This is a genomic window from Flammeovirga sp. OC4 (assembly GCF_000812565.1).
Lineage (GTDB): Bacteria > Bacteroidota > Bacteroidia > Cytophagales > Flammeovirgaceae > Flammeovirga.
In genome coordinates, this window is record NZ_JTAM01000031.1 from 57,672 (window position 1) to 99,483 (window position 41,812).

At 35.6% G+C, this 41,812-nt stretch carries 32 protein-coding genes (1 of these 32 running past the window's edge); 21 read left to right on the forward strand and 11 right to left on the reverse strand.

Annotated features, from left to right (window positions below; all coding sequences use genetic code 11):
• From thrA to PL77_RS17530, 11 genes are all read left to right on the forward strand, one after another.
• On the forward strand, positions 1-2,013 hold the 3' portion of the coding sequence (thrA, locus tag PL77_RS17480; protein WP_044208092.1) for a bifunctional aspartate kinase/homoserine dehydrogenase I. The gene continues 450 nt to the left of window position 1, outside the view; only the last 2,013 of its 2,463 coding nucleotides appear in the window; its start codon lies beyond the left edge, outside the window; it ends in the stop codon at positions 2,011-2,013.
• Positions 2,014-2,124: 111 nt separating this feature from the next.
• Positions 2,125-3,057 carry a homoserine kinase gene (locus PL77_RS17485; RefSeq protein WP_044208094.1) on the forward strand — a complete coding sequence of 311 codons (933 nt, stop codon included), beginning with the start codon at positions 2,125-2,127 and terminating at the stop codon, positions 3,055-3,057.
• 675 nt (positions 3,058-3,732) lie between these two features.
• A complete protein-coding gene (locus PL77_RS17490) occupies positions 3,733-5,595 on the forward strand; it encodes a GMC family oxidoreductase (protein WP_044208096.1) in 1,863 nt (620 codons plus the stop codon).
• A 59-nt stretch (positions 5,596-5,654) separates the two neighbouring features.
• Positions 5,655-6,137: a hypothetical protein gene (locus tag PL77_RS17495; RefSeq protein WP_044208097.1), complete on the forward strand. Its 483-nt coding sequence runs from the start codon at positions 5,655-5,657 to the stop codon at positions 6,135-6,137.
• 427 nt (positions 6,138-6,564) lie between these two features.
• Entirely contained in the window at positions 6,565-8,469 is a 1,905-nt protein-coding gene (locus PL77_RS17500; protein ID WP_044208099.1) for a GMC family oxidoreductase, read from the forward strand.
• Complete coding sequence (locus PL77_RS17505; protein ID WP_044208100.1) at positions 8,459-9,580, forward strand: ferritin-like protein; 1,122 nt, start codon at positions 8,459-8,461, stop codon at positions 9,578-9,580. The genes PL77_RS17500 and PL77_RS17505 overlap by 11 nt, the downstream gene beginning before the upstream one ends.
• Positions 9,573-10,838, forward strand: a complete 1,266-nt coding sequence (locus PL77_RS17510) for a VCBS repeat-containing protein (protein WP_044208102.1) — start codon at positions 9,573-9,575, stop codon at positions 10,836-10,838. Before PL77_RS17505 ends, PL77_RS17510 begins: the two co-directional genes overlap by 8 nt.
• 2 nt (positions 10,839-10,840) lie before the next feature.
• A complete protein-coding gene (locus tag PL77_RS17515) occupies positions 10,841-12,862 on the forward strand; it encodes an amylo-alpha-1,6-glucosidase (protein ID WP_044208103.1) in 2,022 nt (673 codons plus the stop codon).
• Positions 12,859-15,558, forward strand: a complete 2,700-nt coding sequence (locus PL77_RS17520) for a glucosidase (RefSeq protein ID WP_044208105.1) — start codon at positions 12,859-12,861, stop codon at positions 15,556-15,558. The genes PL77_RS17515 and PL77_RS17520 overlap by 4 nt, the downstream gene beginning before the upstream one ends.
• Before the next feature lie 8 nt (positions 15,559-15,566).
• Positions 15,567-16,478 carry a myo-inosose-2 dehydratase gene (iolE, locus tag PL77_RS17525; RefSeq protein WP_044208107.1) on the forward strand — a complete coding sequence of 304 codons (912 nt, stop codon included), beginning with the start codon at positions 15,567-15,569 and terminating at the stop codon, positions 16,476-16,478.
• A gap of 206 nt (positions 16,479-16,684) precedes the next feature.
• Complete coding sequence (locus PL77_RS17530) at positions 16,685-18,292, forward strand: cation:proton antiporter family protein (RefSeq protein ID WP_044208109.1); 1,608 nt, start codon at positions 16,685-16,687, stop codon at positions 18,290-18,292.
• Between the two features lie 62 nt (positions 18,293-18,354).
• On the opposite strand, the gene PL77_RS17535 is transcribed toward PL77_RS17530, so the two are convergent.
• The 3 genes from PL77_RS17535 to PL77_RS17545 all read right to left on the reverse strand — a co-directional run bounded on the left by PL77_RS17535 (position 18,355) and on the right by PL77_RS17545 (position 21,864).
• Positions 18,355-19,302 carry a succinylglutamate desuccinylase/aspartoacylase family protein gene (locus PL77_RS17535; RefSeq protein ID WP_044208111.1) on the reverse strand — a complete coding sequence of 316 codons (948 nt, stop codon included), beginning with the start codon at positions 19,300-19,302 and terminating at the stop codon, positions 18,355-18,357.
• A gap of 127 nt (positions 19,303-19,429) precedes the next feature.
• On the reverse strand, positions 19,430-19,945 hold the full coding sequence (locus PL77_RS17540; RefSeq protein WP_052444520.1) for a DUF3124 domain-containing protein: 516 nt from the start codon (positions 19,943-19,945) through the stop codon (positions 19,430-19,432).
• A gap of 155 nt (positions 19,946-20,100) precedes the next feature.
• A complete protein-coding gene (locus PL77_RS17545; protein WP_044208113.1) occupies positions 20,101-21,864 on the reverse strand; it encodes a long-chain fatty acid--CoA ligase in 1,764 nt (587 codons plus the stop codon).
• A gap of 305 nt (positions 21,865-22,169) precedes the next feature.
• On the opposite strand from PL77_RS17545, the gene PL77_RS17550 reads away from it, so the two are divergent.
• Positions 22,170-22,790, forward strand: coding sequence for a class I SAM-dependent methyltransferase (locus PL77_RS17550; RefSeq protein ID WP_044208114.1), 621 nt, complete (start codon positions 22,170-22,172; stop codon positions 22,788-22,790).
• Positions 22,791-22,856: 66 nt separating this feature from the next.
• On the opposite strand, the gene PL77_RS17555 is transcribed toward PL77_RS17550, so the two are convergent.
• Together PL77_RS17555 and PL77_RS30740 are read right to left on the reverse strand one after the other, a co-directional pair.
• Positions 22,857-23,297, reverse strand: a complete 441-nt coding sequence (locus PL77_RS17555) for a BLUF domain-containing protein (protein WP_052444521.1) — start codon at positions 23,295-23,297, stop codon at positions 22,857-22,859.
• 130 nt (positions 23,298-23,427) lie between these two features.
• Positions 23,428-24,420, reverse strand: coding sequence for an AraC family transcriptional regulator (locus PL77_RS30740; RefSeq protein WP_052444522.1), 993 nt, complete (start codon positions 24,418-24,420; stop codon positions 23,428-23,430).
• A gap of 156 nt (positions 24,421-24,576) precedes the next feature.
• Here PL77_RS30740 and PL77_RS17565 point away from each other — a divergent pair, with 156 nt between their 5' ends.
• A complete protein-coding gene (locus PL77_RS17565) occupies positions 24,577-26,085 on the forward strand; it encodes a DUF1254 domain-containing protein (RefSeq protein ID WP_044208117.1) in 1,509 nt (502 codons plus the stop codon).
• Positions 26,086-26,229: 144 nt separating this feature from the next.
• On the opposite strand, the gene PL77_RS17570 is transcribed toward PL77_RS17565, so the two are convergent.
• A complete protein-coding gene (locus PL77_RS17570; RefSeq protein ID WP_044208119.1) occupies positions 26,230-27,297 on the reverse strand; it encodes an LA_2272 family surface repeat-containing protein in 1,068 nt (355 codons plus the stop codon).
• A 248-nt stretch (positions 27,298-27,545) separates the two neighbouring features.
• On the reverse strand, positions 27,546-28,265 hold the full coding sequence (locus PL77_RS30745; RefSeq protein ID WP_052444523.1) for a chalcone isomerase family protein: 720 nt from the start codon (positions 28,263-28,265) through the stop codon (positions 27,546-27,548).
• A 254-nt stretch (positions 28,266-28,519) separates the two neighbouring features.
• Between PL77_RS30745 and PL77_RS17580 the strand changes: the two genes are divergently transcribed.
• Together PL77_RS17580 and PL77_RS17585 are read left to right on the forward strand one after the other, a co-directional pair.
• Entirely contained in the window at positions 28,520-28,930 is a 411-nt protein-coding gene (locus tag PL77_RS17580) for a DoxX family membrane protein (RefSeq protein ID WP_044208121.1), read from the forward strand.
• 265 nt (positions 28,931-29,195) lie between these two features.
• Positions 29,196-30,341 carry a lipopolysaccharide assembly protein LapB gene (locus tag PL77_RS17585; RefSeq protein ID WP_044208123.1) on the forward strand — a complete coding sequence of 382 codons (1,146 nt, stop codon included), beginning with the start codon at positions 29,196-29,198 and terminating at the stop codon, positions 30,339-30,341.
• Positions 30,342-30,370: 29 nt separating this feature from the next.
• On the opposite strand, the gene ald is transcribed toward PL77_RS17585, so the two are convergent.
• Entirely contained in the window at positions 30,371-31,495 is a 1,125-nt protein-coding gene (gene ald, locus PL77_RS17590) for an alanine dehydrogenase (RefSeq protein ID WP_044208125.1), read from the reverse strand.
• Positions 31,496-31,728: 233 nt separating this feature from the next.
• Positions 31,729-32,709: a M23 family metallopeptidase gene (locus tag PL77_RS17595; RefSeq protein WP_044208128.1), complete on the reverse strand. Its 981-nt coding sequence runs from the start codon at positions 32,707-32,709 to the stop codon at positions 31,729-31,731.
• An 803-nt stretch (positions 32,710-33,512) separates the two neighbouring features.
• Between PL77_RS17595 and PL77_RS17600 the strand changes: the two genes are divergently transcribed.
• The 3 genes from PL77_RS17600 to PL77_RS17610 all read left to right on the forward strand — a co-directional run bounded on the left by PL77_RS17600 (position 33,513) and on the right by PL77_RS17610 (position 37,831).
• Positions 33,513-34,709, forward strand: a complete 1,197-nt coding sequence (locus PL77_RS17600) for an ankyrin repeat domain-containing protein (RefSeq protein WP_044208131.1) — start codon at positions 33,513-33,515, stop codon at positions 34,707-34,709.
• 302 nt (positions 34,710-35,011) lie between these two features.
• Entirely contained in the window at positions 35,012-35,968 is a 957-nt protein-coding gene (locus tag PL77_RS17605; protein WP_044208134.1) for an energy transducer TonB, read from the forward strand.
• Positions 35,969-36,127: 159 nt separating this feature from the next.
• Entirely contained in the window at positions 36,128-37,831 is a 1,704-nt protein-coding gene (locus tag PL77_RS17610; protein ID WP_044208137.1) for a hypothetical protein, read from the forward strand.
• Positions 37,832-37,954: 123 nt separating this feature from the next.
• Here the strand turns inward: PL77_RS17610 and PL77_RS32030 are convergent, their stop codons facing one another.
• Entirely contained in the window at positions 37,955-38,143 is a 189-nt protein-coding gene (locus PL77_RS32030; RefSeq protein ID WP_044208139.1) for a hypothetical protein, read from the reverse strand.
• Positions 38,144-38,310: 167 nt separating this feature from the next.
• Between PL77_RS32030 and PL77_RS17620 the strand changes: the two genes are divergently transcribed.
• Positions 38,311-39,294 carry an energy transducer TonB gene (locus tag PL77_RS17620; RefSeq protein ID WP_082026612.1) on the forward strand — a complete coding sequence of 328 codons (984 nt, stop codon included), beginning with the start codon at positions 38,311-38,313 and terminating at the stop codon, positions 39,292-39,294.
• A 121-nt stretch (positions 39,295-39,415) separates the two neighbouring features.
• On the opposite strand, the gene PL77_RS17625 is transcribed toward PL77_RS17620, so the two are convergent.
• Positions 39,416-40,390 (reverse strand): alpha/beta hydrolase, encoded by a 975-nt coding sequence (locus PL77_RS17625; RefSeq protein ID WP_052444524.1) that lies wholly within the window; start codon positions 40,388-40,390, stop codon positions 39,416-39,418.
• 290 nt (positions 40,391-40,680) lie between these two features.
• On the opposite strand from PL77_RS17625, the gene PL77_RS17630 reads away from it, so the two are divergent.
• Positions 40,681-41,517: an ion transporter gene (locus PL77_RS17630; protein WP_044208143.1), complete on the forward strand. Its 837-nt coding sequence runs from the start codon at positions 40,681-40,683 to the stop codon at positions 41,515-41,517.
• A 32-nt stretch (positions 41,518-41,549) separates the two neighbouring features.
• The coding region (locus tag PL77_RS17635) for a transposase (RefSeq protein ID WP_052444525.1) at positions 41,550-41,812 on the forward strand (263 nt) is incomplete at its 3' end.

Genomic DNA, 41,812 nt, shown 5'->3' on the forward strand with positions numbered 1-41,812 from the left:
AAAGTAGTGCGTACTAACAGTGTATTTGGTGGAGCGAAAGTTGACTTTGTAACAACAAATTCTGCAATTACAAAGCATTTTGCAGAAACAGATAAAATGCAGATCGTAACTGGATTTATTGCTTCTTCTGAAAGTGGTGAAACAACTACTTTAGGTCGTGGTGGATCTGATTATTCTGCGGCGATTTTCGGAGCAGCATTGAATGCTACTGAAATCGAAATTTGGACAGATGTTGACGGTGTAATGACTACCGATCCAAGAGTTGTGCCTACAGCCTTCTCATTGCAACAACTGTCTTATGAAGAAGCAATGGAGATGTCACATTTCGGTGCGAAAGTGATTTACCCTCCAACACTTCAGCCTGCAATCAAGAAAAACATTGATCTAAGAATCAGAAATACATTTAATCCATCTTTCCCTGGTACACTTGTAACAAGCAAGTCAGGTCAGGAAGATTGGCCAGTGAAAGGTATTTCTTCAATCAAAGAGATTGCTTTGGTTACACTTTCAGGCAGTGGCTTGATTGGTGTTCCAGGTGTATCGTCAAGATTGTTTGGTGCATTGGCAAGAGGTGGTGTATCGATGATTTTGATTACACAAGCTTCTTCAGAACATACAATTACTTTCGCTGTTGCACCTTCTGATGCGACTGAAAGTAAGAAAATCATTGAGGAGGAGTTCTTCAATGAAATGGCTTCAGGAAAAGTAAATCCAGTTGAAGTTCAAAATAACTTATCTATTCTTGCGATTATTGGTGAGAATATGGCACATCGTCCAGGTGTGGCAGCTAAGTTATTTAGTGCATTGGGTAAAAACGGTGTAAACATCGCTGCTATTGCTCAAGGTTCTTCAGAACTAAACGTTTCTGTTGTAATTGAGCAGAAGCATTTATATAAATCATTGAATGCATTGCACGAGATCTTCTTCTTGTCAGATATGGCAGAGTTGAACGTGTTTATGTTAGGTCTTGGTTTGATTGGTAATACATTACTAACTCAAATGAGAGATCAGGCAGAATACTTATTGACTGAGCGTAATTTACGCTTGAACGTCGTAGGTGCTGCCAATTCAAAGAAGATGATCTTCGATGAGTCAGGTTTAGATATTTCATTGCCAAAAGATGAGATTCTTGCGGACGGTGAAGCTTCAAATGCTGGAGCATTTGTAGAGAAGATGATCGAAATGAACTTGCCAAACTCTGTGTTTGTAGATTGTACAGCGGGTGAAAGTGCGGTGAAATTGTATGAAAAGATTCTATTGAACTCTATTTCTATTACTACACCAAACAAAATCGCCAACTCAAGTAGCTTAGAATATTACTTGAAATGCCAAGCAGCTGCAAAACGTAGAGGTGTGAAATTCTTGTATGAGACAAACGTAGGTGCAGGTCTTCCTGTAATCGGTCCTCTTCAAGATTTAAAGCGATCGGGTGATAAGATCATTAAAATCGAAGGTATTCTTTCTGGTACTTTATCGTACTTATTCAATACTTTCTCAGCAGGAATGAAATTCTCTGAGTTGGTGAAAGATGCGAAAGAAATGGGTTATACTGAGCCAGATCCTCGTGATGATTTAGGTGGAGTAGACGTTGCCCGTAAGATCTTAATCTTAGCTCGTGAGGCAGGTTATCATATGGAACCATCTGAGGTGACTGTAAAACCAATCCTTCCTCAAGCATGTATGGATGCTGAGTCAGTAGATGACTTCTTTGTAGAATTAGAGAAAGCAAATGATCTATTCGAAAAACAAAGAGCAGAAGCAGAAATCGAAGGTAAGGCACTAAGAATGGTTGCTACTTTGGATGAAGAAGGAAAAGCAACTGTAAGTTTGGAAGCTGTAGATAGTACGCATCCATTCCACGGATTAGTAGGTTCTGACAACATGGTTGTATTTACTTCTCGCCGTTACTTCAATGAGCCATTAGTAATCAGAGGACCTGGTGCTGGTGCAGAAGTGACCGCTGCTGGAGTATTTGCAGAGATCATTACGATTGGAAACTTCCTTATTAATTAAGAATTAAAAGTTAAGAATTAAGAAGGCCTTGGTTCTTACTGTGAGGACGTAGTTTTGGACTGCGTCCTCATTATATTATAAAAATATTACTCGTTTTGGACGAATAACGTCATGAAAGAAGTAAAAGCATTTGCCCCTGCTACAGTGGCTAACGTAGCTTGTGGCTTTGATATCTTAGGTTTTGCCGTAGATAGCCCTGGTGATGAAATCGAAATGAAATTAGTCGATAAGCCGGGTATTGTAATTAAAGACATCACAGGTGATGATGGCCGTTTATCTCGTAATCCAAAAGAAAACACAGCGACCGTTTCGGTGTATCAGTTTTTAGAAAAAATTGGAGCAGAAAAGGCAGGGATTGAAGTAACCTTACACAAGAAAATGCCTTTTGGTAGTGGTTTAGGTTCTTCATCAGCAAGTACAGTTGCTGGTGCTTTTGCGGTCAATGCATTATTTGACAATCCATTAACTTCAGAAGAGTTACTCCCTTTTGCAATGGAAGGAGAAAGAGTGGCTTGTGGTGCAGCACACGCCGATAACGTGGCACCTGCATTGTATGGAGGATTTGTGTTGGTACGTAGTTATGATCCTTTGGATGTTGTTCGTTTGAATGTTCCAGAAGAATTATGCTGTGCAGTAGTTCATCCTCATATCGAGGTGTCTACAAAAGATGCTCGTAATATCTTGAGAGGTGAAATTCCATTGGTAGATGCGGTTCGTCAATGGGGTAATGTAGGTGGTTTGATTGCAGGTTTAGAGCAAGAAAACTATGATCTGATTGGCCGTTCATTACAAGATGTCATTGTAGAACCAATCCGTTCAATGTTGATTCCAGGTTTTGATGAAGTAAAAAGAGCTGCAGTTTATGCAGGTTCAATGGGTACCGCAATATCTGGTTCTGGTCCTTCAGTTTTCTCTTTATGTAGAGGGTTGGATAAGGCAGAAAGAATTGCCAACGCTAAAGTGGAAGCTTTCAAAGCGATCGGAATTGAGAGTGATAAATTTGTATCAAAAGTGAATAAAGTAGGACCGAAAATTATTTATTAATTTTCCTCCTTTCTCATATAGAATGCCCTGATGTTTTCAATATCAGGGCATTTTTTATAATTTAGAATCAATCTACTTACATGTTTATTTTAGCTGATTATGTTATTGGTAATACTAAAAAAATAATCTTAATTTTTTGAATTGATCCTCTATGTGACTTTCCTTATCCTCTTTAGATTATAATTTTAGTTTTAATCCAAGCTTCTTATAATAGAATGAATCTTTTTGTAATATATATTTAATTATCCCTAAAATTTCAAACTCTAATTTCTTGTAACGATTTTTATATACGTCTAATTAACAAAATAATCTTCATAGAATAATTCAATTTTTAAAATGCAAATAAGTGTAAATTTTATCTTATTTATTTTGCGATTTTCTATTTTAACCAAATAGAAATGAGGTTGAAAACTATTTTTCAATATTTTCAGTTAACAATAATTTAACATTTAAGTCTCTTGTTTGTTCAATTTAGAGTCATAAATTCGTAATGATTCAATTTTAGAATGATGCCTTCAACCAGCACTATTTTAAAAAAAAGAACAAACTGTAACCATTTATCCAGCTTAATATAAAATCATGACTAAGTACCCAAAATAACTAAAACTACTTTTGATTATTTTTTGTAAGTACTTAAGACCAAGCTATTTCTAACTTAATAATACAACCAATAAAATGAGTAACGATCATGGTGGTTTAACGACAACCATCGACCACAAAACGGCTGCGTCAACTAATTATGATGCGGTTATCGTTGGTTCTGGTATCAGTGGTGCTATTGCTGCCAAAGAACTATGCGAAAAAGGTTTCAAGGTGTTGATTCTTGAAGCTGGTCCGGGTAAGGATCTTTCTTTAAATGGGTATGAAAAGTATTTGGACAACTTTTACACTGCTACATCCAAAGACAATAATGCTCCTTTTCCAAGAAACCCAAATGCCCCAATGCCAAGGGGTACAGATGTGGACAGTCTGAGGCCAGGTGAACCCAATTCTGCTAACTTTTTAGTCCAAAACGGTCCATTGGTGACAGATACTACTTACTGTAAAGTAGTGGGAGGTACTACAATGCACTTTGAGTCAAAAACACCTCGAATGCTCCCTGAAGACTTTCATATGAAAGACAAATATGATGTGGGCGTCAATTGGCCAATGGACTACAAAGAGTTACAGCCTTACTACAGAAAAGCAGAGAAAGAAATGGGAGTATCTGGTGAAGTAGCATCTCAAAACATCACTGGAACTGACAATTACGCCGAAGGGTATGTTTTCCCTATGCACGGAATGCCTCCTTCTTATCTTGACCAAACAGTTGGAAAAGGTTTGAACGGTATGAAGGTCGACATGAAAGGTGAAGAGCATACATTGCAAGTAAGACCTTTCCCTCAAGGTAGAAACGGTATTCCCAACTTGGAGTACAAAGCGTTCAATGACGGTGAGAATTTTGTTCCTGAAGGAGCAGTAAGTTTACACCAAGCTGAAATTGGTGAACGTTGCCAAGGAAACAACAACTGTACACCGATCTGTCCTGTACAAGCAAAATACGATGCGCGTAAAACGTTGGTGAAAGCCCTTAGAACAGGTTATGCTGATTTATTGCCTCAAACAGTAGCTTCAAAAGTAGTGGTAGACGATAGCGGTAAAGTCACCGAACTTGAGTACAAGCACTATGATTCAATGGAATCATCAGAGTACGAGACGGGTAGCTTTAAAGGAAAGATTTTCGTTTTGGCTGCTAATGCTATTGAAAATGCACGTTTGATGTTAGCCTCTGGTCTTCAAAGCAGCAGTAAACTGATGGGTAAAAACTTTATGGATCACCCGTATTTACTGACTTGGGGATTACTACCAGAAGTAGCAGGTACAATGAGAGGTACAGTTTGTACATCAGGTATTTCTGATTTAAGAAGCGGTGAGTTCCGTAAAGAACATGCTGCTTTTGCCATTGATATTCACAACGACGGTTGGGGATGGGCCACAGGTTCTCCATATACTAACCTTCATGATATTGTGGATAATATGAACAAGTATGGTAAGGAATTGAGACATGAATTGGTCAATCAGATTTCTACACAGCTATTGATGGCCGTGATGATTGAGTTGATGCCAGATCCATCCAACAGTATTACGGTAAGCCCAGACTATACAGACCGTTTAGGCAACATGCGTCCGATTGTTTCACTTTCTATCCCTGATTATACGCTGAAGGCAGTAGAGAAGGCAAGACAAGTGACTCGTCAGATCTTCCAGAGACTGGGAGCAGAAGATCATACTTCTTATGATCCATTGGACTTCGGTTACGTTTCTTATAATGGCGAAGGTTATGCACTGCGTGGTGGTAACCATATTGCTGGAACGCATATTATGGGAGATGATAAAGCTACTTCAGTAGTAGACAAGCATCAGAAGTCATGGGATCATGAAAACTTATATTTGATTGGGGCAGGTAGTATGCCTTCAATCGGTACATCAAATACTACGCTTACGCTAGCTGCTTTGTGCTTTAAGAGTACCAAGAAAATGTTAGAAGATTTAATCTAGATTTCGCTCTTTTTTTAATTTAAAATCAATAAACACTTATCCAAAACTTTCTAATAACTATGAATGCTAAGACATTAGAAATTCAACAATTTCTACAATTGTCCGTAAAACTAACGGCCTTCTCAGAATTTCAACTTCAAGGAACAGGACAATTAGAAGAGTATTATGATGCTGTATATCAGATTGTTGGTGAAAAGAATATGATACAGTTACTTACTACTTTTGATAAAATCCAAGATGATACAGGATCAGATGAAGCTGCTTTTGATAAGCAATTCAGAGCTAAAGTTTTAAGTGATGAAAAACTAGGGCCAATTACTAGAAGTATCATCAAACTTTGGTTTGTAGGAACTTGGTACCAATTACCAAAATCATGGAACGACACATTCGGATTATTAGAAAATGATAAGACCTATGTGATCTCTCCAAGTGCTTACAAAGAAGGTTTGCTTTGGCCAACAATTGGCTCACACCCTATGGGAGCAAAAGCTCCGGGTTATGGTACATGGTCTGCTCCTCCAGAAATTCCAGCAATAGACTAGTATGCTGTAAACTAAGTTTTCGAATATATATAATATTTCTGACTATAAGTCATATATAGATAACGTTACTGTTACTTCTAATAGGCTTTCGATCCTACTCATTTGGTAGTACGTTCACCGGCCTTGAAGGGAAGAGCGTTAAGAATTTCATGTATTGAGCCGTTAAAAATGATTTTTCTGTCTGAGTGCAGCGAGTTTAAAATCATTTAGGCGAAAGGAATGGAATTTAGTTTTTGACTTCTAAGCCTAGTTTTTTTTGCTTCGTTTTTTCATCAATGGAAAAAATGAAGAAGAAGGACTCTTGAAAGTATACCGTTGGCAGCCCTACTGAACTGTCGATTGATAGAGGACGAAAATTTAGTTTACAATCTGTTAGGTTCGTTTGTAAACGAACACCCAAAAAGTACTCTAACTAAATACTATAATCATGGAAAATAGAAAAAGTCACTTATTGGAAGATATAGTGACAGACCATAAAACTGCATCAGAGATTTTGTATGATGCAGTGATTGTTGGTGCCGGTATTTCTGGGGCAATCATGGCCAATGAACTAAGCCAAAAGGGTTTTAAAGTACTTGTGGTTGAAGCAGGACCGGGTCAGGACCTCACTATTCCAGGCTATGAGGAATATGTAAATAGGTTTTATACCAATTTGGACAAGGACCCTAATGCACCTTACCCAGTGAACTCAAGTGCACCTATGCCACGCCCTCAAGATATCAAACCTTTGAAAAAAGGAGAAATTGATGATAGCGGTTACATTGTGCAAAAAGGGCCGGATGTTTTTGATGGAACATATGCAAAAGTCGTTGGAGGAACGACGATGCACTTTCAATCGAATACACCAAGAATGTTACCTGAGGATTTCGAAATGAAATCAACTTTTGACAAAGGTATCGATTGGCCAATGAAGTACGATGACCTGAAACCTTACTACCGCAGAGCGGAAAAGGAAATGGGTGTCGCGGCTAATGTAGAAGATCAAGCCTATGATGGTATGACTTTCGATGAAGGGTATGTTTTTCCTATGGAAGCGATGCCTCCAACATATTTGGACAAAGTAATTGCCGATACTGTAGATGGTACGGAAATTAATTTGGCGGGAGAAAAGCACAAATTGAAAGTACGTAACATTCCGCAAGGCCGTAATGGAATTCCAAATCCAAAATATAATAATGGGAAAGGTTTTGTTCCTGACGGGGCAGTAAGTGATCACCAAGCTGAAATTGGTGAGCGTTGCCAAGGGAACACCAACTGTACGCCGATTTGCCCTGTACAAGCAAAATATGACGCTAGAAAAACACTAGCAAAAGCATTGCATACAGATCAGGTAGATTTCTTGAATAAGACGATTGCCTCTAAAGTGATTGTTGACCCTACTACGGGTGAGGTTACTTCATTGGAAGTGAAATATTATGATGAAGTAGGTGCTGATCATTATGAGGTAGCTACTTTGAAAGCAAGGAAATTTATTTTGGCAGGTAATGCCATTGAAAATGCCCGTTTGATGTTGGCATCTGGTCTTAAAGGAGAAAGTGAGTTGATTGGTAAGAATTTGACAAATCATATTTACTTGTTCAACTGGGCCTTAATGCCAGAAAATGTAGGTGCTTTCAGAGGTACTCAAGGTACTTCAGGAATTGAAAACTTTAGAAGTGGTCAGTTCAGAAATGAGCAGGCGGCATTCCATATGGACATCATTAATAATGGATGGAACTTCGCAACTGGAGCTCCTTACAGTGATGTAGCAGACTTGGTAGACAACAAGAACAAATACGGAAAAGACCTTCGTAAAGGCTTGGTAGATAAAGTTTGCCGTCAAGTGCTTTTCACATTTATGGTGGAAATGACTGCTGATCCAAACAACGCTGTCACTGTTGATCCTCAATACAAAGACAAGTTTGGTAACCTTAAGCCTGTCGTCTCTTTCAAAATTCCGGAGTATACCTTAAACGGACTTCAGTATGGAAGAAAACTAGCGAAGAAGTTATTCCAGCAACTAGGAGCGGAGGATTATACAGAATACAATCCAACAGACTGGGGCTACATCATTCATAATGGAGAAGGTATTGTAGTCAGAGGTGGAAATCACTTCTCAGGTACACACATTATGGGAGATGACCCTAAAACTTCAGTAGTAGATACGAATCAGAAGTCGTGGGATCATCAAAATCTCTTCTTAGTAGGGTCAGGAAGTATGCCAACCATAGGAACTTCAAATACTACGCTAACGCTGGCGGCACTTTGCTATAAAACAGCAGATGCCATCACTAATGAATTAAACAACGAAAAAAATAACCAACAAAAAAAGGAACTAGATTATGTCTCTTAAGCCAATAAAAACTATTGACGACGTAAAGGATTATCTTTACGCAGGTATGCAATTAGAACATGCCACTATCCCAACGTACATCACTACGATGTATTCTATTCATCCTGATACAAACTTAGAAGCATATAACCTTATTCGTGTTATTGTGATTGAAGAGATGTTGCACCTTACTTTGGCGGCTAACATTTTGAATGCAGTAGGAGGCACGCCTGACATGAATAAAGAAGGTTTCTTACCAGAATTTCCAACTTATTTACCTAACGGTGAAACTGATTTTGAAGTAAGTTTAGCTCCTTTCTCTCATGAAGCAATAGATATGTTTTTAGAGATCGAGCGCCCTGCTAAACCAGAGGAAGAGCATACAGGTGTTCGTTTAAAGGCCGTTAATCCATCTCAAAAGAAATATTTATTGCCTTGTTTGAAAGATGAAAATGATCAGGATGTAAGCTATTACAGTATTGGTGATTTCTACAAGGCGATTGAAGAAGGTTTGGAAATGCTTTGTGATGAATTAGGAGAGGAAAATGTATTTGTTGGTGATAAGAGCAGACAAGTGACTCCAGAATATTACTACTCAGGAGGTGGTGATATTGTTCCTGTTTATGATTTAGAGAGTGCAAAAGAAGCAATCCGTTTAATTTCAGAACAAGGTGAAGGTTTTGAGGGAGGTATCTTTGATTATGAAGGCGAATTAGCTCATTACTATAGATTCCAGCAGTTGAAATTAGGAAAGTATTACCATAAAGGAGATCAAGCAGATGAGCCAACAGGTGAAGCATTAAGTATTGATTGGGATGCAGTTTACCCTATCAAGGTCAATGCTAAAATGGATGAATATCCGAAAGATTCTGAGCTGTACGCAGCCAATTTGAAGTTCAATCAATACTACAAGAACTTCATGGACAAAATCAACACGGCCTTCAATGGAAAGCCTGAAACATTGATTCCTGCTATTGGAGGTATGTTTATCATTAAGCAAATGGCTTATGAAATCATCAAAAACCCTATTCCTGGGCAGGAAGGTGTGAATGCTACCCCAACTTTTGAGGTAGATAAAGTAGAATTATTATCAGATGAAGAACTAAACGTAGTAACACCTCAACATGGATAAGGAAGCATTAGACATACACGGATATTTAAATGATGGAACTGTAAAGATTCCGAAGTTTAAGAAAATCACGTTAGCAGAGAATCAAAAAGATGGATATTGGATTTCTGCGATTGATATAAATGGCAATGGAAAACTGGATATTGTCACTTCTGGACTAGCAGAAGGTGAGGTAGTTTGGTACGAAAACCCTACTTGGGAAAAACGTTTAATTGCTAAATTTCCAGAACCTGTAGCGATTGACGTTGCTGATATTGCTGGTAACGGTCGTAAAGATTTGGTGATCTCTCATAACTTCGGAACGTGTGCTTTCTGGTGCCGACCTGAAGATGGTAAGATTTCTTGGTTGGAAAATCCAGGCAAGTACGAGGAAAATACACCTTGGAAACGTCATTTTGTAAGTGATCTTTTAGCGACACACAGAGTAAAGCTGGGTTATTTTACTCAGTCTGAAAATTTAGAGCTTTTGGGTATTCCTGTAGTGGGTTGTAAGCCTTACGGAGAAGGAATTCATCAGCCAATTGCGATGACACTTTTTGATCGTCCTAAAGATCCAACAAACGCTGGAGACTGGAAAGGAAGAGTGATCAATGATACTGATTTCCGATTAGTGCATGATGTTCTTTTAGGAAAATATGGTGGATATTCTGGTGAAAAGCACGATTCTATGTTGATCTGTAGTGAAGAAGGGTTGACTTGGTTCTACTACAATATTGAAACTGGAAAGTGGGATTCAGCCCCATTATCTGAAGGCGATCGTGAATATGAAGATATCGGATTTACAGGTTGTTCTAATATTGCTTACGGTAAATTGGGCGATGATCCATACGGCTACATGGTATCATTAGATCCATTCCATGGCAACAAATTGGCACTTTACACAAGAAGAAATAAAGGTGGTATTGCGGATGGACCTTGGACACGTAAAGTAATCGATACTTATGGTGATTTTGATGCTCAGGGACAAGGTGCCACTCACCACGTTATTTGTGCCGATTTTGATGGTGACGGTGATGACGAATTCTTAGTAGCACTAAGAGGTCCTATGCCAAACCAAGGTGTATATTACTATAAAGTGATTGACTTGGAGCAAGGATTGATAGAAAGATGGAGAGTATCTACTGCATCAGCTTCATTAATTGTAATCGGTGATTTCAACGGCGATGGTCGTTTAGACTTTGCAACGACGAGTTATTACACACCAGGATTTTTCCTTTGTGATAATGCTCAAGTGAACGTTTTCATTAACGATTTTGCATAGTCATGGCGGTTCACTTCGGACGTGACATTACCGGAAACCTAGAAACGGCTGAAGAAAGAGAGTTTCTAGTCACAAATGGTATTGGCGGCTACTGTTCAGGAACAGTAGCCGGTTCACTTACTCGTGGATACCACGGGCTTTTGGTGTCTTCTTTAAAACCGCCAATTGACCGTCGATTAATGCTTGCCAAGTTGGAAGAAACAATTACATACAGAGGGACAGCCTTTGCATTGACTTCCAACAGATGGCAAAACGGTGCCGTAGCCCCAGAGGGGTATAAAAACATTCAGACTTTCGCACTTGAAAGCTCAATCCCAACCTGGCAATATGCTTGTGCGGATGCTTTGATAGAAAAGAAAGTATGGATGAAATATGGAGAAAATACAACGTACGTGTCTTATGAAGTACTTGAAGCGGATGAAGTGGTTGAACTCCAAATCAGTGCAATTGTAGACAACAGAATTTTTCATAATACAGGACAAGTGGAATGGCCTGTGAATGTCTCAGCTATTCCATCAGGTGTAAAAATCACTTCCAATAATTCTTCTGATTTACCGCTTTACTTAAAGCTGGAAAATAGTTCTTGTACTATTTTCAATGAATTGTACCAGAATTTTCATTTAGAAGAAGAACTGAAGAGAGGGTTGAATGATACGGATTCACACGTACACCCTGCTACTTTTCAACTTCAGCTTTCAAAAGGTCAGCGCATCACTTTTGTAGCTTCTACAGAAGAAAATGCAACGGCCAGTGGAAATGATCTTTCTGAAAGAGTGAAAAGAGATGAAGCGGTAGTGAAGAAGTGGTTGAAAACACAAAAGCTGAAGAAAAATCAGGTTTCTGACTGGATGAAACAATTGGTTTTAGCTTCAGATCAGTTTGTGGTCAGCAGAGTGAGCCAAGATGATCAAAATGGCAGAAGTGTCATAGCAGGTTATCATTGGTTTGAAGATTGGGGCAGAGATACAATGATCAGTTTGACAGGCTTGACATTAGAGACAGGAAGGTTTGATGATGCATCAAAAATTCTGAAGACATTTGCTTTATACCTTAATGAAGGAATGTTGCCGAACCGCTTTCCTGATGTAAGCGACACACCTGAGTACAATACCATTGATGCTACACTTTGGTATTTCCAGGCGATTCATAATTACTATGAAAAGACCTCAGATTTAGCACTGATCAAAGAACTGTATCCGAAGTTACAGGATGTGGTGCATTGGCACATACAAGGCACACGATACAATATCAAAATGGATCCTCAAGATCACTTATTAAGTGGTGGCCAAGATGGCGTTCAATTGACTTGGATGGATGCTAAAGTGGGAAATCATGTTGTCACTCCAAGAATGGGGAAGCCTGTTGAAGTCAATGCACTTTGGTACAATGCCATTTGCGTGATGGATCGTTTTGCCCAACTTTTAGGTGATCAAGAATCCAATTACAATACATTAGCTGATAATATCAAACAAGGTTTTCAGCGTTTTTGGAATGATGAAAAACAATATTTGTTTGATGTATTAGATGGTCCAAATGGACACGAAGATTTACTTAGACCCAACCAGCTATTTACTATTTCTTTACCAGATTCTCCATTGAACGAAGAGCAACAAAAGAAAGTCGTTGATGTCTCCGCTGAGCATTTACTTACTTCTTTTGGTTTGCGTTCTTTAGCTCCATTTGAAAAGGAGTTTATCGGTTTCTATGGAGGAGGTCAATTCCACAGAGACAGTGCCTATCATCAAGGCACTGTTTGGGGTTGGTTACTAGGACCATTTGTAAGAGCACATCTAAAAGTCTATCAAGATAAAGACCGAGCTTATGATTTACTTATGCCGATTTCAGATCATTTGAATACATCTGGTTTGGGTACCATAAGTGAAATTTTTGATGGAGATGCTCCTTTCACACCGAAAGGCTGTATTGCACAGGCTTGGAGTGTTGCACAAATTATTGAAGCGTTTCATGCTATTGAAACCTTAACCACTACGTCTCAATCTCAACATAATTTAGTATCAGCATGACATTGAATAAAGAACAAGAAAGACTAGCAAAAGCCTACTCTACTCAACAAGATCATGAAGAGTGGCTGGAGTGGGGACCCTATTTATCCGAACGTCAATGGGGAACTGTAAGAGAAGATTACAGTTCTGATGGTAATGCTTGGGATTATTTTCCACACGATCAAGCAAGGTCAAGAGCCTACCGTTGGGGGGAAGATGGATTGGCAGGAATTTCAGATCCAAAACAGAAGCTATGTTTTGCCTTAAGTCTTTGGAATGGAAATGATCCTATTCTAAAAGAAAGATTATTTGGTTTGACCAACAGCGAGGGAAATCATGGTGAGGATGTAAAAGAATATTACTTCTATCAAGATAATACACCTACTCATAGTTATATGAAGTGGTTGTATAAATACCCTCAAAAAGCATTTCCTTATCAAGATCTAATTGATGAAAATGCGAGAAGAAAGCAGTTTCCTCATTCTATGGAATATGAGTTGATTGATACAGGTATTTTTGAGGAAGACCGTTACTTTGATGTACAAGTAGAGTATGCAAAATCTTCTCCTACTGATGTATTGGTAAAGATTAAAGTGACGAATCATGGTCCTGATAAAGCACCGATTCACCTTTTGCCTACATTATGGTTTAGGAATACTTGGTCATGGTTTTTTGATGTAAAAGAACCTGTGATTGAAGGTGTAACAAAGGGGAATGTTGGGATACTAAAAGCGAGTTCTGATGCGGATGGAAGCACAGATGAAATGGCTTTATATTGTGAAAATCCTGAGGAGCTTTTCTTTGTCGATAATGAAACGAATAATAAAAAGCTTTTCAATTCTGAAAATAAAACAAAGTACCCCAAAGACGGTATCAATGATCATTTGATTCATGGTACAGCTTCAGTAAACCCAGAGTTGAAGGGATCTAAATCAAGTGCTTATTATTACTTCGAGCTAGAAAGTGGAGCATCGCAAGAAATCAATTTAAGATTTACTGCGGATTTAGATAATCAAGTTCCATTTGGTGATGCTTTCGAAAAAGTGTTTACTGATAGAATTGCGGAAGCAGATACTTTTTATGAAAATATTTCTCCTACTACTTTATCGGATGAGCAGAAGATGATCCAACGTCAGGCGTATGCTGGTATGTTGTGGAGCAAGCAGTATTACTTGTATGTAGTTTCTGATTGGTTGAAAGGAGATCCTGTTGGACCTACACCTCCTGAAAGTAGAAACCGGAATAAAGAGTGGAGTCACTTCTATGCGGATAACATCTTAACGATGCCTGATAAATGGGAATATCCTTGGTTTGCGGCTTGGGATTTATGTTTCCAAACGGTGGTGTTCTCAAGAGTGGATATTGAGTTTGCGAAGAAGCAATTACTCTTCTTATCACATGAATGGTATATGTCTCCGAAAGGTGCCATTCCTGCTTATGAATGGTCGTTTAGTGATATCAACCCTCCATTACATGCGTGGGCTGCACTGAAAATCTATGAAATAGATAAGGAACTGAACGGTGATAAAGCTGATACTCAATTTTTGGCTGATATTTTCAGACACTGTTTGATGAACTTCACTTGGTGGGTGAATCAAGTGGATAAGGACAACAACAACTTGTTTGAAGGAGGATTCCTAGGTTTGGATAATATCTCTATCATCAACAGAAGTGATCTTTCTAACCTGGAACAACGATTAGGTGTAGGAGTGAATATGAATCAATCTGACGGTACAAGTTGGGTAGGAATGTTCTGTCTGAAAATGATGGATATTGCGAATGTATTGAGTGTAGAAAACCATTCAGAATACGCTCATTTAGTAAGTAAGTTCTTCCAACACTTTGTGTTTGTAGCAGATGCCATGAACATGAATAGAACGGAGTGCAATATCAATTTATGGGATGATGAGGACGAGTTCTATTATGACTTCCTTACGGTTTATGAACAACCAACTAAGTATCATTCTGTAAAGCTGAGATCTTTGGTGGGTGTGATTGCTTTATTCCCAGTTGCTACTATTGATTTTACAAAGTTAGAAAAACATAGTGCTAAATCTTTACAGGAAAGGTTGGATTGGTTCTTAGACAAGCATCCAGAATTGTTAGACTTGGTAAAAACCACTTCTGAGAAAGACAAGAATAAGATGTTATTGTCATTTGTGAACCCAGAAAGGCTGGTGAAAATACTATTAAGAGTATTTGATGAGCTCGAATTCTTAAGCCCACATGGTATCCGTGGTATTTCAAAAGTATATGAAGACAATCCGTATACTTTGGATTTACAGCGTAATAATGTGACACTTCAAGAGCAATATGCACCAGCAGAGTCTTTGAATCAGGCCTTTGGTGGTAATTCCAATTGGAGAGGACCTGTATGGTTCCCGATCAACTTCTTGTTGATTGAAACACTATTAAAATACAATGAATTCTTAGGGGAAGATTTTCAAGTGGAATACCCTTCGAAGTCAGGAAATATGATGCATCTCGGCGATATCGCCAAAGATCTTTCGAAGCGCTTGATTGGCATTTTTGAAAAAGATCAAAATGGCAACCGTCCAGTATTTGGAGGAAATCAAACCTTTCAAAAGGATGAAAGATGGAACAACAATATTCTGTTCTATGAATATTTCCACGGTGATATCGGTGCTGGTATCGGTGCATCACATCAAACAGGTTGGACAGGCTTGGTCGCTGAATTACTTCAAACTCTTAAATAACGAAAACAATGAAAACTCCATTTAATAAAGAAAAAGTATATATAGGAATTACACCTACATCATGGTGGAACGATGACTTTTTAGACATCGATATTGGAATTCCATTTGAACAATGTGTATCTGAAATGGCTTTGGCCGGCTATGAAGGTTGTAGTGTGGGGCACAAATATCCCAAGGATCCTGAAGTATTGAAATATGCTTTAGACATCAGAGGACTTCGCGTTTCTGAACCTTGGACAAGTACTTATTTTACGATCAAAGATATGTATGATAAGACAGTAGAGGACTTCAATAAGTCACTGGAATTTATCAAGTCTATGGGTGGAACGGACATCGTGGTTGCTGAATTGGGAGGCTCTTCACATCAACAGCCTATCGCATTGAAAGCCAACAAAGCAGTATTTAATGATGAGCAATGGCAGGCATTGGCAGATGGATTGAACCACATTGGTAAAATTGCTACTGACAATGGTATGAACTTATGTTATCACCATCATATGGGAACAGGTGTCATGACTAGACCTGAAGTAGACCGTTTGATGGAAATGACAAATCCAGCCTTTGTTCATTTATTATTTGATACAGGACACATTCGTTTTGCAGGTGGAGATCCATTAGAGATGGCGATGGATTATGCACATCGTATCAAACACGTTCACCTGAAAAATATTCGTCAACCAATCATGAATCAGTCAGACGAGCAAGGAATGTCATTCAAAGAATCCATTGAAGAGGGCATTTTCACAGTTCCTGGTGATGAAGAAGGTTGCATTGACTTTGAACCTATTTTTGAAACATTAGCTGAAAATAATTTCGAAGGTTGGTTAGTGGTTGAAGCAGAACAAAATCCTGCGAACGCTTATCCTTTGAAATATGCTAAAATGGGTAGAGAATACATCAAAAGAGTAACGGGAATATAAAATGTAATTGTGTGTTCATTGTCATTATGGTAATGACTTATTGTATGAGCATATTGGACTCCCTACGAGAATTTTTCTTGTGGGGAGTTTTTTGTATTATTGATTAACGTAATTAAACAGCTTAAAAGTACCCTACGTCGTACGAATTAATGTGCGATTGTGATTCACTAAATAAAGCTTTGAGCTGTTAAAACTAAAAACAATATATGACTGAAGAGATAATACTGATCGTTTTTACAACCTTTGTGACCGGATTCCTCGCCTTCAAATCTAAATTTCCACCACTAGTTGGATTCTTGATTGCAGGTTTTGTATTACATGCTTTTGGTGTAGAAAGTAATGAAATTATTCAATGGCTGGCCGATACGGGTGTTACCCTTTTACTCTTTACAATAGGTTTGAAACTCGATATCAAAATGCTGATTGGAAAGCATATTTGGTTGAGTGCTTTAATGCATAACCTAGGGACAACACTTTACTTCTTTTTAGCTTTGTGGGGGCTTCAAGTGATGGGGATTGATTTGTTAGCGTCATTAGGTTACATAGAACTGCTTTTGGTGGCTTTTGCCTTATCATTTTCAAGCACAGTTTTCGCCATCAAAACCTTGCAGGAAAAAGGAGTGATGAATGCCATTTATGGTGCTCTTTCTATTGGAGTTCTTGTTATGCAAGACATTTTTGCAGTAGTCTTTATGACGGTTTCAACAGGCAAAGTACCAGAAGTATGGGCAGTATTATTATTTGGACTGCCTTTATTGAGACCTCTATTTTATAAAGTCATGAATATAGTGGAACATGGAGAAATGCTAGTAATATTCGGTATTTTCATGTGTTTTGTAATGGGATCAGGACTTTTTGCAGAGGCAGGGTTAAAGCCAGATTTAGGAGCATTGATTATAGGTGTATTATTAGCAGGACACCCTAAAGCCTCTGAATTATCAAAATCACTTTTCAACATCAAGGAACTTCTATTGGTTTGTTTTTTCTTGGATATTGGATTATCCGCTTCTTTAAGTACTTCTGCAATTATCTTCGCTTTCGTTCTTGTTTTATTGCTTCCAGTAAAAGGTTGGTTGTACTTTAGAATTTTTGATCTCTTCAACTTCAGAGTAAGAACTTCCGTGTTCAGTGCTTTGACTTTGATGAATTACAGTGAGTTTGGGTTGATTGTAGGAGGATTGGGTTACAAGTTTGGGTGGATCTCAGGTGAATTGTTAGTGAGCATTGCAGTAGCTGTTTCCTTATCATTTATCATTGCTTCGCCTATCAATAATTGGAGTAATGAGGTGTATCAATTCTTGGCTAGAATCAAAAAAGAAAATAGCCGTCTGAACAAGATGGATCAGATGCTTAACATAGGAAAATCTAAGATTCTGATTTTAGGAATGGGTCGAATTGGTACAGGTATTTATGATGAAATTAATAGGGTTTATCAAGATGCTGTTTTAGGTGTAGATGTAAAAGAAAGTGCTATTGAATCTCAAATTGAAGAAGGTAGAAATGTCATTCAAGGCGATGCAGTAGACTGGGATTTCTGGCACAGAATTAAAGATATCAATCAGTTTGAAATGATTCTTTTTGCTATGCCACATCATCACTGTAATGATTTAGCTTTTAGACAGCTGAAACAGATGAATTATAAAGGAAAGACAGCGGCAATTGTGGAATATGCAGATCAAATTGATCAATTGAAAGCAGAAGGTGTGGATGCCGTTTATAATGTATATAGAGAGGCCGGAAAAGGTTTCGCACAGCATGTCATTGAGCATTTTTCTGATAATGCAATTTCAATCGCTTATAAAGCGACAAATTAAAAAAGTTTCGTGCATCATAGTTTTGGCCTCGATGTACGAAACTTTTTTATTCCCTTTTTTTATTACTTCACGCTCACATGGTAAATAGCATCGCCTTTATTGACATTGGGAGCAGTATTTAACCCAAAAATAGAGCAATCAGAAGGAGCGTAAATTTTCTTTTCAAATTCACCAAATGGATCTGAAATACGACCAATTAATTGTTTTTTGACCACATGTGCTCCGTTTTCCACCATTGATTCAAAAATACCAGAATAGGGAGCTCTGAGCCATTTGCTTTTTTTGATATAAACTGGGTCATATTTGATTTCAGTTTCGCCCTCTTGCATTTTGAGGTGTTTCATCACGTTTAATGCTCCATTGACACCAATGTTGATGACATCATCATCTAGATGTAGAGATTTTCCACCTTCAAAAAGAATAATGGTTTTCCCCATTTTATGGATAGTTTCCCGAATTGATTTATGAATGTATTTTGAGTGCATCATATAAGGAGCACCAAATGCACTTGCAAGCTCAAACTCTTCCTTATTATCAAAATTGCAACGGATGTTAGGGTAGTTGCTTCTGTCAGCACCTCCAGTGTGGAAATCCAAAACATAGTCTACATAGGGAGCAATTTCTTTTGTGAAAGTGTAAGCAAATTGACTTGCCAAGGAACCTCTTTTTGAACCTGGGAACATTCTGTTTAAATCCCTTCCATCAGGAAAAGCTCTTGTCAAATTGAGGTAGCCAAAAACGTTGAAAACAGGAATACAGATTACTGTTCCGCTTTTAGGTTTATGGTATTTTTTTCTGATGATATCACGAACTATGGCCACCCCATTAGATTCATCACCATGTACACCGCCAAGGAGTAAAAGAACAGGACCGTCCTTTTTTCCTCTTTCCACAATCACAGGTACTTTCAAGCTATTGCGAGTATGCAATTTAGCCACTTCAAGCTCTAAGACAGCATCTTTACCTTTCTTGATTTCTGTTCCTAAAAGAACAAATTTATCACTAGCCATTTTATTAAAACTATATTGAGAGCTAGTGATACGCTATTTAAAATCAGTAGGTTGCGAAGTGAAATGAGAAAAAATATTAAAATTTCACTTTGTTGAATAAATACATTTTTTTGGAGAAAAAACTAGGCTATTCATTAATCAAAATAGCACTTGATTTAAAAGAAAAACCATGCTGACTGAAGTTACCAATATTAATCGCTTCGATCAGTGCTTTGTTTTTGGGAGTAGAAGTTGTACCATATTCCACTATAAAATTAGCACCCACGCCACCTAAATTTTCTCTTTTTTCTACAATATATTCAGCAGATTCAAGCGGTTTTAATTCCAAAGTCTCTCCTTTAAGGTAGTTGCGAAGCAGTTTTCCATTACTGTCATAATAATCTGCAGTAGTGAAGTAAAGAGTGTCAGTGGTACTAACATTCCTTAAACTCAAAATCACAGTGCATTGGAATTTATCATTCCCTTCCTGATAATATAAATCAGAATAAGCCGCTACATAATATTTCTCTTTAAAAGTAAGTGAGGGAGTTTCACTAGGTTTTATAATTTTAGTAGTCAGATCTTCAGAAACTAAAGAAACTTGCTTTTTCTCACAAGAAGTGAAAGCAATTAAAAAAATAAGGAATATAGAAATACGACTCATGTTCAAATAGTTTTGTGTTGTTGCAGTACGAAGATGTAGGTCTAAGTACTTGTCAAACGAAAATAGAAAGAAAAAGCATTATTTTAAAGAAAATGACCTCATCAGATGATACTCATGAGGTCATTCGTGAAAATTGAAATTAAGAGTGATATAAACTAATCATAAATCTCATTGATTTCACTTTCATATTTTTTGTTGATGATTTTTCTTTTCGGCTTCAAAGTAGGCGTTACCTCTCCCGTTTCCACCGTCCATTCATTCTCCAATAACTTGAACTTCTGAATCTTTTCCCAACGGGCAAAATCTATATTTGCTTTTTGGATTTCCTTCTTGAATTTATTGAAGACCTGATTGTTTTTGATCAGTTCTTGTTTGGTATCAAAAGCAATTTGCTGTTCTTGAGACCATCTTTCTAAAGCTTCGAAATTAGGTACAATCAGAGCAGATGCAAATTTTTGGTTACTGCCAATAACGGCTACTTGTTCAATGAAGAACGATTCTTTCAGTTTATTCTCTAAAAGCTGAGGAGCGATATATTTTCCGGCTGAAGTTTTGAATAATTCTTTTTTACGGTCCGTAATTTTTAAGAATTTCCCATCTACGAGCTCACCAATATCACCGGTATGTAACCAACCATCAACGACAGTTTCAGCCGTCAATTCGGGTTGCTTATAATAACCTTTCATAATGTTAGGGCCTTTAATAAGAATCTCACCATCACTTGCAATTTTCACATCAATTCCCTCTAAAGTAGGTCCAACAGTACCCACCATCATATTTTCAGGAGTAATACGATTGACACAAACCACTGGAGACGCTTCAGACATGCCATAGCCTTCACATACTTTGATTCCTGCTGCCCAAAAAGAACGAATTAGTCTTGGCTGAAGAGCAGCAGCTCCTACATTCATATTTTTAATATTGCCACCGAGGGCTTCACGCCATTTGCTGAATACTAATGAATCTGCAATTTTGTGTTGTACTTTTTGCCAGAAAGACTGTTTTTCCCTCGGGTCATATTTCAGTCCGAAGTTTAAGGCCCAGAAGAAGATGGCTTTTTTCAAACCTTTCGTTTCCATGCCTTTGCCTACGATAGTGTCGTATACTTTTTCCAATAAACGAGGTACAGTACAGAAAACATTAGGTTTTACCTCTTTCATGGCTTCGCCTACTTTAATCACGCTTTCTGCGTAATAAACAGACGTAGAGTTGTTGATATATGAAAAAACACTTGTACGTTCATAAACATGTGAGAGCGGTAAAAAGCTTAGTGCTTTTCCACTTCCTTCCTCTACAGGTAATGTTTTTGCGGCAGCAATTGCATTGGTGACCACATTTCTATGCGTGAGCATTACTCCTTTTGGAGGGCCAGTAGTGCCTGAAGTATACACGATGGTATATAAGTCTTCTTCTGCTATAGTTTGCTTTACTTGAGCGAGTTGTAGCCCTTCTTCTTCAGAAATGTCTTTTAAGAAGGATCTCCAAGATTGAACACCTTCAATGTCCTCAAAAGAAAAAATATCTTCCAATGATGTCAATTTATCTTGAATAGACTTGATTTTCTTTACAAGAGCATTGGTTTCAATAAAAGCAATTTTAATCTCCGCGTGATTGAAAATGTAATTGTAATCTTCAATGGTAATAGTAGGGTAAATGGGTACAGCCACTGCTCCAATTTGAGAGCAAGCCAAATCAATAAAGTTCCATTCTGGTCTATTTTCAGAAACAATAGCGATTTTGTCTCCTTTTTGAATACCATATTGCAATAGGGAATTGCTTACTTGATTGATGATATGAAGAACATCATCAGTGGAGTAAGTTTTCCATGTTCCTTTTTCTTTAGCAGCCAAGCAGACGTCAATACCGTTGTATTTACGTTTTTGCTGTTCAATAAAATCAAAAACTCTTGTTGGTTTCATATGGTTCGTTGTGATAAGTACAACAGTACTTAAGAATTGAAATTTATGTCTTATAAGAGGGTATGTGCAATACTATGTTTTACAAATAAACATAATATTTTCCCTGAAATACGATGATTTACGTTAAGCTTTTTGAACAAGAAACGGTTCATCATCAATTAAATGATACTATTCAAAGGTAAAATTATACTATTTAAATGAGAATTCATTCATTCATATCTTTTTTGAGATCCAAAGTATTACTTATTTTTCCAATATCTTTGTGGTGGAACAATAAACTATCAAACTAATTTAAACGCTACAAAATGTCTACATTGGATAAAAAGAAACATTGGGAAAATATTTATGAAACGAAACCATTGGAAAGTGTAAGCTGGTATCAGCCTACTCCAATTTCCTCTCTGGATTTTATAGAGAGGTCATTTTTAGCTCCTGATGATAAAATCATAGATGTTGGTGGGGGAGATAGTTTACTTGTAGATCATTTATTGGAAAAGGGATTTCAAGATATTACCGTTTTAGATATTTCAGGAAAAGCACTACAAAGAGCAAAGGAAAGATTGGGAGAGAAAACATCAAAAGTAAACTGGATAGAAGCTGATGCGTCTCGTTTTGAATCAGATGAACAGTTTGCTTTCTGGCATGACCGTGCTGCGTTTCATTTTCTGACTTCTAAAGAAGACATTAATAATTATAAAAATGTAGTTTCAAAAATGATCAAAACAGATGGAGTGCTATTGATTGGTACATTCTCAGAAAATGGACCGGAAAAGTGCAGTGGTATTCCTATTCAACAGTATACTGCAGAAAGCTTGGCTAGATTATTTGAAGATGATTTTGACTTGGTTAATACACAGATTATAGATCATAAAACACCCTTTGATACATTGCAGAATTTTGTTTTCTGCTGTTTCAGGAAGAAATAATTCAAAAAAAACTCCTTTAGGGAAAGTCGCCTAAAGGAGTTTAGTCATTATTTTTCTTCATATAAATTAATTAGGTAGGTTCATCTGTAACTCAGAAAACCCCTGATATGTTTTAAGTAATTCTATGACATAATGATTTTTTCCTTTTAGGTAATGTTCTAGTGGTAAACTTTGGTCATATTCTTTTATAAAACCGGCATCCTCCAAATCTTCCCAAAGGATTTCTTTAAAGGCCATTGACCAAGTGTTGAAATTTCTCTCCTCAATGGTTCCAGAATAGATTTTTTGAACACTTTTATGACGGTCATCTCTTTTGATTTTAGCGTATAACTCTTCTACAACACTTTCATCTCCTTCAAGTACTTGAATGAATTTATCTTCTAGTAAGACTAACAGTCCTGTTAGTTGCTTGAGGACATTGTTTTTTCTACTCAAAATAAGTATTTCACGCAATATATCATCATCTAGTGAAACTTCACGAGTGCTTACATAACATAGGCAATACATAGTGTTTAACTGGTTTAATTAGTAAGTAATTGAGAAATAGTTGTTGGAACAATATAATAACTTTGAGTGTTAATCTTTTTCACTATCGTAGGTTAAGTTCTTAATTAAATAGAATGTGAAATCTTATCTTTTAAAGATTATATTTTATAGAAACTTCTTTTGGGGTAATATTGAATTTTTCTTTAAAGTTTTCTGAAAAGTTTGAAAGGCTTTTATAACCAAAATGTCTTGCCACATCAGATACAGAAACTTGCTGATTTTCCAACATTTTATAGGCCAATTCAAGACGATAATTGGAATGAAAACGAGGGATTGTAGTGCCAAATACACTACCGAAATCTCTTTTAAGTTTTGAAACCGAAACACCATACTTTTCGGCAATAGAAGTTAGAGAAGGGGTATTGTCATAAAGAGCAGTTAATTCTTCTTTGATCATTTGCATTCTTTTGATGTCCTCAATATGGAGATTGTTATTTCTCTGACTTTGATTCTCCCTCCTGATGATCTGATCTAGAAAAAGTCCTGTAGCTTCAACGGATCTCGCTAAAATCAAACTATTTTTCAGAGGAGGAGTCATTTCATCATTTAGACTGAAGAGGTCATCAATAAGAAGATTGATTTTTGGAGATGAAATTTCATATATCACCCAAGGGTTGGCTGGATCAAAAACTTTTCCAATATGCACTTTCATATGTGACATGTAATTATTGAAATAGTCTTCAGATATTCTTACAGTTACCCATTTGCTATTATCTCTTTTTTTGGCCTTCATATTCAAGAAAATACTTGTACTCTGCATACTCATCATAGTGACGAGTTCTGTTGGTTTTTGATTTTCTTCAGGTGTTTTTGGAGAGACACTCCCTTTGTATTCAAACTGAAAATAGATGTACTTTTTTTCCCCTTGATCACTCAACACATCAACTTCTATATCACTTTTATACCTTACACTATGTATCCCAATTTCAATCCCGTTAAAAGGTAAAAACCATTCATAGTATAGTTCCACTAAATGATTATTAATATGTAACGTATTTTCTTTAGAAGGCTCTTTACCCAATCTGTCAGCAAGCTGTTCTGCTACCTCTGCAACCGAACCTGTATGTATTGTGATTTTCTCCATAAATGTGCAATGACTCATTAATTCAATATGAAAATACAACAAAAAATGAGACATCAATAGGAATTGAACTAACAGCGATACCCTTTGAACTAATGAAAGTAATCTAATGTGCTGATTGGAGGGTTTAAGTAGAATGTAAATCAATCCAATATTAAAATGAAAAAGAAAATACTAGAGGTATTAGGTACCGCATTATTGCTACAGTCAGGAATTCAATCAGCATTTGCTCAGGTCCCCCTATCAGAAGCGACATTAGAAGGTGATGAAATCATCGAAACAGTTTATGGAAATATTGAGTTGGAACACAACTTCATCACAAAAGGAGAGCAGGAATTGTTTGATATTATGGACTTCCAGCGTGCTTCTCAAGCCTATATTTGGTCTACGCCAATTGTTTCTATGAAAACATGGGGGCTTCAGGAAGATAAAGCTTACGATGTTGCGGGGTTAGAAAACTTTGTGGTTTTAAAATCTTTGAAGGAGAAAAGAGGTATTGTAACCGGCAACCTTACTACGCCTTACATTTTTACTTTTTCCAATTTGAAAGATGGAGCAGTGAAGTTGCAATATCCTAAAGGAATGACAGCAGGTGGTTTTCTGGATTTATGGCAGAGACCGGTGGCGGATTTAGGTTTGACGGGTCCTGATAAAGGAAAAGGTGGAACTTATATTATCTGCGGTCCCAATGATGATCCAACGAATTATGAAGGACAAGCTGATTTTATTGTTCAATCGGCTACAAATAATTTCTTTATCGGATTAAGAATATTAGCAGAAGATCCTAAAGCAGTAGAGACTTTTAAAAATGAATTAAAATTAGGGAAGGTAAACGCACCATTGAAAGATGCTACTTTTGCTGAAGATAAAGATGTAGAATGGTCAGCAACTGCACCAAGAGGGTTGGCTTATTGGGAAACTTTACACACCATCATTAATGAAGAGCCAGTAAGAGAACAGGACAAAGCTTGGATTGCGATGTTGAAACCAATAGGTGTAGAAATTGGCAAACCTTTTAACCCGACAAAAAAGCAAGAAGAGATTTTAGTAAAAGCGGGAAATATGGGAGAGTTGATGTTGAGAAATCTTCAAACTAACCCTCGTTTCAGTACACCTTACTGGGAAGGTACCAACTGGTACAAATCGTTTGATTTCAATATTCCTCAGAGTAATGAAATGATGGTTTACCTCGATGAAAGAGCGGTTTGGTATTATGAAGCTGTCAGTTCTACGAAAGGAATGGTGGAACCTTCTCCAGGGTATGGTCAGATCTATATGACATCAAAAAGAGATGAAAACGGTGAGTTATTAAGGGCTGATAAAACGTACAAGTTGCACGTGCCAGCAGATGTTCCTGTTGATCAGTTTTGGTCAGTGACGTTGTACTCTGAAAATACACGTAGACCTTATGACAATGGTGGACAAGAAATTTCAGATGTAGGTATAAATTCAAGAAGAACTGATGTGACGTATAATGAAGATGGTTCAATAGATCTTTACATAGGTGCTGAGTGTCCCAAAGGTGTTAATCCAGCTAACTATCTAAAAACTGTCGGTAATGATGGATGGTTTATTTACTTCCGTCTTTACGCTCCAAGAGAAGCATTTTTCAATAAGTCTTTCCAATTAGATGACTGGGAAGTGGTGACTACTGGTTTAAGCAAGTAAGTATTAGCTTTTATTCTTTACCCAACTACATTTATTATTCTTATCATTTTTATATGCAAAAACTTAAAAATGATAAAGTTAAGTAAAATAAAAGGAGAGATTTTTTAAGTCTCTCCTTTGTTTTTATAATGCTTTGTCTAATTCTTAGAAAGTAAAATTCAAACCTGCTTGACCACCTACCCAAATAGCTGTTCTAGTTCCATGGTCTGAAGTTTCATCATAGAATGCATGTTCTGGAACATCTAAAGTACCAGCAGTTTCATTACCATTTAATTTGTAATCAGTAGTGTAAACATTCAATGAAGGACCAGCATAGATGCTGATATTTTTTGCCAATTTCACTTGAACATTCAAATCAGCTTTGTTTAATAAGTTCAGACCAGTGTCTTTCCAAGTATTATCGTGTACAACTTGGTTAGCAGAAAGGTCTAATGCTAAGTTTACTCTTTTTGCTAGTTCAAGTTGAGTACCAAAACCAGCACCAAAAGTATTGACATTTTTGTCGTTATATTGAGTATAACCTGCTTTGAAGATTGTATAGAATTTTTGCGTACCCATCTTGAAGTTTACATTACCCCATACTGTTTCTCCTACACCCACTTCTACCGCATAGTATCCGTTTTTTACCACGTTAATCAAACCAATTGGAGTACCTTTAGCTCCATCTTTTACGACGTTGATTAAACCAATTTGAGCACCATTTAAGCTATCAGTATAGTTTACTAAACCTACTTGAGCACCTTTGAGGTTGCCTCTTACTGTATTGATCAAACCAATTTGAGCACCATTCATGTCGCCACCAGAAATATTGGAGATACCAGAAATTTGAGCACCATTTACTTCATTATTTGTATAGTTATTGATACCTGCTAATTGCAAACCTCTAGCTGAAGAAGTATTTAAGTTGGTAATACCAGAAATAACAAGCCCGTTGCTTTCGCCTCTTGTAACGTTTGTAATGCCCGCTATTTGACCACCTCTTACATCTCCATTATTAACATTAGCAATACCTCCCAGCTCAAAGTAATTAACACCACCATTAACACCCCAAAGCACATTGAAAGATCCATCACTTGCTACTTGTGTATTTGTACCGTTAATTCCTAAAGGGTATAAAAATGAAATTTGAAAAGGTCTCGAATTTTTCTCTTGAGCAAAAACAGATGATGTGATGAATAAAAATGCGAAAAGGTTAAAAATTAGATTTTTCATTTGATTATATATTTAGATATTTTTTGTTTCGAATTAATTGGAATAGGAGGCTGACTTCACTTGACGTCATGAGTAGAAGTCTTTTTTCCTGCTTCCGGTATAATGACCCGTGTTTGAAGGTTTACCCCTATTCTTTTTTGAAAAAAAATCTAATTATTTTTTAATCAGATGAAAATGAATGATTTATAATGAAAAAGAGGCCGGTTATTTTTCAATAACCGGCCTCTAATTGTCAATTGTTTCTTTGTTTACATAGAAAGAAGGCTTTCTCTTAATGATGCATCAATTGGAGTATTTCCCAAATAGATGTTCATTAGAGCTTTTTTGAATGCTTTATTATCAGTTTTGAATAGTTGCTCTCCGTTTTTGAAGAGAGTTACTTGATTGTTCTTACTGATAATTCTGAAGTGGTCGCCTTTTTCAATCAAATCACCAAAAGAGGCAATGTATTCTTTAATATCATCACTGATACTATCTACATTTCCTAAGTTCGATTTGTTGAAAGCTTCACCAAATAGTTTTTCTACTGTTGTCACTTGAGAAGTTATGATTTTATCATGTTTTCTTAAGTCAGAAATAAACTGTTTTTCATCAGCAGAAGCATTAAGATCTGCTTTTAGATCTTTGGCGTATGCTGTTTTGATTTTTTTGACAGTAGTTTCAGATTGTAAGTAATTAGAAGTCATTACAAGGTCAATTACTTTTAAATCATCACTGTAGATTAAACTAATGGCATCATCTGTTGGTTGTTCAACATACAAAGCACAAGAGAATACTTTTTTTAGCCCCTTTGAGAATGAACCATAACCATTACTTTGTAATGATTGGTTACTGACATTTATTTTCTCAGGAAATTCAACCTCATTAAAAAAGTCAGTTTTGAAAGTAGGTTGGTCTTGTGCGTGAAGTTGAAGTGAAATGAATAATAAAACAATGCTTAGAAAGTTAAGACGATAAACATTTTTCATGGAAGTTCACTTTTTATTTAAAAAATGGAGTTAATTCAAACGCAAAATCCAAATATTATATAACTATTCAAAGAAAAAATTAAACAATAATGTTAATGTTGTTGTATGTTTAAACGAATGTTGTTTAAATTTTTTGAATTGTAATTTCATTATACTAATATTGTTTAAACAAATAAATTACAAACAAATATTGTTTTTGTTTGAATTTGTAATGTATACTGTTTGAAAAATAAAATTCAATAATACCGTAAGTCATGGAAAATCAATCATTTGTGCAAAATAAGTCACTTGTTTCAGAAGGAAAAGTTACAACGGTTATTCGATATTTACTTGCTGTTATGATGATCGTTTTTGGATTAAACAAATTTTTGAATTTTATACCAATGCCTCCTGCTAGTGAGGAAGTTGCACAAGTTTTTGGCTCATTAATGCTGATGGGAGTCTTACCAATCGTAGGAATTATTGAGGTTGTTGGTGGATTGTTATTGGCAACTAAGAAAGCCGTTCCTGCTACATTAGTAGTTTTAGGAGCAGTAGGATTCAACGCATTTTTATTCCATGCAACACTTGATCCTGCTGGAATTGGCGGTGCAACATTCTTTTTGGGAATGGTTATTTATTTGGCTTACGCTTATAGATCTAAATTTGCCCCACTCTTTAAATAAGAGCATAATGTGATATGCATTTGTTCGTATACTAAAAAATATACTTTTACCTTAAGTTTAAACTTGAAGTTTTTAACCCATTCGAAGAGTAGTTTTATACTACTCTTTTTTTGTATGTCTACTCACAACCCTTGGAATAGTATGGTATAGAGGAGGCATATTAATTAAATTAAGGGCAATTTCAAGTATAGATTCGAATTTATATAGTATATTCTCACCTTACTTTATACCTTTACTTACGAGTATAACAAGTATCGAGAGTTGAATGCGTAATATTTTAAAAGAATATTTCTTACTTTTTTCCATTACTTTATTTGGAGTATGTGCGTATGGGCAAACCGCTAAATCAGAGTTAGCTTTGGCCATCACAATTGACAGTGCAATCTATCATAGAGATGGAGGAATTGTTGATCAATGGATCAATTATGAAGTTTTCACTCAAAGGGTATTCAAAAGCTTACATAGACGGTCTACTGATTGGAAAGATTATGCAGAAGTATTTAAGCAGGAGTTAAGGTTAGGAGAATTATTAGTAGAACAAATTGGTACAGATGGAGAATTGTCATTTGTAAAAGTTTTAGAAGATTCAGACGGCAATGTAAACTTATTATACCGAGATTTAAAAGGAGATGGTTGGCTAGATTATAATGAGATGTTGTTAGTCAAAAATCACCTGAATCAATGGAATATTGTTGATATTTATTTTTATTCTGGAGGAGGATATTTTTCGGATATTGTAGCCGCAATGTTGGCCAATGAAAACCCAGATTTAGTACAGAATACTTCTTATAGAAACTCATTATTGAAAGTGATAGATCTTTTTGGGTATAATCAAGAGGGGCTATATGGAAGTACAATTTCTGAATATGATTCGCTTTCTTCCTTTTTCCAAAAACAGAAAAATACACAAATCGCATTAATTCAAGCCCATGCATTGCAAGGTAATATTTCAGAGATGGAGTCTCTCAAAAATACCTATTTACAGCAATATCCTGATGATAAAAGTATCCGTTTGATTCTAATGGATATTTATGGTTCATTGGATAATTACGAAATGGCAAAAGTAATGCTAGATGAATTATCTCAATTAATAGGAGGTGATGAATACCTTTCGTTGCGTGAAGCTGAAATTCTTTTATCATGGAATAAAACAGCAAAAGCGAAAAAGGTATTAAAAAAGATTATTAAGTCTGAGAATTTTGTGACGGATGCACGACTACTATTAGTGGATGCTTATTATTCGGAACAGAATTATAAAGGAATGCTCGAAGAGGTAGTAAAGGTATCCGATGTAGTGGGAGTTGCTATTGAGGAAATATTATCCAAAGACAATTACGAGCAGTTTTATAGTTCTCCTGATTGGCAGAAGTGGAAAAAACAGAACAAAAAAAAAAGTCATGATTTAAAATAAAATCATGACTTTTTTATGCAAGTTGAAAATTAAGCTTTCGCTAAAAGAAAGTCTTCAACATTTTTATATTCAAGATCAAAAGCATCAGCAACAGCTTTGTATACTACTTCGCCACCAATGATGTTCAAACCTTTCTTTAATTCTTCGTTATCACGACAAGCCGCTTCCCATCCTTTATCAGCCAATTGAATAGCATAAGGAAGTGTAGCATTTGTCAATGCAAGTGTAGAAGTATAAGGAACTGCACCTGGCATGTTCGCTACACAGTAGTGCATTACACCATCTACTTCAAATACAGGTTCAGCGTGTGTTGTTGGTTTTGTAGTTTCAAAGCATCCACCTTGATCAACCGCAACGTCAACAAGTACAGCACCGTCTCTCATTGAGCTCAACATATCTTTTGTGATGAGGTGTGGAGCTTTTGCACCTGGAATTAGTACAGCACCGACTACCATATCAGCATCTTTGATTTCCTCGCGAATATTATGCTCAGAAGAAACCATTGTTTTCACGTTAGCAGGCATGATATCATCCAACTGACGTAAACGATACAAGTCGATATCCATAATTGTAACATCAGCACCCATACCTGCAGCAATTTTAGTTGCTTGAGTACCTACGATACCACCACCAATTACGATTACCTTTGCTGGTTTTACACCTGGAACACCACCAAGTAAAATACCTCTACCACCCATTGGTTTTTCAAGATATTTTGCACCTTCTTGAGTGGCCATTCTACCTGCTACCTCTGACATAGGAATCAATAATGGTAAGCTTCTATCCGCTCTTTCCACTGTTTCGTAAGCTAAACAAACCGGCTTTTGCTCGATCATAGCACGAGTCAATGGCTCATAAGAAGCAAAGTGGAAGTAAGTGAATAGTAATTGATCTTTTTTGATTAGAGAGTATTCTGCTTCAATTGGCTCTTTTACTTTCATAATCATTTCAGCAATTGCATACGTTTCCTCAATAGTAGGAAGCAATTGAGCACCTGCAGCTACATATTCTTCGTCAGAAAATCCACTGCCAATACCTGCTGTAGATTGAACATAAACGGTGTGTCCTCTTTTGATAAGCTCTTTAGCTCCACCTGGAGTTAAAGCAACACGGTTTTCATTGTTCTTAATTTCCTTTGGAACGCCTATAATCATGTCTAAAATGTGTTATATGAGTATGTATGTGTTATAAAAAATAGGTATCCTCTTCAATGAGGAATGGAAGTTTTGTGTGCTGCAATATATAAACGGAAATTTAGTTAATTAATATTTTTAAAATATTTTTTTGTTTTTGGGGGTAAAATGTATGAATTCTTTCGATTTGATATAAAAAAATCCCCATATACAGAATAAAATGTATATGGGGATGAATATTGTGATGCGTGATATTAATATCCTAAAGACTGGTTTTCTACTGATGCTTTTTCTAATAATGTAGCATATTGGTCAGCAGTAACATCTTTAGAGAAGTATCGGATTGGATTGACTTTTCTCTTTTTATGAATTACTTCATAATGAAGGTGTGGAGCAGTTGAAGAACCTGTACTTCCTACCTCTCCAATTTTTTGACCTCTGTATACCTTTTGTCCACGTTTTACATCAAACTTAGACATGTGTGCATATTTTGTCACATAGCCAAAACCATGATCTACTTCAATTTCCCAGCCATAACCTCTGTTAGATTTTCTAGTTTTGATAACTTTACCATCTCCAGTAGCATAAATTGCAGTACCTTTTGGTGCAGAGAAATCAATACCAGCGTGCATTTTCTTAACTTTTAGAATTGGATGAATTCTCATACCAAAACCTGAAGCTAATCTTTTTAAGTCTTTATTATCTACAGGTTGAATAGCAGGAATCGCCGCCAACATTTCAGATTTATTCAATGCCAAATCAACAATTTCATCGTATGACTTGGTTTGAATATACATCTGCCTTTTTAGGTTATCAATCTTAGAGAGAGTACCTAAAATCATATCTTCTCTCGAAAGTTTTTTGTCTAAAAGGTCTTGGTATTTCTGACTACCACCAGTACCAGCCTGACGGATTTCGTTTGGAATTGGGTCAGCCTCAAAAATGACACGATAAATTTTATCGTCTCTATCTTGAAGAGAAGCTACCACGTTTTTCACATCATCTACTTCTTTTTGAAGAAGCTTGTGTGAATAAAGTAAGTCTGCATTTTCCTTCTGTAAACGTGCTTCTTTAGCAGAAGGGAAGTATTTTATATATATAGCCGAAAAGAAAAAGCCGAATAATGAACACGCAAACAGCAACCCAGTGATGTTGATAAACATATCAAAGGGAGAGGTTCTTATGCGTTCGTAACGACAAGTTTCAGTATCGTAATAATATTTAATCTTTGCCATATCTCAATTTTGAAGACCTAGATCTTCGGTATTTGAAGTTCAAATATACAAAAAAAATATTAGATGCCTTTTATCACCTTTTAGAAGACATTGAAAGAACGTCTTAACACTATTTTATATTGCACTGACTTCAACAAATAAAGGAGGATTAAGTTTATAAAAATCTACTTTTTTAATATAAATATTAGAGGTGTTTTTTGTACATTTTTGTTAACATTGTTTACATGTAAGTATCAGATGTACAGTTATATATGTTTGGGTAATTGAATAATTGTCTAATTCAAATAAAGTGTTGACTTATTCCTGTAAAGAAGGCGTATTATGACTGCATTATTTGCTTCGTAAAAATGTGAAATTAATTTTACAACCCGGAAAATAAAATTACTGCTTTCCTCGTTATAAAAGTACTGATTCAGATCAATTTTCAACTTTATTATAGATTCTTGCTTTTAGATAATTATTTGATGAACTAGAATTTTACTGTGAAGCTGTTATTACTTTTTATTTGATCTTATGGTATTTCTTAAAGTACGAGAGTACTTTATACTGACTTTCTCTAGTTTTTTACCGATTACAAAAACTAGGGTGCTTAAGTGTGTTGACTATTTATTACAGGTATTAAAATAAACTAATTATTTACAATGAAGACGACGACTATTCTATTGTGTTACTGGTCATTTATAACTTTTATACTCACAACTGTATGTCATGCCCAATCGCCGAGACTATCGGAGGCTTCCGATCAGGTAACTAGAGGAGGCAATATACCGATACGGTGTGATGTTGTTGAAAGAGATTTGGCTATGTACGATCGGCAAATTTCTGCACTCTTAGCCGTTCCAACACTGGAAGGGATTGATACTCCTTTGAATGAGTATAAAGCATTGACAGTGAAATGTGTACAAGGCAAATGTAGTGGAACAGAAAAATATCTGAAAAGATATGAAAAGTTTGACAGCTTGGTTCGGTCACTAAAAAGTGAGCGCCATTGTAATTACTTGTTAAATAAGATAGAAGCTTATGAAGCTAAAAATCAGGCCTACCTCGCAAATGGAGACACCACTAAAATACAACTTGGAGGTATCCGTTCGACACTAAAAAAATTGGAAGAGGTAGATTGTAATCAGGATTATTCTCATTATGTAGCTCAGGAAAAAAAATGGGTGGAGGTGATTGAGGAGTATAAGTTCAATCAAAGTAAAGAAGAATTATATGAAGACGCTTTATTTGAAAACGATGTATTAGTAGCCGTTCAATCCTTATTAGAAAAAGGTCTCAACCCCAAAGTAGATACTTGGACATTGGAAAAAGCTATTTATACTAATAATATAGATTTAGTGAAATTAATTGTTGAGCATGGTGCACCAGTTAACTTTGAAAAAGGCACCGCTTTAGACCTTGTAGTTGAGGAAGGTAGTGAAAATCAAAAAAACTACGAAATGATAAAGTACTTAGAGAGTGCAGGTGCCAAAATTGAAAAATCAAATGGAGAAAAACTCGCTAAATTTGCAATTAGCCATAATGATGTAGCACTTTTTAAAGCTGTTGAAAAATACAATTCATTTACTTGGAAGAAATACTCTTTCTATTACTATAAAACGAAGGAAAAGGGAACTTATGACGCTGAAATAGGTGCGTACATAGGAGGTATTTTGAAAACGAAAGAAGTAGAGCACAATTGGGGTGATTATAGAACAGTAATGGATGATGAGGCGTTGGAGAAACAAATGATCACAATGTTTAATGAGAAAGATCAGAACTTTACTGTAAAAGACATTAAAATTGTAAATGGTGAATGGCTAATTGAAAAAAATGAAACAACAGGTGCTACAAAAGGAAAATTCCTAGTGACCTATTTGTTTGTTACTGATAAATACGATGTATGTGGAATCAAAAGGGTTCACTTCTTCAAACCATATGATGGTACTCAATATGGTCCTATGCAAATCAATTATGTTGGGAAAGGCTACAAATTGGTCAACTGTAGTTCATTGAATTAATTTCAATGGAAGATTGTTTTGAGGTATTAAGTAGAAAGTAAAACATTAAAGGAAGGGGTTGAGTTTATGAGAACTTGACCCTTTTTTATGTACTAATAAATGATAACCTAATAATGATGATGAAATTTGTATGTCATTAAAAATGGTGATATACTTGTTAAAATAAATGCTTAGAACCTGTTAAGATTTCACCTAAAATTATATCAAAGAAGAAATCCTGAACATTAATTCTAATAAATATGTGGACATTTTTTGAAGTGTCGCAAGCAAACTAATTTATCATTAAAACAAGCTCTAATTTTATGAAAAAGTTATTTTTAACTTTGTTCCTGGCTTTTTATGCGGTCATCTCTTTTGCTCAATCAAAAATATTTTTGACAGAGTATTATGATGAGACAGAGGATGAAACGAGAATGGAATATTATATTCTTTCTAAAGCAGGAAAATCGAATGGAACAATATTCAAGCATACTATTTATTTTTTAGATGGTTCGATACATAGAACTTATGATACCATTAAACCTAAATATTACAATGCTAAAGAAGGACAGTTTGTATCCTATTTTAAAAATGGAAATAAATCAGACGAAGGAGAGTATGCAGATAATAAAAAAGTAGGAATGTGGAAAACCTACCACGAAAATGGAAACCTTAATTTAGAATATAAAGTACAGTATGACAAGAAATCCGGAATACCATCTATGCTATTTGTGAATGGATGGGATGAAGACGGGAATCAAACACTTAAAGACGGAGAGGGGCAAATAAATCATACGATTTACCTCAAAAACGCTCGTGAAAAATATACTGAAGGGGGAAAAGTTCAGAACTCATTTAAGCAAGGTTTATGGAATGGAGTATTTGCATCTGGAGAAAAATATTTTGAAGAAAATTACAAAAAAGGTAAATTAATTAAAGGTGTAAGCTGGGATGAAAAAGCCAATGAATACGATTATAAGGTATCTGAATCTCCTGCCACCTATCCTAAAGGAATGGGATCGTTTTATAACCTTTTGGGAATAAACATGAGATACCCTTCTGATGCGAAAAAAAATAATGTACAAGGGAAAGTATATGTTCAGTTCGTAGTATTGAAATCGGGGAAACTTTCAGATTTTAAGATTCTAAAAGGTGTAAGCCCTTCTATTGATAAGGAAACTATAAGAGTACTTAAAAAATCACCTAAGTGGAAACCTGGAAGATTGAAAGGACAAACGGTAAAACAGAGAATGGTTTTACCGGTCTCCTTTAGACTTTAATAAAACTTATGAAAACGACCTATTCAGCTATGAATAGGTCGTTTTTTTTGAACAACTAAATTTCAGGCGAGAATTAATTAAGATATTATTTTCAGATTACGCGTACTAAACCCTATTTTCGTGACAAATTAAAACCATCAATCAATTCCTAATTTTTTTATGACTAAATATTTTTTCAGTAAACTGATTACGATTCTTTTATGCCTGCTGCCCTTTTTTTCTTGTAGTCTTTTTGAAGATAAAGCCAAGATCAACAAACCGTTGGAGTTACAGGCACCATCTTATATTAGAGGTATGGCTCAAATTGAATTATTGATTCAGGATCAAGTTCAATTAGAAATGAATGACGTTCAATTGTTTTGTAATGGGAAGGAGGTTCCAATTACTTTGAAGCAGTCAGCAAATAATTATGTTATAGCGTTTGATTCAAAAGGGATACAAGAAGGACTCCAATTGTTTTCTGTTCGAATACCCAAAGTAAAAGAAGATACAACTTCTGAATTTTTAACGGCTGAAGCGGCAATTGAAGTCGATAATTTTCTGCCTCCTTTTAAATTTGAAACCGGTTATGTCGATCAATTTAATTTTCGATCAGAATCTGGTTTGCCAGGGTATGATTTCTATTACTTGCAAAGTATATCTGATTATAAATACAATGTGTATTTTGCCGATGCCGAAGGTAATGTAATCTCAAAGGTGTACGATGTTTCTACTTGTAATGAAGAAATTGAAATCGAATTAGATCCGTCTATTATTGGACAAGATTTTTATTTTGTCAGAGCAGAAAAGTACTATTTTGATTATATACATACTGCTGCAAATGAGGAAGAACATATTGAAAATCATAAATTAACGTATGAACATGTATCTTCTTCAGATCAAGAAATGAAGACTTTCAGACCAAGAAATGATGATTCAAAATTAATTCTCAAAATAGCTCATGAAGTAAGTAGAGTGTATAAAAATTTTGGAGGAGCTAAAAGCCAAAGGTTTTTGTATTCAGATGAGTATTACAGTTATCATGAATTTATTTACAGAGAATTGGAGCAAAATGAAAAAGTTTACCCTTTTATTTTCTATTCTGATGATAAGTCAAGAGGTGTTGCGATAGTTTTCCAGAACTACGAAAGTGGTTCTACAGTAAGTGTAGAATTAGAGGATATTCAAGATGCTATTGCGGTTCAGCCTTTCCCTGAAAAAAATGGGGAGTGGATCTATATAGAGAGTTTAATTGATATTCATGGAAAAGATGTTTATTGTTCCAATAACTTACAGAGTATTAATAATAATGGCAAAGAAAGAGTCCTTTTCCCAATAAAAGACAATAAAATAAAAACCTTTGCTGTATCTAGATCAGGATATAGTGATGATTTTATGGCTTATTCCTATAGTACAAAACATGTTGAAACATTACCAATAGCGGTATCGAGTATCGAACTTAACAGAAAAAATGGTGATGAATTAAAGTATGAAAATGGTATTTACTCTATTTCAAGAAAAGATTTTATGGATGAAAAAGATAACTTGTCTTTAGTAGCAAAATTTGAAACTGGAATAAAGGATGGTAGAGAACAACTTACTGAGGTAACCGTGGAATCAAAGGCAAGGTTGGGAGCAAAAATGGATCTTGGGTCAGGTATTTCTTCTCAAAACTTATATGATGGTTATTTCGAAAGCTTAAGGCCAGATCATTTGAAAATGATTACATCTAATTACGAAAGTAATAAGTCCCAGAAGGAAAATGGTTATTACTTATTACAGGTGATAGACCTTTTTAAGGAATCATCTAGTTCTAGAAAAATCAGTAACTATGGAGATTGGAAGCAAAAGGAAGTAGGGGAGATGTACCGCATTAATCCTTAACTAAATATAGATCTAGAAAAGAGGCTGTCTCATAACTAAACAGTTATGGTTACAGCCTCTTTTTTATTCCCTTTTTTTGAAAAATCAGAAATAATAGTTCTTTATCCTTAAAAAGTAACTTTTTCATACTACATAAGCGTAATTTGAATAAATCAGTGCTTCAGACTCACAAAATAAGGTACTTTTAGCCTCTGCCACTTTCTTTCTGACGTATTTCTGTATATTCATAGATATGAATAGTAACCCTAATTCAATACTCACCTTGTCAATTTCTTTCATCAGAAATCGCTTAAACTTTTTATTACCTTTCATTTGGTCCTTAGATTCTCAGTTATTATGAAAATCAAAAGAGGTGTAAAAACAATAATTATAGATGGTGTAATAAAACTTGTTTAAGATGAATAGTGTAGGTGTGTATTCTCAAATTTACCTTGTAATGAGTTTATTATCATACATCAAACTATTCACAAATTAAAAATATGAAACAGATAGTTTTGACGTTATTCTTGATGTTTAACGTCTTTTTATCATTTGGGCAATCCAAAATTTTTTTAAATCAAAACCTCACACCGGTAAAGGCAGAAAAAAGAGCTCATTACTTCATAACTACAAAACAAGGAAAAAAAATTGGTGGAAATTTTAGGCATATCATTTACTTTAAAAATGGTCAAGTATATTCTATTTTTAATACTAAGAAGCCAAATTTCAATCAGACTAAAGAAGGACCATTTATTACGTATTTCCAAAATGGTAACAAGAGGTTGGAAGGGGAATATCGTCAGTCTGTCAAAGTAGGGATATGGAAACAGTATCATGAAAACGGATTGGTTAATTTAGAATATGAAATAGAGTATGAGCAAATACCGAACAATCCAAAAATGTTGCTATTAAATGGTTGGGATACACTGGGAAATCAAACTTTAAAAGATGGTCAAGGCTATGTGAAATATATAGCAACCAAATCTTCAGATTTAAAAATCTCAAATAAGCAAAACCTTGTGATAGTGGAAGGTCAAGTGAAAAAATATAAAAGAGATAAGGTTTGGAAAGGAAAGTATCTAACTGGAGAGAAATATTTTGAAGAGACGTATAGCAAAGGGAAATTGAAAAAAGGAATAAGTTGGGATAAAAATGAAAATCAATTTTCTTATACTAGAGTCATTGTTCCTCCTGTATTTCCTGGTGGAATGGCTGAATTTTATAAACAGGTAAGACGAAAGTTTGAATATCCCCAAGAAGCAAAAATGAATGGTGAACAAGGAAAAGTTTATATCAGATTTATAGTTCAGCCAACAGGTAAACTTTCTAATTTTAAGGTAATGAGAGGAGTTTCTCCTTCCATTAATGAAGAGGCATTGAGAGTAATGAATCTTGTTCCCGATTGGGAACCTCGTAAAGTAAAAGGACAGCCTGTAACAAGTACAGTAGTAATTCCTATTATTTTTAATTTAGGGTCACAGTAAAAAGTGTTGTACTTCTGTCTTGATAAGAGGAAAGTATTAAAAACGACCTTTTCAATGAAGAAAAGGTCGTTTTTAATATTCTAAGCTTATCAGTAATAGTTTTGAAGCATTAAAATTATTTCTATTCTGTTTGTAGTTTTTGTTGCTCTACAATAAATTCAAAAGCCAAATCAGCTAAATTTTTCCCATCAACAGTGGCTTTCCAAGCTCCATGCCCTGCACCTTCCAAAGGAATTAATTTAGCAGTTAACCCATTAGCATCATACGTGGCTTTAAGTTCTTCCGCTTTACTGAAAGGAGTGTTTTTATTTTGATCTTGAGTACCATGTAAAATTAATAAGGAAGGATCATCGCTATCGAATCGACTTTTTCCATCTAGTTTTTCAAGAGCATCTAATACCGCTTTCGTACCCCAAAGGTCAATAATGGTTTTTACTTTATATTCTTCTTCAAGATGAGTAGTAGATAAGGTCGGATCAGTTTCAATACTTATTTCATCTCTGTAGTCTTCGAGGTCAGAAATACCCAAACCAATTGCAGTTAAAGCACCGGCAGACCCTCCACCGACAGTGATGTAATCAGTGTTGATATGGTATTGCTCTTTATTGGCAATCACCCATCGCATAGCCGCTTTAGCATCACGCAAAGCTGGATAAACGGCCAATGCTTGTCCTCTCACTTTTTGAGGATATTTTTTAGAAATACTCACCCATTGTTGAGGAATAGTTCCCTTCTGTTTCATCACCCTATAATCTGCAGAGACAAATACCCATCCTCTAGAAGCAAAATACTTTCCCATGTTAGCGATATGGACCATTTTTCGTGAACCACCTTTAAATCCTCCTCCATGGAAAAATAGAAAAACAGGTCGATTATTATCCTTATTTTTGGGAGAATAAACGTCTAATTTTAATGGGACTTCATTTGCTTGTACACTATTAATCGCCTCATGACTTAACCCTTTTGCATAGACGATATCTTCCGTGATATTCACCTTGTAAGTAGCTTTATGAGTGATTGTAGGCACTTTATCTTTTCCTTTAAAAGAGAGTAATAGTATTACAGAAAAGAAAAAGAGATATAGTTTATTTTTCATATTCTTTACCGTTAAATAGTATTCAACATAAATAAAGATAAAATATCTAGTGACGGTTCAGTAATTTATTCAATGAAAGGCAGTTGTTTTTCAACGAAAAGGGAAGTAATAAACAAAAGGAGTGCAAGTATGAAGACTTTGAGATGAGCAAATTTTTCTATAAGTTGACGGACTTATAAAGACACGTGGTACAAATGGTGTTTTCCTTAACTCTTACACCACTTTTAGAAACTCTTCGAGATAATATTGATTACATTTGATACTACAATTAACTGTAACTAACCATAAAAATGAATATTACACAGAAAGCCTTTCAAATTGTTGAAAAAAGCGATGGGACTAACAAAACAAGTAAAGCTTTTGACGTTTTTATAATATCATTAATTTTATTAAATGTATTGTCAGTTATCTTAGAGTCTCATCAATGGATCTATAATCAATATCAAAAAGAGTTCTTTATATTTGAACAGTTTTCAGTTGTAATTTTTACTATTGAATATATTATTAGGTTAGTAACCTCAAAATACAAATATCCTAATAAATCAAGAGTTGGAGCAATATTAGCTTTCGTCTTCTCTTTTTATGGTTTGGTGGATCTATCAGCGATTATTCCATCTTATTTTATTCTGGCCAACCTCGACCTTCGCTTTATTAGAATTCTAAGATTATTTCGATTATTTAGACTTTTTAAATTTGGACGATATAGTTCTGCTATGTCTATCCTTATAAGAGTGATTAAGTCACGAAAAGAAGAGCTTTTGTTGACCATATTTATGTCTTGTATTTTAATAGTATTCTCTGCATCACTAATTTTCTTTGTAGAAAGAGAAGCACAACCTGGTGTTTTTTCAAGTATAACTAAGTCAATGTGGTGGGCAGTTGCTACTCTTACCACCGTAGGTTATGGAGATATGTACCCTGTTACTCCTTTAGGAGATATAATAGCAAGTTTTGTTGCAGTTATGGGTATTGGTCTTGTTGCACTTCCTACAGGTATTATTGGGACAGGCTTTATAGAAGAAATATCAAGAATTAAATCAGGAAAACCGGATGTGCCAGAAAAGTGTACATGTCCTAAGTGCGGTAATACTTTTGGAATAGCTACATTTACCCGGAGAGTAAGTTAAGTCCCTTCAATCAAAAAAAGTATTTTTGCATTATGGGAAAAAGACGTAAAAGAAGAAGCTACGACAAAGAATTCAAATTGATGATAGTTAACTTGATTCAAAGTGGTAGGCCAGCAAAGACAGTTGCTGAAGAGAATAACCTAGATGATCATATGGTCAGACGATGGGTACGTGAATATGATAAATATGAGGGTAACTCTTTTCAAGGGAATGGAAATGCTGTACAAACACCAGAAGAAGCTAGAATTGCACAGTTAGAAAAAGAGCTTCAAAAGGTGAAAACAGAACGTGATAT

What these genes read in the sequence shown, in the direction of transcription:
- PL77_RS17555 (WP_052444521.1), bottom strand. Translation starts at nt 23,297, where the DNA reads ATGTATTGCCTATGTTATGTAAGCACTCGTGAAGTTTCACTAGATGAT.
- PL77_RS17595 (WP_044208128.1), bottom strand. Translation starts at nt 32,709, where the DNA reads ATGGCAAAGATTAAATATTATTACGATACTGAAACTTGTCGTTACGAA.
- PL77_RS17600 (WP_044208131.1), top strand. Translation starts at nt 33,513, where the DNA reads ATGTACGATCGGCAAATTTCTGCACTCTTAGCCGTTCCAACACTGGAA.
- PL77_RS17495 (WP_044208097.1), top strand. Translation starts at nt 5,655, where the DNA reads ATGAATGCTAAGACATTAGAAATTCAACAATTTCTACAATTGTCCGTA.
- PL77_RS17505 (WP_044208100.1), top strand. Translation starts at nt 8,459, where the DNA reads ATGTCTCTTAAGCCAATAAAAACTATTGACGACGTAAAGGATTATCTT.
- PL77_RS17620 (WP_082026612.1), top strand. Translation starts at nt 38,311, where the DNA reads ATGAAACAGATAGTTTTGACGTTATTCTTGATGTTTAACGTCTTTTTA.
- PL77_RS17550 (WP_044208114.1), top strand. Translation starts at nt 22,170, where the DNA reads ATGTCTACATTGGATAAAAAGAAACATTGGGAAAATATTTATGAAACG.
- PL77_RS17580 (WP_044208121.1), top strand. Translation starts at nt 28,520, where the DNA reads ATGGAAAATCAATCATTTGTGCAAAATAAGTCACTTGTTTCAGAAGGA.
- PL77_RS30740 (WP_052444522.1), bottom strand. Translation starts at nt 24,420, where the DNA reads ATGGAGAAAATCACAATACATACAGGTTCGGTTGCAGAGGTAGCAGAA.
- PL77_RS17530 (WP_044208109.1), top strand. Translation starts at nt 16,685, where the DNA reads ATGACTGAAGAGATAATACTGATCGTTTTTACAACCTTTGTGACCGGA.
- PL77_RS17610 (WP_044208137.1), top strand. Translation starts at nt 36,128, where the DNA reads ATGACTAAATATTTTTTCAGTAAACTGATTACGATTCTTTTATGCCTG.
- PL77_RS30745 (WP_052444523.1), bottom strand. Translation starts at nt 28,265, where the DNA reads ATGAAAAATGTTTATCGTCTTAACTTTCTAAGCATTGTTTTATTATTC.
- PL77_RS17510 (WP_044208102.1), top strand. Translation starts at nt 9,573, where the DNA reads ATGGATAAGGAAGCATTAGACATACACGGATATTTAAATGATGGAACT.
- PL77_RS17565 (WP_044208117.1), top strand. Translation starts at nt 24,577, where the DNA reads ATGAAAAAGAAAATACTAGAGGTATTAGGTACCGCATTATTGCTACAG.
- PL77_RS17535 (WP_044208111.1), bottom strand. Translation starts at nt 19,302, where the DNA reads ATGGCTAGTGATAAATTTGTTCTTTTAGGAACAGAAATCAAGAAAGGT.
- PL77_RS17500 (WP_044208099.1), top strand. Translation starts at nt 6,565, where the DNA reads ATGGAAAATAGAAAAAGTCACTTATTGGAAGATATAGTGACAGACCAT.
- PL77_RS17625 (WP_052444524.1), bottom strand. Translation starts at nt 40,390, where the DNA reads ATGAAAAATAAACTATATCTCTTTTTCTTTTCTGTAATACTATTACTC.
- PL77_RS17585 (WP_044208123.1), top strand. Translation starts at nt 29,196, where the DNA reads ATGCGTAATATTTTAAAAGAATATTTCTTACTTTTTTCCATTACTTTA.
- PL77_RS17490 (WP_044208096.1), top strand. Translation starts at nt 3,733, where the DNA reads ATGAGTAACGATCATGGTGGTTTAACGACAACCATCGACCACAAAACG.
- PL77_RS17485 (WP_044208094.1), top strand. Translation starts at nt 2,125, where the DNA reads ATGAAAGAAGTAAAAGCATTTGCCCCTGCTACAGTGGCTAACGTAGCT.
- ald (WP_044208125.1), bottom strand. Translation starts at nt 31,495, where the DNA reads ATGATTATAGGCGTTCCAAAGGAAATTAAGAACAATGAAAACCGTGTT.
- PL77_RS17520 (WP_044208105.1), top strand. Translation starts at nt 12,859, where the DNA reads ATGACATTGAATAAAGAACAAGAAAGACTAGCAAAAGCCTACTCTACT.
- PL77_RS17545 (WP_044208113.1), bottom strand. Translation starts at nt 21,864, where the DNA reads ATGAAACCAACAAGAGTTTTTGATTTTATTGAACAGCAAAAACGTAAA.
- PL77_RS17630 (WP_044208143.1), top strand. Translation starts at nt 40,681, where the DNA reads ATGAATATTACACAGAAAGCCTTTCAAATTGTTGAAAAAAGCGATGGG.
- PL77_RS17570 (WP_044208119.1), bottom strand. Translation starts at nt 27,297, where the DNA reads ATGAAAAATCTAATTTTTAACCTTTTCGCATTTTTATTCATCACATCA.
- PL77_RS17605 (WP_044208134.1), top strand. Translation starts at nt 35,012, where the DNA reads ATGAAAAAGTTATTTTTAACTTTGTTCCTGGCTTTTTATGCGGTCATC.
- iolE (WP_044208107.1), top strand. Translation starts at nt 15,567, where the DNA reads ATGAAAACTCCATTTAATAAAGAAAAAGTATATATAGGAATTACACCT.
- PL77_RS17540 (WP_052444520.1), bottom strand. Translation starts at nt 19,945, where the DNA reads ATGAGTCGTATTTCTATATTCCTTATTTTTTTAATTGCTTTCACTTCT.
- PL77_RS32030 (WP_044208139.1), bottom strand. Translation starts at nt 38,143, where the DNA reads ATGAAAGGTAATAAAAAGTTTAAGCGATTTCTGATGAAAGAAATTGAC.
- PL77_RS17515 (WP_044208103.1), top strand. Translation starts at nt 10,841, where the DNA reads ATGGCGGTTCACTTCGGACGTGACATTACCGGAAACCTAGAAACGGCT.